General features: G+C 33.9%; 47 protein-coding genes (1 of these 47 running past the window's edge). 4 read left to right on the forward strand and 43 right to left on the reverse strand.

The genetic code is table 11. The features are described from left to right. Nucleotides 1–214: 214 nt before the first annotated feature. From CVU84_04740 to CVU84_04805, 14 genes are all read right to left on the reverse strand, one after another. Entirely contained in the window at nt 215–1,030 is an 816-nt protein-coding gene (locus CVU84_04740) for an integrase (protein PKM95567.1), read from the reverse strand. Between the two features lie 765 nt (nt 1,031–1,795). Next, on the reverse strand, nt 1,796–3,517 hold the full coding sequence (locus CVU84_04745; GenBank protein PKM95378.1) for a sulfate adenylyltransferase: 1,722 nt from the start codon (nt 3,515–3,517) through the stop codon (nt 1,796–1,798). A gap of 122 nt (nt 3,518–3,639) precedes the next feature. Next, entirely contained in the window at nt 3,640–3,825 is a 186-nt protein-coding gene (locus CVU84_04750; GenBank protein PKM95379.1) for a hypothetical protein, read from the reverse strand. A gap of 15 nt (nt 3,826–3,840) precedes the next feature. Next, the gene (locus CVU84_04755; protein PKM95380.1) at nt 3,841–4,641 is read right to left on the reverse strand and encodes a sulfate adenylyltransferase; all 801 of its coding nucleotides are present in this window, start codon (nt 4,639–4,641) and stop codon (nt 3,841–3,843) included. Between the two features lie 28 nt (nt 4,642–4,669). Further along, complete coding sequence (locus CVU84_04760) at nt 4,670–5,542, reverse strand: coenzyme F420 hydrogenase (protein ID PKM95381.1); 873 nt, start codon at nt 5,540–5,542, stop codon at nt 4,670–4,672. Between the two features lie 23 nt (nt 5,543–5,565). After that, nucleotides 5,566–6,339, reverse strand: a complete 774-nt coding sequence (locus CVU84_04765) for a sulfate ABC transporter permease (protein ID PKM95382.1) — start codon at nt 6,337–6,339, stop codon at nt 5,566–5,568. Then, nucleotides 6,272–7,111: a nitrate/sulfonate/bicarbonate ABC transporter ATP-binding protein gene (locus tag CVU84_04770; GenBank protein PKM95383.1), complete on the reverse strand. Its 840-nt coding sequence runs from the start codon at nt 7,109–7,111 to the stop codon at nt 6,272–6,274. The genes CVU84_04765 and CVU84_04770 overlap by 68 nt, the downstream gene beginning before the upstream one ends. A gap of 25 nt (nt 7,112–7,136) precedes the next feature. After that, nucleotides 7,137–8,177 (reverse strand): sulfate ABC transporter substrate-binding protein, encoded by a 1,041-nt coding sequence (locus CVU84_04775; GenBank protein PKM95384.1) that lies wholly within the window; start codon nt 8,175–8,177, stop codon nt 7,137–7,139. A gap of 554 nt (nt 8,178–8,731) precedes the next feature. Further along, nucleotides 8,732–9,439, reverse strand: a complete 708-nt coding sequence (locus tag CVU84_04780; GenBank protein PKM95385.1) for a phosphoadenylyl-sulfate reductase — start codon at nt 9,437–9,439, stop codon at nt 8,732–8,734. Nucleotides 9,440–9,584: 145 nt separating this feature from the next. Next, nucleotides 9,585–10,820, reverse strand: a complete 1,236-nt coding sequence (locus tag CVU84_04785; protein ID PKM95386.1) for a glutamyl-tRNA reductase — start codon at nt 10,818–10,820, stop codon at nt 9,585–9,587. A gap of 63 nt (nt 10,821–10,883) precedes the next feature. Further along, nucleotides 10,884–11,639 (reverse strand): nitrite transporter NirC, encoded by a 756-nt coding sequence (locus tag CVU84_04790; protein PKM95387.1) that lies wholly within the window; start codon nt 11,637–11,639, stop codon nt 10,884–10,886. Nucleotides 11,640–11,828: 189 nt separating this feature from the next. Continuing rightward, nucleotides 11,829–12,824: a sulfite reductase subunit C gene (gene asrC, locus CVU84_04795; protein ID PKM95388.1), complete on the reverse strand. Its 996-nt coding sequence runs from the start codon at nt 12,822–12,824 to the stop codon at nt 11,829–11,831. An 11-nt stretch (nt 12,825–12,835) separates the two neighbouring features. Further along, nucleotides 12,836–13,624, reverse strand: coding sequence for an anaerobic sulfite reductase subunit AsrB (locus CVU84_04800; GenBank protein ID PKM95389.1), 789 nt, complete (start codon nt 13,622–13,624; stop codon nt 12,836–12,838). Next, nucleotides 13,617–14,633 carry an anaerobic sulfite reductase subunit A gene (locus tag CVU84_04805; protein PKM95390.1) on the reverse strand — a complete coding sequence of 339 codons (1,017 nt, stop codon included), beginning with the start codon at nt 14,631–14,633 and terminating at the stop codon, nt 13,617–13,619. Before CVU84_04805 ends, CVU84_04800 begins: the two co-directional genes overlap by 8 nt. Before the next feature lie 285 nt (nt 14,634–14,918). On the opposite strand from CVU84_04805, the gene CVU84_04810 reads away from it, so the two are divergent. Then, nucleotides 14,919–15,110: a disulfide oxidoreductase gene (locus CVU84_04810; GenBank protein PKM95391.1), complete on the forward strand. Its 192-nt coding sequence runs from the start codon at nt 14,919–14,921 to the stop codon at nt 15,108–15,110. A gap of 9 nt (nt 15,111–15,119) precedes the next feature. After that, nucleotides 15,120–15,677, forward strand: a complete 558-nt coding sequence (locus CVU84_04815) for a hemerythrin (protein ID PKM95392.1) — start codon at nt 15,120–15,122, stop codon at nt 15,675–15,677. Between the two features lie 128 nt (nt 15,678–15,805). Here CVU84_04815 and CVU84_04820 read toward each other — a convergent pair whose 3' ends face one another. Together CVU84_04820 and CVU84_04825 are read right to left on the reverse strand one after the other, a co-directional pair. Beyond that, complete coding sequence (locus CVU84_04820; GenBank protein ID PKM95393.1) at nt 15,806–16,606, reverse strand: hypothetical protein; 801 nt, start codon at nt 16,604–16,606, stop codon at nt 15,806–15,808. A 2-nt stretch (nt 16,607–16,608) separates the two neighbouring features. Continuing rightward, complete coding sequence (locus tag CVU84_04825) at nt 16,609–17,529, reverse strand: homoserine O-succinyltransferase (protein ID PKM95394.1); 921 nt, start codon at nt 17,527–17,529, stop codon at nt 16,609–16,611. Nucleotides 17,530–18,063: 534 nt separating this feature from the next. Between CVU84_04825 and CVU84_04830 the strand changes: the two genes are divergently transcribed. Then, nucleotides 18,064–19,074 carry a hypothetical protein gene (locus CVU84_04830; GenBank protein ID PKM95395.1) on the forward strand — a complete coding sequence of 337 codons (1,011 nt, stop codon included), beginning with the start codon at nt 18,064–18,066 and terminating at the stop codon, nt 19,072–19,074. Next, nucleotides 19,071–20,051, forward strand: coding sequence for a hypothetical protein (locus tag CVU84_04835; protein ID PKM95396.1), 981 nt, complete (start codon nt 19,071–19,073; stop codon nt 20,049–20,051). The genes CVU84_04830 and CVU84_04835 overlap by 4 nt, the downstream gene beginning before the upstream one ends. Here CVU84_04835 and CVU84_04840 read toward each other — a convergent pair. From CVU84_04840 to CVU84_04970, 27 genes are all read right to left on the reverse strand, one after another. Next, nucleotides 20,027–22,399, reverse strand: coding sequence for a hypothetical protein (locus CVU84_04840; protein PKM95397.1), 2,373 nt, complete (start codon nt 22,397–22,399; stop codon nt 20,027–20,029). The genes CVU84_04835 and CVU84_04840 overlap by 25 nt on opposite strands. Nucleotides 22,400–22,642: 243 nt before the next feature. Then, a complete protein-coding gene (gene ilvB / locus CVU84_04845) occupies nt 22,643–24,292 on the reverse strand; it encodes an acetolactate synthase, large subunit, biosynthetic type (protein PKM95398.1) in 1,650 nt (549 codons plus the stop codon). A 790-nt stretch (nt 24,293–25,082) separates the two neighbouring features. Continuing rightward, nucleotides 25,083–26,837, reverse strand: a complete 1,755-nt coding sequence (locus CVU84_04850; protein ID PKM95399.1) for an NADH:ubiquinone oxidoreductase — start codon at nt 26,835–26,837, stop codon at nt 25,083–25,085. 14 nt (nt 26,838–26,851) lie between these two features. Next, nucleotides 26,852–28,498 (reverse strand): NADH-quinone oxidoreductase subunit NuoF, encoded by a 1,647-nt coding sequence (locus CVU84_04855; GenBank protein PKM95400.1) that lies wholly within the window; start codon nt 28,496–28,498, stop codon nt 26,852–26,854. A 22-nt stretch (nt 28,499–28,520) separates the two neighbouring features. Further along, entirely contained in the window at nt 28,521–28,913 is a 393-nt protein-coding gene (locus tag CVU84_04860; protein ID PKM95401.1) for an NADP oxidoreductase, read from the reverse strand. After that, nucleotides 28,910–29,437 (reverse strand): NAD(P)H-dependent oxidoreductase subunit E, encoded by a 528-nt coding sequence (locus CVU84_04865; GenBank protein ID PKM95402.1) that lies wholly within the window; start codon nt 29,435–29,437, stop codon nt 28,910–28,912. Before CVU84_04865 ends, CVU84_04860 begins: the two co-directional genes overlap by 4 nt. Nucleotides 29,438–30,167: 730 nt before the next feature. Continuing rightward, the gene (locus tag CVU84_04870; GenBank protein ID PKM95403.1) at nt 30,168–33,074 is read right to left on the reverse strand and encodes a peptidase M16; all 2,907 of its coding nucleotides are present in this window, start codon (nt 33,072–33,074) and stop codon (nt 30,168–30,170) included. 81 nt (nt 33,075–33,155) lie between these two features. Then, nucleotides 33,156–33,752: an ABC transporter gene (locus CVU84_04875; protein ID PKM95404.1), complete on the reverse strand. Its 597-nt coding sequence runs from the start codon at nt 33,750–33,752 to the stop codon at nt 33,156–33,158. Continuing rightward, nucleotides 33,749–34,531 (reverse strand): ABC transporter permease, encoded by a 783-nt coding sequence (locus CVU84_04880; GenBank protein PKM95405.1) that lies wholly within the window; start codon nt 34,529–34,531, stop codon nt 33,749–33,751. Before CVU84_04880 ends, CVU84_04875 begins: the two co-directional genes overlap by 4 nt. Beyond that, entirely contained in the window at nt 34,506–35,501 is a 996-nt protein-coding gene (locus CVU84_04885; protein ID PKM95406.1) for a hypothetical protein, read from the reverse strand. Before CVU84_04885 ends, CVU84_04880 begins: the two co-directional genes overlap by 26 nt. A 245-nt stretch (nt 35,502–35,746) precedes the next feature. Continuing rightward, nucleotides 35,747–36,472, reverse strand: coding sequence for a hypothetical protein (locus tag CVU84_04890; GenBank protein ID PKM95568.1), 726 nt, complete (start codon nt 36,470–36,472; stop codon nt 35,747–35,749). A 10-nt stretch (nt 36,473–36,482) separates the two neighbouring features. Next, nucleotides 36,483–37,061 (reverse strand): LemA family protein, encoded by a 579-nt coding sequence (locus CVU84_04895; GenBank protein ID PKM95407.1) that lies wholly within the window; start codon nt 37,059–37,061, stop codon nt 36,483–36,485. Between the two features lie 229 nt (nt 37,062–37,290). After that, entirely contained in the window at nt 37,291–37,491 is a 201-nt protein-coding gene (locus CVU84_04900) for a cold-shock protein (GenBank protein PKM95408.1), read from the reverse strand. A 277-nt stretch (nt 37,492–37,768) separates the two neighbouring features. Next, nucleotides 37,769–39,322 (reverse strand): bifunctional phosphoribosylaminoimidazolecarboxamide formyltransferase/inosine monophosphate cyclohydrolase, encoded by a 1,554-nt coding sequence (gene purH, locus CVU84_04905; GenBank protein PKM95409.1) that lies wholly within the window; start codon nt 39,320–39,322, stop codon nt 37,769–37,771. A gap of 150 nt (nt 39,323–39,472) precedes the next feature. Beyond that, the gene (pflB, locus tag CVU84_04910; protein ID PKM95410.1) at nt 39,473–41,704 is read right to left on the reverse strand and encodes a formate C-acetyltransferase; all 2,232 of its coding nucleotides are present in this window, start codon (nt 41,702–41,704) and stop codon (nt 39,473–39,475) included. A 268-nt stretch (nt 41,705–41,972) separates the two neighbouring features. Further along, complete coding sequence (locus CVU84_04915) at nt 41,973–44,333, reverse strand: phosphoenolpyruvate synthase (GenBank protein ID PKM95411.1); 2,361 nt, start codon at nt 44,331–44,333, stop codon at nt 41,973–41,975. Nucleotides 44,334–44,366: 33 nt separating this feature from the next. After that, the gene (locus tag CVU84_04920; GenBank protein ID PKM95412.1) at nt 44,367–45,005 is read right to left on the reverse strand and encodes a hypothetical protein; all 639 of its coding nucleotides are present in this window, start codon (nt 45,003–45,005) and stop codon (nt 44,367–44,369) included. Between the two features lie 159 nt (nt 45,006–45,164). Beyond that, nucleotides 45,165–45,962, reverse strand: a complete 798-nt coding sequence (locus tag CVU84_04925) for a hypothetical protein (protein PKM95413.1) — start codon at nt 45,960–45,962, stop codon at nt 45,165–45,167. A gap of 13 nt (nt 45,963–45,975) precedes the next feature. Continuing rightward, a complete protein-coding gene (locus tag CVU84_04930) occupies nt 45,976–46,779 on the reverse strand; it encodes a hypothetical protein (GenBank protein ID PKM95414.1) in 804 nt (267 codons plus the stop codon). 12 nt (nt 46,780–46,791) lie between these two features. Further along, nucleotides 46,792–47,673 (reverse strand): ABC transporter, encoded by an 882-nt coding sequence (locus CVU84_04935; GenBank protein PKM95415.1) that lies wholly within the window; start codon nt 47,671–47,673, stop codon nt 46,792–46,794. Between the two features lie 13 nt (nt 47,674–47,686). Beyond that, nucleotides 47,687–48,352 carry a hypothetical protein gene (locus tag CVU84_04940; GenBank protein PKM95416.1) on the reverse strand — a complete coding sequence of 222 codons (666 nt, stop codon included), beginning with the start codon at nt 48,350–48,352 and terminating at the stop codon, nt 47,687–47,689. A 178-nt stretch (nt 48,353–48,530) separates the two neighbouring features. Next, complete coding sequence (locus CVU84_04945) at nt 48,531–51,353, reverse strand: hypothetical protein (protein PKM95417.1); 2,823 nt, start codon at nt 51,351–51,353, stop codon at nt 48,531–48,533. 11 nt (nt 51,354–51,364) lie between these two features. Further along, on the reverse strand, nt 51,365–52,282 hold the full coding sequence (locus CVU84_04950) for a hypothetical protein (GenBank protein ID PKM95418.1): 918 nt from the start codon (nt 52,280–52,282) through the stop codon (nt 51,365–51,367). Nucleotides 52,283–52,523: 241 nt separating this feature from the next. Beyond that, nucleotides 52,524–53,546 carry a two-component system response regulator gene (locus tag CVU84_04955; GenBank protein PKM95419.1) on the reverse strand — a complete coding sequence of 341 codons (1,023 nt, stop codon included), beginning with the start codon at nt 53,544–53,546 and terminating at the stop codon, nt 52,524–52,526. Nucleotides 53,547–53,550: 4 nt separating this feature from the next. After that, a complete protein-coding gene (locus CVU84_04960; protein ID PKM95420.1) occupies nt 53,551–55,983 on the reverse strand; it encodes a hypothetical protein in 2,433 nt (810 codons plus the stop codon). Between the two features lies 1 nt (nt 55,984). After that, nucleotides 55,985–57,142, reverse strand: coding sequence for a hypothetical protein (locus CVU84_04965; protein PKM95421.1), 1,158 nt, complete (start codon nt 57,140–57,142; stop codon nt 55,985–55,987). Between the two features lie 340 nt (nt 57,143–57,482). Further along, nucleotides 57,483–57,671 carry the end of a hypothetical protein gene (locus tag CVU84_04970; GenBank protein PKM95422.1) on the reverse strand. It continues 375 nt past the right edge of the window, so 189 of the gene's 564 nt are visible here — the last part of the coding sequence; its start codon lies off the right edge, out of view; its stop codon occupies nt 57,483–57,485.

Consider the following 57,671-nt stretch of genomic DNA (forward strand, 5'->3'; position numbering starts at 1 on the left):
AATGTGGCTTGTCATCTAGCTAATTGGAAACTGTTAATGCGGCTGGAACACGCTTAGGGCGGTCACATATAATAAACTGTTATCTAGCTGTCACATAACAATGTCATTTACGACGCCACCCTCGTAAACACTGATAATATAATTGTATTTACGACCTTAGTGTCATAAATATCAATTCTGTGTGAACCCATTTATCTCGATCTATACTTTCCAATCACACATCAATATTATCCAATGGACTTACTATTTTTCTTATACTTCTATTTGTTACATGAGTATATATTTCTGTCGTTTTTAAACTACTATGTCCAAGCAATTCCTGAATGTATCTAATATCTGTCCCCGACTCCAGCAAATGAGTTGCAAAACTATGCCGCAATGAATGAACTGATACATCTTTATGAATGCCTGCATGATCACAAGAGCATTTAAATATCCTCTGTACGGAACGCGTCGTTAATTGATTATCATCTTCCTGTCCTTCAAAAAGCCATTTCTTTGGTTTATATAAACCATAATATTTTTTCAACTGAATAAGTGCTTTGTTGGATAGCAATGTATACCTATCTTTACGTCCTTTACTTTGCTTCACTTTTATTAACATTCTGTCACTATCAATATCTGTTAATGTAATATTAACAACTTCTGAAACCCTAAGTCCAGAAGAATATATAAGATATAAGATAGTCTTATGTTTTTCATTTTTTGTAGCTTTCATTATAGCTATAATTTCCTCAATACTAAGTATATTAGGTAGTTTTTTCTCTTTCTTAGGCCTTGGTATTTTAAATATGATATTTTCTCTTTCTAAAATAAACGCACAAAATAGCTTTAGACAATTGATAGTTTGGTTAATATTACTATGTGATACATCTTTTACTTTTATTAAATACAATATATACTCTTTAATGTCTTCTTCTTGAATTTTTTCTAATGATTTATTTGTATATTTCTCAAATAAAACAAGGCTACTTATGTAATTCTGAATTGTTTTACCACTATAACCTCTTACTATTAATTCATCTCTCATTTTTTGAATTAAAGCATTATTAACTGCGCTAGCTTCTGATATCCATTCAATGCTACAATTTTCAGTATTTTTTAATATCTGATTTAAGATATTAAAACATCGTGGCATTCTGAATATTTTTGAATTTGCATTCCATTCTAAAAGTGAATTTAGTTTTCTAAGTTCTTTTAATTCAAAGCTTGACCAACTTACAATTTCACAATACTCCCCAGTATTTTTCAGCTTCACTTTCTCCCCCTTATAAAGATTAAATCATATTATAATGTTCTAATATTATTTTATTGTTCAGAAAACACACTATAATAAAACAGCATTATTATCATATATAGTTTTTAATTGATTGTTGGAGATATTTGATTAGAAAAAGAATGTTGAAGAAAATAAATGATTAACCTAAAAATGTCACTTATAAATAAAATGACTTCTCCTGTAAGCTAGTTACCATCTACCCTCAAAATTTCACATATCTTTTTAAATACTCTACTCTATCTCTCTCTATACTTCTCAATAAGTTAAATCGATTATAACATGAATTACAATCAATAATCTATATATTTCTTAATTCACTGCAATTATTCTACAAAATATTACCTTATAGGCTTTATATATTACCAAAAGACTAACTACTAATTGTATTTTTTCAATTTCATTATTACTCATAGGCATAGAAAAGAACATAAAGATCGGATACATGGTACTTTATTATGTATCCGATCTTTATTCTAATGTTTCATCACTGAGCAAATGCTCCTGAAGTCCTAAACCCTATATCATATAATCAATCGTTTTTTCCAAGGTACTCTTAAATCTAATCTTTCTATACTTCTCAATATCCAACCATTTATTCGCATAATCTTCCTCAAGCATATCATGATTAATAACCTTTTCATAATCTCCTTGCCATTTTATGAATTCCTCTATCGTTGAAACTTTAACATAAAATCCATTTGCATCAAATATTTCTTGTTCATCAAATGCATAATTCTCTATTCTAATAACTGTATCCAATATAGCCTTCCTTATTTTTGCAACTACACCTTGCTCTAAGTCAATAAAATTCATTGATACTGGGTATTCATAACTTTCACCGACAATCGGAACTACATGACCAACACGAAACACTTCCTTATACCTAACACTTCTTTTCACTATATTTTCCTCTAATACAAAGAAGTATTCATCAAAAGCTTGCACTTTAAATTCAATATCTTCACCCACAAATTTACTAACTGCTTCAATTCCTTTTTCAAGCTTGGAGATGATTCCACCCCCACATACATCATACCCTTCAACAAGAACAAAACGACCAGTATTTTGGTTATGCTTAAACTCATCGAAGCTGATATCTTCCTTCGTTTTAATAGTTACTTCTGCAACATCGTTCGTTTTTACCTCTATAGCATCTTCACTAATGATTAAGTTGGTAGCATCAATTACTTTGTTGATCACAATAATTTCACATTCAACTTCTTGTGTTGATATTTTCAACTTATACTTTTTATCTTTGACTAGTACATTTTTACCCATCCAAAATAAATTTGCTTTAAAAACATGATCTACGATTGGTTTGTTTTCAAAATGAGAAATAAATTCTCCTCTCTTATTGAAAAATTCATCTTCAACTGTGATACCGACAGACATACCAGCTTCTGCGAAATCCTTATTATCCTTATCTTGAAAATACTCGATGCTTTTGACCTTTGTTTTCTTATTGCTCGGAGAAATTAGAATTTCATCTCCAACATGAATCGTACCAGATTCTATTCTTCCTGCAATTATTCTTCTGTGATCAAATTTATAAACGTCTTGTATAGGGAATCTTAGTGGCTTATCTTCGAGCCCCTTATCTTTTTCAATTAAATCAATTGCCTCTAAAATTGGCTCGTCATTGTACCAAGCCATTTTATCTGATCTTGAAGTTAAGTTTTCTCCATAAAACGCTGAAATTGGAATGTATTTTAGCGGATAAACATGTAGACTATTTAAAAATCCATTCATTTCTTGCTTGATTATATTAAATTTTTCTTCTGAATAATCAATTAAATCCATTTTATTCACAATCACATATACCTTTTGAATGCCAAGTAATGAAAGAATATAACCATGTCTTTTAGATTGCTCTTGTACACCTTCCTTAGCATCAATAATAAGTAGGGCTGCTTCTGCATTTGCTGCACCTGAAATCATATTCTTTAAGAATTCTTTGTGTCCAGGTGCATCAATAATGACATAATCTCTTTTCTTTGTAAAGAATTGCAATTGGGTAGTGTCTATAGTGATTCCTTGCTTTTGTTCTTCTTCAAAGGCATCCAATAAATAAGCATATTCAAAGGGCTTACCCTTTTCCTTACATACCTTTTTAACTCTATCAATTTTACCTTCCGTTACTGATTTTGTATCATATAAAAGCCTACCAATTACTGTGGATTTGCCATGATCCACATGACCTACTACGACTATTTTGAGCTTTTCTCTATCTATTGACATTATGTTGACCTCCGTGGAATTATTTAAGCACATAGTACATGTTATATATTTTTATTGTTCAATTTGAGCTGTATTATATTTACTTTTATTTCTCTAATTTAACACTCTCAATTATTTACCAATTAAGGTAGCTTCATATTACAACCTCTATCACCAATTGAGAATATCTTCATATTGCTTCCTTCATCCCCAATTAAGAATATCTTCATATTGCTTCCTTCATCCCCAATTGAGAATATCTTCATATTGCTTCCTTCATCCCCAATTGCGAGTAACTTCATATTACAACCTTCATCCCAATTGAGCATCCATTCTTTCTACCTTTACATATACCCATCTTTCCGAAGCTTTTGCATAGCATACGCATCCTCTTGATCTTGTGCTCTTCCTGCACGTTCACTTTGTGTCGTATGTTTTAATTCCTCAATTATTTCCGCAATCGTTGTTGCATTAGAATCTATTTTACCTGTACAAGGTGCACAGCCTAAGCTTCTATAACGTTTCCCATCTCTTGCAAAATATAGGTCGACCAATGGGATATTTTCTCTTTCAATATAAGCCCAAATATCAATTTCGTTCCAATGTAGAATTGGATGAACCCTAATATGATTACCTTTAGGAAAATCAGTTTTAAACTGATCCCACAACTCTGGTGGTTGGTTGGTATAATCCCATTCCGAGTCCTTATTACGTTCGCTAAATACTCTTTCCTTAGAACGAGAACCTTCTTCATCTCTTCTAATCCCCAGGATAAGACCTTCAAATTCATACTTGGTTACTACTTGTTGTAGCCCATCTGTTTTTAGAGCTTTACAGCAAACTAGTCTACCCGCATGAGGTCCCATACCATCTTGTAACGCTTCCTCATTTGTATGTACAATTAAATCTAAATCAAATTCCTTAGCAATTTTTTCTCTATATTCAATCATTTCAGGGATTTTATATGTAGTATCCACGTGTATAAATGGAAAAGGACTATGACCAAAAAAAGCCTTTTTTGCTAACCATAAAAGAACTGTTGAATCCTTACCGATAGACCATAGCATACCTAGCTTACCAAACTTTTTATATGCTTCCCTTAAAATAAAAATACTTTGTGCTTCCAGTTGATCTAAATGATCCATGATTTACTACCTCCAAGTTTTAGTTGTTTTATTTATCTTTCAACGCCTCTTCTATCGCTTCTTGTAGTAGTTCCCAACCTACCCGATCCACAGTATTTCTGAATCTCTCACTTTTTTTACCATGCTTCGTAAAAAAGGCTAAGGTTGCTTCAACTATCTTATGAACATCTTCCTTTTCAAATAAAATTGGAATCAACTTTTTTCCTATAGCAATCTTATTTCCAAATAAGCCACCAAAATATAGAATGAATCCTTCTTTACCTTCCCAAGCCTTCGTTGGACAGGCTTTCACACACCTTCCACAATTGATACAGTCCTCTTCATGAAAAGTTAATCTTTTATTTTTTTTATCTACAGCTATCGCCTTCGTTGGACATACCTTTTCACACAAACCACAAAAGGTACATGCAATTTCGTTCCAATTAACCGCTACACCACCTTTAATGCCCAAATCATTTTCTTGAGCCTTAAGACAGTTATTTCTACAGCCTGTTATACCTAGCTTGAACTTATGGGGTAGCTCTCTACCATAATATCTTTCGTCAAACTCCTGTGCTAATTCAGAAGTATCTATTTGACCACTTGAACAAACTGTTTTCCCTTGACAAGCTGTTATGGTTCTTACTGCAGGACCACATGCTGCACGTTCTAAACCTGATGCTTCCATCTCTTTCTTAACTTCCTCTATATCTTTTAACTCTATAAATGGAATTTCTATACTTTGTCTAGATGTCATATGTACATATCCACGTCCAAACTTTTCTGCAATTTCATAAACTTTTTTTAGCTTATCAGCTTGTAATTGACCGCCAACAACTTTAATTCTAAGTACAAAGTGTTCCTTATCTGTTTGATTTATAAAACAATCTTTTTTTAGCTGCCCATAGTCAACCTTGGCCATTTTCAATTCCTCCTTGTTTCGGCTTAACTTCTATTTAAGCCCCATTTATGTCTAATGTTCTTCTCTATACGCCCAAAAATAAACTTATCAACTGTGAGTCCTATTACAATAATAACAATCATAACTGCCATAACTTGGCTAATATCTGAGAGATCTCTACCGATCATGAGAACTTGACCCAGTCCTTTAGTTGCAGAAAGCATTTCACCTGCCATTAATGCTCTCCAAGCAAAGGACCAACCTTGCTTTAGACCTGAAATAACATTTGGTAAACTAGCTGGTATAATTACATTCCAATATATTTTAAAGCCACTTGCACCCATAGTCTTAGCTGCTCTTATGTATAAGGGATTCACATTTTTTATCCCCGACTCTATAGCCATTGCGATTGCAAAGGTTGAACCAATTGTTATAACAAAAATAATTGCACTCTCATTTAAACCAAACCATAAAATTGCAAAGGGTAACCAGCAAATACTAGGGAGCGTTTGTAAACCAAGAATCAATGCACTGAAATTTTCATCAAGATATTTAAATCTAACTATAGTAAGTCCAATTGTAATTCCAATGATTGTAGAGATTAAATAGCCAACTAAAATTCTTTTCAAGCTAGCAGCAATTGCTATTCCTAGCGTATTATTCGTAATAAGCTTCAAAAGAGTTTTTCCTACATCTATTGGAGATGGGAAGGTATAGACCTTCCAAATACCTAGTACTTCAACACCTAATTTATAAATTACTTCCCAAATCAGGATCAGAATGAGATAAAATGCTATCTTTTTCAAGAGTCCAATCATTGTCGTATTCTGCTTTTGCAACTTTCTCCACCTCCTCCTTTAATTCTTTCATTACATCTGCTAGAACATAGGTTAAATCTATGTTTTCAAGTTGCCTTGGTCTTGCCAATTGTATTTTAAATTCTTTTTTAATAAGACCTGGGCTTGCTGACATAACCAAAACTCTATCCGCTAGAAGAACTGCTTCTTCCACATTATGCGTAACAAAGATGACTGTTTTTTTCGTTTCCCACCAAATTTTTTGGAGCTCCATTTGCAAAATCAATTTTGTTTGGCTGTCTAGTGCTGCAAAAGGTTCATCCATAAGTAATATCTCTGAGTCTAAGGTTAAGGCTCGAGCTAACGCAACTCTTTGCTTCATACCACCTGAAAGTTCATGAATAAATGAATTTTGAAACTTAGTCAGATGCACCATCTTTAAATATTTCAATGCTTTTTCTCTTCTAATTTCTTTTGGTACTCCTGCATTTTTCATTCCAAATTCAACATTATCTATAACTCTTAACCACGGGAACAAAGCGGATTCTTGAAACATGACTGCACGATCTGGTCCAGCCTTTTTAACCTCTTTATCATTGAATATGATTCTACCTTCTGTTGCTTTTACTAGTCCTGCAATCATGTTTAACAATGTTGATTTACCACAACCTGAAGGTCCTAAGAGGCAAATAAATTCACCTTTTTTTATTTCTAAATTTATGTCTGATAATGTATGTATTGTTTGTTGTTTTGAAATAAAGCTTTTGCTTACACCTTCGACAATTAAGCTCATAAACTAGTCACCTCAATTTTGTATTTTATGATTGAATTTCTTCAAGCTGCTTCTCTTTTAATACTTTATTTAAGTAGGTTAAATTAAATAGCTGTTCATAATCTGGTGTTTTTTCAATAAAGCCCGCTTCCATCGAGAAAGCAGCAAAATCTACAACTGAATCCTTTTGTGGGTTATAGGTAACCGTTAGTCTGTCAAAGGCCGCATCAAGAACTGCTGGATCTATTTCTTTATCAGTTAAGGCTTTGATTTCTTCATTTACAATTTGCTTTGCATGTTCAAGATCACTATTTATATATTCTGTTATTTCTATATGGGCTTTCAAAAAGTTTTCTACTATCTCTGGATTTTTTTCAGCAAACTCTTTTCTTGCAATAACAACAGCTGAAGTATACAAACCATCTCTAAACACTTTATTGTAGTCCAAAACAACTTTAGCACCAACTTCTATTATCAATCTTGAACCCCAAGGTTCTGGAACAAAAGCAGCATCTATCTCTCCTGAATCTAATAATGTTTTAATATCTGGATTTGCCGCTGCAAGGATTTCTACAGATCCACCTTTAGCACTATCAGTTAAGCCATTTTCCTTTAACAAGTTAAGTAAGGATAAATGTTGAGTGTTTCCAAATTGGGGAACAGCAATTTTTTTACCGTCCAAATCTTTGATATCTTTCATGTTAACGTCTTTCCTAGAAACCAATATAGCTCCTGCATCTGTAGCTCCTGCAATGATAATGATATCCCCCTTTGATTTCGTAAACCCATTAATAGCTGGACCCGGCCCAATATAACCAAGATCAACTTCACCTGCAAAAAAAGCTTCTATTTCAGCAGGGCCTGCGTTAAACGCTTTCCACTCTATCACGTTATTTTCTCCCACTGCTTTTTGAAATTGTCCTTCCACTCGCCCCACGAGAGCTTGTGAATGGACTATATTGGGGAAATGGGCAACTCGAATGGTTAAATTCTCACTGAGTGTTTCTTTAGCGCATCCAGATAACGTTCCTACTAATATACTTACTATTACTCCTAAAACAGTAAATCTTTTTAAATCTTTTAACATGCTCCGCTCCTCCTCTTTATGATTTATTAAATCAGTATATTTTTCATTTCCTTTAAAACATATTAAACATACCGTTTTACTAATATATGTATTATAAGGTCAATTAATTTATTTGTCAATATCTTTATTAAATGTAATTTCTTTATTCTGGTTCACCTATGATAATGTCCTAGCGTACCCCATTTAATTATGTCCATTTCAAATCAATGGTTTATAATATATCCTCATGAATATTAACATCGAGGTTATAACCACTCATTTAACGAAATAGAGATAAAAGCATTTTTTCTTCTAGATGAATACGAAAGGCAGTAAGTGTTCATTTTTCGCCCGACCGGCCAAAGGGTAAGGCCAGAAAAATGAACACTTACTGCCAATAATCTATACACCTATCAGAAAAAATGCTTTTGTCGACTGTCTTATCACCAACTATAACTAGTGCTTATGTTTTAGATTTATTAGAACATTTCCAAAACTGCTTGACACACCATTTCCGTGCAAAAAAACATCCCAGACAATGCATTTTAATATGCTTTGTTAGGATGTTTCATTTATTAGCTTCTATGTAACCCACATTCTTTATGCTCTGAACTTTCCCACCACCATCTGCCGCTTCTTATATCTGCTCCATCAGCAACTGCTCTAGTACATGGTTGACAACCAATACTTGGAAAGCCTTTAAGGTGTAGCGAGTTATAAGGAATATTCTCCTTACGCATATAATCCCACACTTGCTCTTCACTCCAATAGGCTATTGGGTTTATCTTAAATATACCATTTTTCGAATCCCATTCAAACAGCTCAATATTTTGTCTATCTTGTGATTGCCCTCTTCTAAGTCCACAAATCCATCCTTCAGATGTTGAAAGCACTCTTTTAAGGGGTTCAACTTTTCTGATCTCACAGCATTTTTTTCTAAGTTCAAGGTTATTGTAAAAAAGATTCGGACCATAAGAAGATACCATATTTTGAAGTTCTTCATTATTAGGTGCATAGACCTCATATCTAAAACCATATCTCTCCATAGATGAATTCATTACATTATAGGTTTCTTGATAATGTCTACCTGTATCAATGAAAAAAATTCTCGCCTTAGGTTCAATTGTAAGCAGCATATGCGTTAATACCTGATCTTCGATAGATAAACTAGACGCCAATACCAATTTTTCTTTTCCAATATTTTTTATGGCAAATTCAATTACTTCCTCTGGGCTTTTATCCTTAAACCTTAGATTTAACTGTTCTACTTCATTTTGATTCATCATTTACCTCCAATAAGAAAACAACTCAAGTTTATATATTAGTATACCTATATATTAACACGGAATTGTTTTATTGTAAATAATAAACCTTTCATTACGATTCATTTAATCCGTTTAAGAGATATCATGTTTCAAAAAATCCTGATTAAAAATCAAAGAGCTTATGTATCATCTCTTTATATTTTTGGATTTCTTCTTCGTCTTCCATAGCCTTTAACTGTTTTATAGGCTCACGTATTACTCTCTTTATGGCAGAATTCACTAGCTTATCAACAAAAGCATATTCTCTCGCATTAAGCTTAAGTTTCTTCTGGATCAGAAGCATCGTATCTTCTTTAGAATCAAGACATATTTCGTGAAATGACTCAATGATATGATCTACCCTAGTCTGATGTATCCATAAATGAAGCAATTTTACTTCATCATCAATTAGTGCCTTAACCTTCTCAGCAATTTCCTCACGATGTTTTTTATTATTGTCAGTTATTTCTCTCAAATCATCAATGTCTAAGAGATGCACTCCTTTAAGCTTGCCAATTTCTCTATCGATATCCATTGGCACAGCCATATCAACAAAAGTAATGTTTTTTGAAAGTGTTGGCAGCCTTTCACTTTTTATAATCATATGTGGTGAAGCTGTTGCACTAATAACTACATCCATGAGTGGTAATACCTTGTACCGATCTTCATATAAAACAGCCTGAATGTAAGGATTCTTAGACGATATTTCCTCTAGCTTACATTGATTTCTATTACACATATAAATATATTTAACACCATACTCTAATAAATACTTTGCACATAACTGGCCTATTTCTCCAGCTCCAATGATTAAAACATGTGCATCCTTAAATTGTTCAAGTCTATTAGATAAAAGCTTTACTGCAACAGATGCTATGGATAGTGGGTTTTCGGAAATTTTATATTCCTTTTTCATTCTTTTTGCAAATGTAATTGTTTCTCTAAAGATTCTATTAAGGAATTTCTTACTTGCACCAATTTCATTAGAAAATTCTAAAGAATCCTTCACCTGACCTAATATTTGGTCTTCACCAAGGATAACAGAATCTAGCCCCGATGTAACCGTGTAAAGGTGCTCTATTGCAGCTTCACTCGCTATATCAAAAAAATAGTCCATGATCTCTGTTGATTGAAAATACACTACTAAATAATTCTTAATTATTTGAGCCATGCCCTCATTTTCAGAACAAGCGTAATAGATCTCACTTCTATTACAAGTGGATACAATTACGACTTCTTCTATATCCAAATCTAATAATTGATTCATTACCTCAATCTTTTTAGAATCTGTAAATGCAATCTTTTCGCGTATTTCCACGGAGGCTTGCTTATGACTAATGCCAACTACACCAATATTCATCTGTATCCTCCCTGTAAATTTAATAGCTTTATTATAGCATATGAAAACCTAAATTCAACGCAATTATTTACGTCCTACTAGCCAATAACCTAATCCAACTACTAAGCATCCACCAACCATATTGCCTAAAGTTACTGGTAAAAGGTTGTTAAAATAACCTACCAAAGTGATTGTTTCACTATGAGGGATCAAAAGTCCAATTGTTAAAAGCGTCATATTTGCAATACTATGCTCGAAGCCAGCCGTAATAAAAGCAAAGAGACACCAAAAAATCATAATCAACTTGGCAGTTTCTTCCTTCATCTTAATTGCACATAAAACTGCTAGGCACACTAAAATATTACACAAGATACCCTTAAAGAAAAGCTCAGCAAACGACCCATTCATTTTCGAATCTGTTAGTTTAAGTATAAATGCCGCTAAGTCACCTTTGACCAATCCTGTCGAAACAAATAACCACGCAGTAAAAATACTTCCAACTAAATTCCCTATATATGAAACCATCCAGATATTAATCGTATCCATCCATGACACCTTTTTATCTAAGGCTCCAACTGTCATAACAAAGTTATTTCCTGTAAATAGCTCAGATCCTGCCATAATAACAAGACTAAGTGCAATCCCAAAGGACAAGCCCATGACAATTTTAGTTGCCGGGGAACCTGTTAACAAACCTCCAATTGTCATGATTAATAAGATCCCTAGTCCTACAAACATCCCTGCCATAAAGGAAAGTATAAAATATCTTAAGAGACTTTTTTTTAACATCGTAGCTTTTGCTATTGCTACATTGGATACATTTTCAATTAATTCATTCATTTAATGGATCTCCTTATTTATGTACTTTTATGTTATGTTTTCTTTTATGTTTATGTTTTTTGTTTATGTCTTTTGTTCATGTTTTTGTTCATATTTTTGTTCATATTTTTGTTTATGTCTTTTGTTTATGTCTTTTGCTTATGTCTTTTGTTTATGTCTTTTGCTTATGTCTTTTGCTTATGTTTTTTATTAATTTACTTCATTACCATTTGTCAAGTTCACATCATCCTTATACCAATACCCACCAAACTTAATTTGATCGACTACAATTACTTTTTCATCAAGCTTAACATCCTTTAGTACCTCATTTTTAAACGTTTCAAAGCCAACTCGATCCACAATATAACCAATATGTTCCTTAACCAATGATCTATCAATATATCTATCAACAAAATCATATGTATTTTGAATAATCTTAATCATAGAATCTCTATCCCCCCATTTTATGAAGGTTTCTGCCATTCTTGGATTTTTCTTTCCTGTCCTACCCATAATAACCATTCGATAATATATTTGCTTACTTCGTTTCCATGCACCCGTTGGACATTTACGAATACATTCACCACAACCTATACATAGTTTTTCATCTCTTACAATAGAAAAATCCTTCATTTCTAATGCTCCAGTAACTCTTTTAGAGCAATTATCAACACATGCATTACAGCTTATGCATTTTGACTCCTCATAAATAGGTTCTACTGTACAGATGATTCCAAAGTCTTGCATGTACGCTTTAATACAATCATTAGGGCAGCCCGTCACTGCAATTTTAAAATGAAAATCGTTTGGATAAACCGCTTTTTCAAGCTCTTTTGCAAAGCTTGTTGTGTCATCATTTGCAAAGGGACACACACGATTTCCGATACATGCTGAAATATTACGAGTTCCTGCTGAAGGATATCCCCCATCTGTTACTTCTAACGCCAATCCTAATGACTCAATCAATGGCTTGATTTTTCCATTGATTTCTGGAATTTTATCAAAATCAATATCCGGTATTTCAAAACCTTGGCGAGTTGTAATATGAACTGTTCCATTGCCATACTCTGTTGCGATAGAATGGATCAGATTAAAATACTCTGTTTCTATATGTCCTCCTGGCACCCTTATTCTAAGAGCCGTTTTGCCTCTTTCTTTCGTGACTCTATAGGCATTTTTAGTAATTTTCTTTCTATCAATACTCATTTTAGCACCGCCTAATCTATTAGATTTTTTGCTCTTTCATATTTAAATACAGGACCTTCAAGGCATACATATGTTTCATCAATCTTACAATGTCCACACTTTCCAATTCCACAGCTCATTTTTCGTTCAAAGGATACCCAGATGTTTTCTTCGGGAACTCCTCTTTTTACAAGTTCTAAGGTAGTAAACTTCATCATAATTGGAGGACCAACTACGATAATTTTCGTCTCATGTATATTAGAAATCTCAAGTAGATTTAAATGCTCTGTAATTAATCCAGTTTTACCCTGCCAATTCGCATCTGCAATATCAACTGTAATATTTGCCTTTCCAGCTTCTACCCATTCTTGAAGCTCCTCTTTAAATAAAATATCCTTAGGGCCTTTGAAACCTACAAGAACTTTGACTGATTTAACCTCTTTAGAAGACATGAGAGACTTAATTACTTTCTTTACTGGTGCAAGTCCGGTACCTCCTGCAATAATCTTGACATGTGAATTGCTATAATCTTTTAGATGAAAGCCATTGCCGTAAGGCCCTCTAACATATAAGAAATCTCCTGCTTGAAGCTCAAATATTTTATCTGTTAACGTACCGACTTTTCTTATGGTTAAAAAAAGTTTGTTATCATCATAATCACTAATAGAAATTGGAGCTTCACCAACACCAGGGATAGAAAGCTGTAAAAACTGTCCAGGGAGAACATTCTTTGTATATTCAAGCGTAAAGGTGTAATCAATATCTGTCTCTGTATGAACATCAAGGATCTTAATTCTTTCCATTAAATAAGGATTATTCATTACTACCCACCTCCTCAATAATTTGACTTAATTTATTGATACATTTCGAAAAGGAAATATATTCTGGACATACATCATCACAACGACCACAACCTACACACATATGTTCATTGAATCTTTTATAATAGTCATTGATTTTATGCATGGTTTTAAATCTCATCTTTTCTCCATTCTTCGTTCTAAAATCATGACCGCCTGCCATGTTTGTAAACTCCTTAATTTGACAACCTGCCCATCGACGTCGTCTCTCTCCTGTTATTTCAGAATCCTTATGCGAAACATCCTGCATTGTAAAACACGAGCAAGTGATACAAGAAGTATTACATCTACCACAAGCAATACACCTTCTTGTATATTCCTGCCAGATCGAATGTTGAAAAATTTCATTGGTTAGCTTCTCAATACTAGGAACGTTTACCTTAACACTATTTTCTTCTATGTAATCAGGTTGAAATTCTGTAGCTTCATAAGCTCCAAAGTATGCATCGAGGCTTGTATCTTTGATATGTATGCTTATTTCCTCTGAAAATCTAAAAGCTGCAGCATAATCCTCGGTTTTATTCGAATTCATAGAAACGCAGAAGCACGTATCAAAACCTTCAGTACATTCAATCATAAAAAATTTTACTTTTTCTCTTAGTCTCTTATAATAAAAATCTTCAATGCCACCATTTCTCAAAAAAATCGCATCTAATTTCTTGATTCCATTTATGTCACAAGGTCTTAAAAATATGGCGATTTTCTTTTCATCGATGTCTGGAACTTCTATTTTATCCTTACGAAAGTAAAGCAAGGTTTCTCGAATTGGAAAAATAATATCTTTCGGTGAAAGCCCTGTTTTTTCAGTTAACGTCATTTCCTCCAGACTGTTAATCTTAGCATATCTCATTTCATTGGTATTTGAAAATGCACCTTCGTCTTCAAACAATACCGGCCCATAGATCGTATATTCCAGTGCCATTTTTTTTAATATCTCATTAAAATCCAGCTTATTCACTTTCACTTCCATGGAAATCCTCCTTAACTTTATTGTTAAAATTATATCAAAATAAACCTATGCTTTCAGTATCCCCAGATACATTTGTAATAGATTTATATACATGAATAATTTATTTAAGGGGATGCTAAAGTATAAGCTTGTAATTGCAAATCAAAAATTCTGGGATTTTTAGGTAGCTATAGCTACTGAACTTTGAGATGAAAGAAGATATACTACGTTCATAAGCTGTTAAACTAACTTCAGCAAATAAGTAAATTAGAAAGTTAGACCACAAATTTAAGGAGGAAATAGAATATGGAAATAACAAAAGAAATGACAATTGGTGATGTAGTTAGAAATTTCCCAAAGTCAGTAGATGTTTTATATAGTTTTGGAATGCATTGTGTTGGATGCCCTTCTTCACAAAGTGAAACCTTAGAGGAAGCTGCATATGTACATGGATTTGACGTAGCAGACCTTATGACAAAGCTAAATGAAAGTAAGTGAGGAAGAAATATGGATACAATACAATTAATGATAGATGAGCACAAATACATTAAGAGAATGCTTCAGGTAGTTCGTAAGGCTAGCCTTAACATTTTACAAGGTGGCGGGATTGATTTTAATGACTTTTACCAAATGATTGATTTTGTAAGGAATTATGCAGATAATCATCATCATGGAAAAGAAGAAAAGTTATTATTTAACCGAATGGTAGAAGAGTTAGGTCCTCTAGGAGAAAAACTAATAAGACACGGTATGCTTGTGGAGCATGACCTTGGAAGATTATATATGAAAGACTTAGAGGCTGCACTATTAAAGGTTCGAGATGGTGACGAAGAAGCAAAAATAGACGTAATTGCGAATGCTGTCTCCTACACAAACTTACTTAATAGACATATTGATAAAGAAGATACCGTAATATATACATTTGCGCAAAGATCACTCTCCCCTGAGAGTATGAATGAGATTAATATTGCTTGTGATAAATTCGAAGCAGAAATGGAAGTACAGAAAGTACAAGAAAAGTATATTCATTTAGTTGAAACGCTAGAAGCAAAATATAAAGTATAAAAATACATTTTTATGATAAGTAAATCGGCTTGCTGAGCTAAAATTCTAGTTATACTTCTGCCGCTTTTCCAATTGCAGATGCAGAACTTCCTAGCAAATTAAAAAATCGGCATATAGCCGATTTTTTGTTATCCCAATACAAAGGAAAAAAACCTTAAAATATCAAAAAAGTCCTTAGATCTATATCTTATTGTATATCCATCTTCATCTGCTACTGCGTCCTTATAAAACGAAGCCTTAAACGCATCCACATGCTTAACAAAATTTACTTCAATATCAAAAGTGATTGGTAACTGCTTCACTTGAATATTTTGTTGTATCGAAAGTTCTGTCTTTTCCCTAATTTCATCAAGTACATTCTTTGGATTGCAATTGATTGTTGCACCACCAAAACCTTCCTTCGTTATAACTGTAAATATGTCCTTGTCAATATTGTTAACCTCTTGACAAATCCCCTTATCACCAACAACCATAATTACAGGAACATTCGCATAACAACAAGTGTAATAATAAATTAAAAATTCGGAAGCCGGCTCTCCATTAATGCACATACTACGCACATATTTTGGGTACAAGGTATGGGAAATTGGATTCGTATTTGAACCAGCTCTACTATGAAATCCTACAAAGATAGCTGCATCAAAAGTTGAATCAATCCCTTCCACCATTCCGTATGGATGTCCGCTCCAACCTCGTATCAGCCTAACCTCTTTCGGAAAAAATTCTGGAAGAAGATTTCTTGCTGTATCATGAGCATCCTTTAAATAAATATCATCATACCCTTGCTCTATTGCTACATCAATTACTTTTTGAATTTCTTTAATCCACTCAATAATAAAAGAACCACTTTCTCTGTTATCTAGTTCTGTTTCACTCCAGCTAGTTACACCACAAACACCTTCAATATCTGCACTTATATAAAGCTTCATAATTATTCACCTACTTGATCTATAGAATATGGAGTTGCTTGATATACGTAATAGTTTAGCCAATTAGAATACAGTAAATGAGCATGACTACGCCAAGTTGCAGGTGGTTGCTTTGAATCATCATTGTTAGGAAAATAATTCTTTGGTTGGTCGATACATAAGCCTTTTTCTTTATCCCTAACATATTCTTGGTTTAAAGTACAGGCATCATATTCTGAATGCCCTGTTACAAAGATTTGTTTTTCATCTTTAGAAATTACTATGTACACACCAGCCTCAACTGATTCTGACAATAGCTCTAAATCTTTATGATTTACAATATCTTCTCTACTGACTGATGTATGTCTTGAATGAGGAACCAAAAATTCATCATCAAATCCCCTAAGTAACATACTGTGGGGTATCGCTATGTTATGCTTAAAAATACCAAACATTTTTTGAGGCAACGGTTCCTTACCAACACCATAATGATAGTATAAGCCTGCTTGTGCTCCCCAACAAATATGAAAAGTTGAGGTAACATTATGCTTCGTCCATTCCATAATTTCCGTTAATTCTTGCCAGTAAGCAACTTCTTCAAAAGGCATTTGTTCTACTGGTGCTCCCGTAATGATCATTCCATCATACTTATTTTTCTTGATTTCATCAAAGGTTTTATAAAATGCAATCAAATGGTCACTTGAAGTGTTTTTTGATTGATAGGATTCTGGATTAAGCAAAGTTATTACGAGTTGAAGTGGGCTGTTACTCAACATTCGAAGTAATTGGGTTTCGGTTTGTTGTTTAAGTGGCATCAAATTTAAGATTACAATTTGTAATGGTCGAATATCTTGATGGCTAGCTCTGTCTTCATCCATGATGAAAATGTTTTCACTTTGTAATATTTTCTTAGCTGGTAGGTTATTATCAATTTTTATCGGCACTGTCTTCACCCTTTTCTAATAAATTATTTATTAAGTATACACTGTAATTAATTTTTAGTAAAGACCTGTTTGCCTTCTCAATTTCTAATTACAGTCAATCAAAATACAATAATAATTATAGTTGATTGAAAAATGCAAATAAAAGCAAGAATATGTTAGAAATGGCATAATTATGTTTGAATTTTCTTTCAATATATTATATAATTTATGTATTGTAAGTTATTTACAGAAAACCGGCACAGTTAAGATTAATAATACATAACATAAACCTGCCGCTTTTCTAATTGCATATGTACATCGTTCTTAATACCAAGAAAACCGGCGCAGTTAAGATCAATAATTCGTAACATAGACCTGCCGCTTTTCTAATCGCTGATGTATATCAATCTTAATATCAAGAAAATCGGCACATTTCATATTAATAATGCATAACATAAACCTGCCGCTTCTCAAATTGCTTATGTATTCGTTCTTAATATCAAGAAAATCCGATCTATTTTATCGTTCTAAAGTAGTTTAACAAGGAGGTTTATAATGGATTATTCATCTAAAAAAATCTATATCATGCTTCTAACTGTTGGAATGCTATGCAATCTAATCATCGTACTTCTATTCTATTTTCAATCCATCACTGTAATTGAAAAGACTTCTATTGAAAAATTAAAAAATATACTTGAATCTAATGCTATGATGATTGAAAATAACATTGAAAATACAGAACTGCTTTCACATGAGCTGATAAATATAATTACTTCAACTATGAATTTAAAATTTGTCAGCGATAATACAGACGCCATGAATATTTATGAAGATAAAATATCTCCTCTATTTCTGAATGCTATTATAAATTTTAAAGCAAAGTCTGGCTGGGTTGTTTTTGATACAGCTGTAGTACCGAGTGCTGGAACAATATCTTTTACCAAAAATGAAAACGGTTATATAAGACAACCTGAATATAGAATTAGAGAGACGGAATTTTATAAAGATGCTTGGTGGGTTGATGCTGTGGACAATGGTAATTCCTGGTCAACACCTTATTATTGGGAACGATGGGATGCAACAATTATCTCTTATAGTGAACAAATAGTAATTAACAACAAAATAATTGGTGTAGGTGGTTCAGACTTATTTTTCGAAGATATCTCTAACCAATTAAAATCCATTAAACTATACGATACCGGGTATGTTACATTGGTAAACTCCAATTTTGATATTCTTTTTGATAACGATGAAAAAAACATTGGTAAAAATTATAAAACCTTAAATAATAACCAATATGCTATGTATGCTAAACAGATTGAAAATGGTGGTAACTTTGACATTATAGAATATAAGAATAATGATGAAAATAAAATTGTAGGTTATAAAAAACTAGCAAATGGCTGGGTTCTGTTATCCAGCAATAAGAAACAAGAAATATATGCAGACTTAAACAAACTAAATATCATACTGCTTGTAGTGATCATGATTATGATTGTTCTATCCCATGTATACTATAGAATAATTCGTAAAAATCATTACTTTAAAAAAGGAGGATTACGATGAATACTATGTCTACAAAAATGTATATTACTTTACTATCTATTTGTATACTCTTGTCCGTAGTGATTACGCTTCTTTTCTATGCTCAATCAATATCAGTTATTGACAAAACATCGATGGAGAAAATAACTAGCCTCCTTAATTCAAATGCAACAATGATAGAAAATGAAATTGAAAATACGGAATTGCTTTCACATGAGTTAGTAAATATAGTTACCTCTACAATCGATTATGAGAAAGTAAAAAACGACCCAATTGCAATGGAAGCATACAAAAATGAAGTATCCTTTTTGTTTTTGAATGCCATTAAAGTTTTTCAAGCTAAATCAGGATGGGTAGTATTTGATACCAATGCAATACAAAATGCTGGCATTTTGTCCTATTCAGTTGATAACAAAGAGTACATACGAGAAGTAGATTACGATATCAGAAAAGACGACTTAGACAAAAGCGATTGGTGGGTTCATGCAGAAAAAAATGGTTCTTCATGGTCTAATCCTTATTTTTGGGAACCATGGGATGCCAATATTATCTCCTATAGTGAGCAAGTACTCATTGGAGATATTTTGATAGGTGTTGGAGGTTCCGAATTATTTTTTGATGATATATCAAATGAATTAAATAAAATCAAGATCTATGATACTGGTTATGTTACTTTATTAAACTCTAACTATGATATTCTTTTTGACCCTGATTCAAAAATAATTGGTAAAAACTATAAAACAATAAATAATAAACATCACGAAACTTTGGTCAATATGATACACACTGGAGATACCTTTGGAATTATTGAGTATAGGGAAAATCAGAAAGCAATGATTACCGCTTATCACAAGTTAAATAATGGATGGATCCTAATAGCAAACCCCAAAAAGCATGAGATGTATGCAGACTTGAACAAGCTCAACTTTGTTTTAATACTAGTCATAATCATTATTATAGTCCTTGCTCAGGTTTACTCAAGATTTTTAAGCAAATAAGTATTTGCGTCTTCTTCTGTTAAGGGCTTACTAAATAAAAACCCTTGAATAATATCGCATTTATGTTCCTTAAGCAAATCATATTGGCCTAAGTTCTCAACACCTTCAGCTACGACTTCCATATTTAATACTTTGCCAAGACTAATAATTGTTTTAATTAAATCTAGATCCTTAGAATTGTTTTCTATATGATCAACAAAAGATTTGTCGATTTTAATAATACTTGCGGGTAAATTCTTCAAATAACTTAAAGATGAATACCCTGTACCAAAATCATCGATAGAAATAATAAAGCCAAGCTCACTTAATTTTTTAATGTTTGCAATCGCATGATCAAAGGATGATATCAACGCGTTTTCAGTTATTTCGATACAAATAATATTAGGATCAATTCCATACTCCTCTGTGATTCCCATCATGTCTTCTATAAAAAAATGATCTATTACTTGTACTGGAGATACATTTATTGATACCGTAATCTTTTTATTATTGGTGTCGATTACGTCTGGAAGCAATTGATTGATTTCCTCTGGTAGGTTGATTTCCTCTAGATGCAACTTGTTGATTTCCTTCGGAAACAACTTGTTTATTTTTTTTGAGAATATTCCTGCTTCTTTAAAAACCCACTTTCCTATTTCATTTATAGCTCCAATTTCTTCTGCCAAAGGAATAAAGTCATTTGGACTTACTCTGCCATATTTAGGTGAATCCCATCTTATCAATGCTTCAAATCCTGTAAGCTTTTTTGTATCGCAATTAATAAGTGGTTGGTAGTACAATAGCAACTCATTTTTATTGATTGCTTCTTTTAATTCAAGTCCCATATCAACTTTTTTCAAAAGCTCTTCAGCCATTTTAATATCAAAGAAGTTGTAACAACTCTTTCCTAAGGATTTTGCTTTATACAATGCAAGTTCTGCATTTTTCAGTAATATTTCCTTATCCGTTCCATCTTTAGGAAAAAAGGAGATACCCATACTAGATGTAAGCTTTACATCATGATTCATAATCTTAATTGGTTGATCAACAAGTTGTGTAATCAAGCTTAATTGTTCAGTAATTTCTTCCTCATCTAGCTTTTCAACAACTAACAAACCAAATTCATCACCGCCAAGCCTAGCAATTGTTATGTTATCCCAATCCATGGCTTTGAATCTATTGGCTATGGTTAGTAATACTTCATCTCCAATTTCATGACCAAAAATATCATTTACCAACTTAAAATCATCTATATCTAGTATAATAATTGCAAGTGAATCCATTGTTGTATACTGTGTTTCAATTATGCGGTTTATTTCCTCATAGAAAAAGCTTCTATTAGGAAGAAGTGTTAATGTATCGTAATAAGCTAAGGTGTGTATCTTTACATCTTTAAGCTTCTTTTCTGTAATATCTGATATGGATCCTCCAATTCGTTTAATGTTACCATCTTGATCTCTAAGAACCATAACTTGTTCTTCTAACCAGAGGAAATGCTCCGAAGCTTTATATTTAAATTCTATTGTATACTTATCTCTTTTTCCATTTAAGATTTCTTTTCGATAAGTTTTAACAGTTTTATAATCCTCAGGGGGGATTGCTTCACAATGTAAACTAATAAACTCTTGATTTTCAAAATCATTCACTTTAAGCAGCTCTAGTGCTTGTTCAGAATAATAAATATTTCTATTTATCATGTCATAATCCCATAATCCGTCTCTACTTGCATCAAAAACCAATCTATATCGTTCTTCACTTTTTAATAACTCTCTTTTTTGTTCTTCTAGTGAATCCTTTTGATGTTCTATCAAATCAATTTGGTCATATATTTTACTTTCATAAATCTTGAAATAATCCATTACTTTAAGAACAATGAAATTATAAATCAGAATAAAACCTATTTGACTTAGATAATAGGATACCTCTATATCAATATTTTTATATGGATAGATATAAAACAAAATAAGATATGCAAGAACCCCAACTCCTGCAAAAACACTAGCGACAATACGTTTTAGGGAAATGATTATAATTGTGATGTAACAGTATACCAGCGCACCATAAAAAATGCCTACGTAGTCCCTTAAGGTAAAGAAGGAAAAAATAAATCCTATCATACCAAAACAAACAAATAGGCTATATTTGATATTTTCATTTTTAACGATTTTTTGGATACTAATAAGGGCAACAACTCTAACTACATTAAATAAAATCTCAACAATAATAAACTCACCTAGTGCGCCAATGTAGAAGCTGATGACTGATAAAACAGATGAGTATAAAATGAATACGATTAAAACTTTAAATAATAGTGTGTTGGTTTGTGCTAAGAGTAATTTTCTATTTTCGTTTTTAAATGCTAAGGTCATACTTTTTCGCCCCTCGAAAGAGATATTTGTAAAGTATTTTCAATATTGGCATTTTCTATTATTGTTATAAAATATTATATCATAACGAAAGGTAATTTGCAAGAATATAGCGAGTTTTGCAGCAGTTTTACAGTCGATATTTAAAACGGGCTTTACACTGCGCATGGTACATTGCAGCCCACCTAGTGGGCTACAATGACATGTGTTTAATAGGGTTTTCCTAATATCTCTCTGTATTGTTTTTTATTCCCAGATGGCTTCGTGGATTGCTTTGCCCGGGGGAACCATAGGGTATACAAATTTACTTTGGGGTACGTTACAGTGGATTAAACATAATTTGTCATTGGAGAAAGCAGCTTCAATAACAGAATCAATGTCGTTGATACTATCAATTGTATAGCCTTCTCCTCCTAGAGATCTTGCAAATTGAACGTAATCAATATCATCTTCTAGGGTTGTTGCCGCGAACCTTTGATCATAAAATAAGTCTTGCCATTGTCGTACCATTCCTAATGTGTGATTGTTCATTAAGAATATTTTTATAGGTAATCGATGTCGGACGGAGGTTACGATTTCATTAAAGTTCATTTTGAAGGAACCGTCACCCGTGATCATAATAATTCGATTATCCTTATTTGCAAATTGGGCGCCCACGGCTGCACCAAGGCCGTAGCCCATTGTACCTAATCCTCCAGATGTTAAGAACTTATAAGGCTTTTTGAAGGGATAATGTTGAGCTGTCCACATTTGATGTTGTCCTACATCGGTCGTAATAATATCTTCTTCTGAGGCATGCTCACCAATTCTTTTTAATAGATATGGTACGTTTATTTTGTCCGTTTCGTAAGTAATTTCATATTGAGTTTTAAGTTCATCGATTTGTTCAAGCCAGTCTTCGTGTTTTTGTGATGTCAAGTGGTCCATTAACATAATTAAAGTGTTTTTAATGTCTCCAATAATGCATTCATCAACTAGAATGTTTTTATTTATTTCAGCTGGATCTACATCAAAATGAATAATTTTACCATTCTTAACAAAATTCTTGTCGTTACCTACTGCTCTATCGCTAAATCTTGCTCCTATGCATATTAATAAATCACACATATTGAAAGCGTTATTTGAAACCATACTTCCGTGCATGCCTACCATACCTGTGTAAAGCTGATGGTCTGTTGGAATACTTCCAATGCTCATTAAGCTACAGGCAACAGGTGCACTGATCATTTCAGCAAAAGCGATTAATTCTTCAGAGGCTCTTGCAAGTTTAACGCCTCCTCCTGCATATATCATCGGTCGTTTTGCATTGGTAATCAGTTCTAAGACCTTTTCATTCATTTGACTTTCTACTCTTTTTGCTTGAACTGGTTCTTTTCTTATATATTCAGTTAATTCTGAGGTAATATTCTTTGGGATGTCAATTAATACTGGTCCTGGCCTTCCTGACTTTGCTATTAGAAATGCTTCTCTCATGGCAGGTGCAAGATCATTCACATCTTTGATCATAAAGTTATGCTTAGTGATTGGCATAGTAATTCCTAGAATATCTACTTCTTGGAAACTATCCTTACCTAATTTGTTCATATCAACATTTCCAGTAATTGCTACCATCGGAATTGAATCCATATAAGCTGTAGCAATACCCGTAACTAAATTTGTCGCACCTGGTCCTGAGGTTGCAATACATACACCCACTCTATTACTTGAACGCGAGTAACCATCTGCAGCATGGGCTGCACCTTGCTCATGAGAGGTCAAGATATGTTGAATAAATTGAGCGTTTTTGTAAAGTTCGTCATAAATATTTATTGTTGCAGCACCTGGATATCCAAATATTGTATCTACACCTTGTTCCTTCAAACATTCAATTACGATCTGAGCTCCAGTTAATTTCATAATCACACGTCTCCTTTCAAATAGGCTATGCCTTTACTTAAGATTGATAGAATCAGAACAAAGCGCTTGTCAGCGCGTTACATAATAATTTATGCTATCTAACGCTTTGTTCTATGCTTCGTGGAAAGTAGAACTTTCCTACTGGACAAGAAAATCGGCTGCTCCGCGTTAAATAACTTTGTTATTTATACGTCGAGTTTACTTATACAGCACTTTCCTAATAATAAAAAAAGCCTCCACCCTATAAACCATAGGGCGAAGGTCTTAGCTTCCGCGGTACCACCTAAATTTGCTAAATAATTTAGCACACTCATATAATACAGGATTTCTCCGATATTATTGCTTGAATAACGGTAAGCTTCCGTTGAAGCCTACTCTCTTGTAAGTAACAAGTACTTATCTATCGACATAAAATATTATTTCCAGTCGATCAAGATTTCGGTTCACAGCTCCAAGGCTACCTTCCTTTACATCGTCATGGAGAATTCTCACCAACATCTCCTCTCTTTGTTTCAATATGCAAAGTACTCTTCCTTTTCATTGCTTTTATCTTATTACATATCTTAATAGAATAACTCATGTTTGTCAAGTCAAATTTTATTCCAGAAGAAATCTCTCTGATTTTATATCAGTCGAAAATTTCTCTGATTAATTTTTACCAAATGAACTCTTTTTAATTTATACTAGACAAAATCTCAACTTTTGTAAAATTGAAATCTCTCAATTTGTAACGGGTTCATATCTAAACCTGTAGCAGAAGGTATCATATCTAAACTTGTTGCATAAGAAATCATATGCGTTCTCTTTCTTCATAATGAGTATGAAGAAGCTCGTGGGCAAGCTTTCCATAAGGTTCTCCTAGGTATTGTTTGTATAATTCTAAGACCTCCGCATTTTCATGAGATTTTCTTATTTTTTTATTCCGGTCTTCTTGATAGATAGCTTCTTGACGTTTTTTTACTATTTCTTCATTTCCATGATGATAGGGTTGTCCCCCGCCTCCAATACAGCCACCTGGACACGCCATAATTTCTATAGCATCATATTTAGATGTGCCATCTCTAATACTTTCTAGTAAAATACGTGCATTACCAAGACCATGGGCAATACCTATTTTAAGCTCTTTGCCTCCCACATTTACAACCGCTTCTCTGACGCCTTCCATCCCTCTAAGCTGCTTGAATTCAACATCCTCAAGCACTTCTCCCGTTAACCATTCATGGGTTGTACGAATTGCAGCTTCAATTACCCCGCCTGTAGTTCCAAATATAACTGAGGCACCAGTGGTCTCACCTAATGGTTTGTCATATTCATTATCTGGCAACTGTTTAAAATCAATTCCCGCTTCTTTAATCATCGCACCAAGTTCTCTTGTCGTTACAACAATGTCCACATGATTATTTTCATCTTTTGTAAGTTCTGGACGTTTCGCCTCTGCCTTTTTAGCGATACAAGGCATGATCGAAACTACAACAATATTATCAGGATCAATCCCATTTTTTTGGGCGTAATAGGTTTTCACTATCGTTCCAAACATAATATGTGGCGACTTACACGTAGATGGTATTTCTAAGAGCTCTGGAAATTGATGTTCGATAAACTTCACCCATGCGGGACAACAGCTGGTTAATATTGGCAAGGTTTTATTGTTCTTTATTCTATAAATAATTTCAGATGCCTCTTCCATAATTGTTAAATCAGCCCCAAAATCTGTATCAAAAACCGCATCGAAGCCCATCCGTTTTAAAGCTGTTACAAGCTTGCCTGTAACAATGGTGCCAGGTTCCATATCAAAAAGTTCACCGATGGCAACTCGAATAGCAGGTGCAGTTTGTACAATTACATGTTTATCTGGATCATTGAGAGCTTCCCACACTTTGGCTGTGTGGTTTACTTCTGTCAATGCAGCTGTTGGACATACCGCAACACATTGCCCACAATAGGTACAAGAGGATTCAACCATAGGAATATTTGAAAAAGGTCCTACAAATACATCAAATCCTCTTCCAATACCGGATAAGATGCCACAGGTTTGCAATTTGTTGCAGGCTGTTTCACATCTTCTACAATAAATACATTTATTGGCATCCTTTACAATGGCATCAGAGCTTAAATCCTTTGGATAGTCCATTCTTTCGCCTTCCCACCGAATTTCTCTTACTCCAAGCTCAGCAGCAAGAGCTTGAAGTTCACATTGAAGATTTTTTGGACAGGTGAAACATTCGTTTGGATGATTGGATAAAAGTAATTCAACCGCCATTCTCCTTGCAGTAATGGCTCTAGTGGTATGAGTTTTGACTTCCATTCCATCAGATACTTTTGTTACACATGCTGGAACAAGACTATTTCTCCCAGGAGCCTCAACCATACATACTCTACAGGATGCTGTTTGATTAACCATTTTTAGATCATGTAAATCTAAATGACATAAAGTAGGTATTTTAACTCCTGCTTTATGTGCTGCCTCTAAGATGGTAATTCCCTCCGTGACTGAGAGCTCTTGATCATTGATTTTAACTTTGATCATTTTTTCAGTTTCAACCATGCTTTCTCCCCTCCTTAAGCTTTCACCTTGTTTTTATTTTTCGGCTCGTATTTTCCTTCACCTTGTGGATGATCTACATCCTTAATAAATGCCATATATTCACTCCAGAAATGTTTCATAGTACTAATAACTGGATTTGGTGCTGTTTGGCCGAGACCACAAAGGGAACTATCCTTAATCATATAGGATAATTGCTTTAAAGCATCGATGTCAGCCATTGTCGCTTTTTTACTCGTTATTTTATTTAGAATTTCATACATACGTTTTGTTCCAATACGGCAAGGAGTACATCTACCACAAGATTCATCCATTGTAAATTCAAGATAAAACTTTGCAATATTAACCATATTATCCTTATCATCCATAACAATCAGGCCACCTGATCCCATCATGGAACCTTTTTCTATGAGGCTATCATAATCAATTTTAGTATCTAGGTCTTTTTCTGTTAAAACACCTCCCGAAGGACCACCCGTTTGTAACGCCTTAAATTTTCTGCCCCCTTGAATGCCTCCACCAATATCATAAATGATTTCTCTCAAGGTAATACCCATAGGCACTTCTACCAGACCTACATTGTTGATTTTTCCTGCTAAAGCGAATACCTTAGTACCTTTGCTTTTTTCTGTTCCAATTGAGGAAAACCAGTCACCACCCTTATTGATAATTGCTGTAATATTCGCAAAAGTTTCTACGTTATTGACACAAGTGGGATGCCCCCAATAACCTTCCACTGCTGGATAAGGTGGCTTGTAGTTTGGTTCACCACGTTTACCTTCGCAGGAATTGATTAAGGCGGTTTCTTCACCACAAACAAATGCTCCTGCACCGTATTTGATATGAATATCAAAGTTAAAATTGGTTCCAAATATATTTTTCCCTAACAATCCTAGCTCTCTTGCTTGTTTCAGTGCAATGTTTAAACGTTCAATTGCAAGTGGATATTCTGCTCGAATATATATAATCCCCTTATCAGCACCAATCACATAAGCTCCAATAGCCATTGCTTCTAAAACTGAGTGAGGGTCACCTTCCAAAATACTCCTGTCCATGAAAGCACCCGGGTCCCCTTCATCTGCATTACATATGATGAACTTTACATCACTTTCTTGATTTTTAGTAATCTCCCATTTTAATCCTGTGGGGAATCCACCGCCCCCACGGCCACGAAGACCTGATTTTTTGACTTCTTCAAGAACAGTTTCTCTCGTCATTTCAGTAATGGATTTTCCAAGTGCCTCATAACCGCCCAGCGCAATGTATTCATAAATATCTTCCGGGTTAATAAGACCACAATTTCTAAGCGCAATACGAAACTGTTTTTTATAAAAAGGCATATCTTCTTGTTTGTTAATCTTTTTATCTTCGTCTGGTGCTTGATACAGCAATCTTTCTACAATTCGTCCTTTTATAACGTGTTCATCTATAATTTCTTTTGCATCTTTTGGGGATACACGAACATAAAACACATCATCTGGTTCAATTTTTACAATTGGACCTTGTTCACAAAAACCAAAGCATCCTGTTTTAACAATTTTTACGTCCTCTGCATACTCTCTCGCTTTTAAAATGAGCCCCAAATTTTTGATCACTTTTTCACTTTCACTAGCCATACAACCTGTGCCACCACAAACTAAAATATGTGTACGTGCTCCTTCCATATGAACCTCCATTTACTGATAATTATGCCCTTTCAAAATCAACCTTTAAAATCAATTCCTCTACTGGCTTTCCACCTTTAATATGCTGTTCGATGATCTTTGCTACCTTATCTTCACTTACATTGCCATATAAAATTGGTTTCTGTCCATTCATATTAACCTGTACTGTTGGCTCACTATGACAATAGCCTATACATCCTACAGATATAACCTTTGCGCCAGCAATTTTTTCATTCGTTAATTGGGTAGCAAATGCATTTAGCGTTTCTCTAGCGCCTGAGGAAATACCGCAAGTTGCCATCCCTACTAATATTTCTATAGTGTCCGAATTTCCTTCACCTTGTTTACGAAGCTGCACAAGGTCATTGTATTCCTCTTTTATTTTTTTCAGTTCATCAATTGATTTAATTTTCATTTCTTCCCCTCCAATAGACGATAGGTATCGATAATATCTTCCACCTCTTCTTCTTTAACACGTCCATATACTTTTTCATCAACTTTGACTATTGGTGCGAGTCCACATGCTCCAATACATCTAACGTCTATTAAAGTAAATAGACCGTCCTCAGTAATTTCATTAGATTCTATATCTAGTATTGCTTTTAAACGTTCAATGATTTTATCAGCGCCTCTTACAAAGCAAGCTGTTCCCATACAACAGCTGATGGTATGTTTTCCTCGTGGTTTTGTTGTAAAATAGGAATAGAAACTAACAACACCATATACTTCTGCACCAGGCATGCCTAACTTTCTTGCTATAAAAAGCTGTACATCGCGAGGTAAATAGCCGAATATCGTTTGGGCTTTATGAAGAATCTCAATTAAAGCGCCTTTTGTTGTATCCATTTGATCAATGAAGGCTTCAAGCTCATCATATTTTTCTATAGGCAAATCTTCTGTTGTTGGTTTCGTAACACTTATTGCCTGTGGTTTTGTCATTTTATCATCCTCTTCATATTTATTAGTAATTCAAATCATATCGTTTTATTATTGGCATATTCTCGAGATTTATTACATGAAATTTCCAATATTAAGCTTTTATAATATCTTATATGGTTCAAAACCTCATTACAAAAAGGCCATCAAACCAAATAGCCTTATGCTCTTGAGAATTTAATAAATAGTCTATTAACGAAACAGAGATAAAAGCATTTTTTCTTCTAAATGAATAGCAAAGGCAGTAAGTGTTCATTTTTCGCCCGATCGGCCAAAGGGTAAGGCCAGAAAAATGAACACTTACTGCCAATAATCAATACACCCACCAGAAAAAATGCTTTTGTCGACAGTCTGATGGTATCTCACCTGATAACCTCTTTATAAATCAATTATATTTTTATTACCTGAAATACTCTTATTCCAAATCCTTCACCTCCCTATGCAGATTTTAAATGATGGTTTAATTTCTTTTTATTTGGATAAAATAAAATCTATTAGGAGGTACAATCATATGGATATCAACTGTACACATGACTGTATTTATCAAGAAGAAGGTAAATGTAACCTTTCATTTTCTATTACCTTAACCAATTCTAAGAATAATGATACAGACTGTCCTTATTTTATGAATAAACAAGATAATATCGAGGATGAATACGATACGCAAATATGACAAGCCATCCTACTCAACAAAAAAAGTGACAAAATAGTCACTTTTTTGTTGATCAGGTATTTAATTAAATAAATGTTTTGTTTCTCCAAATAATACTTTTAATTCTTCAACCTTTTTTTCATTTCCTAATACACAAACATTATCTTGCTTCAACGTATCTTTAATTAAAAATGCAAGCTCTCTTATTTGCTCTGGTGTTGTTGTTAACACTTCATCTCTTTCTTTTTGCAAATGCTCTCCAGAAATATTTCCAAAATAAAGTGAAATCATTTTATCATTTTTCATAGAAGGCGTTAGCGGTTGATCTAGTTTACTTATTGTACCAATAATGTATTTTCTCATTTCTCTTTCATCACCACTAAAGGTTGAAATATAGCTGAACATATTATCATAAACCTCAAGTGTTTCCTTTAAATTAGGATCCCTATAAGAAACAAAATACATACTACCGCTACGTTTGAAGCTCGCCATACAACCATATGCTCCACCCTTTACCCTAACATTATGCCATAAATAATCTAAACTCAATATCGTTTGTAACACCCTCAAATAGCCAGAATATTTATGTCCTTCAAGTAAGAAATTACCAGCTTTTGCAACATATTGAACTTTGCCTGAAGTCATAAAGCCTTCATTTCTTTGTTCTAATTCAAAAGAAATATCATCTAGGCTTAAAATATTATGATCAAGAGATTCAACAAATATATTCATTTCATGATCCAGTACATTCAGAGCTTCTTTTTCACAGGTAACACCAACGATTAGATTCTCAGGTCTAAAAATAATGTGTACCAATTGCTTCAAGTTTTTAACCATTTCATCTGAGATTGAATCAAAATTGCTATCACACTTTTCTAAAAATTCGTAGTAAGACACTCCACTAACCCATTCTCTATAATACGCTGCTTTTGAAAAATAAGACTCTGCTCTATTTGCTGCTGTTGTATGCCCACTACTACTCAAACTCATTTGCATACGTGATTTTAATTCAGCAACTATTTCAGCCAATCTTTTCTTATCTTCAAATTGTGTATTGAAAAGCATTTCACGAGACAATTCAAATAATTTGGGTACTTTATCTGAAAAACACTTTCCACTAAGTTCAAATTTTGGTCTAAAGACATCAGTTTCATCATTTACACCATAAACATTTACGTTAAACTTAATACCACCAGTATTGATGTTGATTTCTGTAGATAAATCTCCATAGTCGTAAAATTCGGTATTCATCTTACCAAATATTCCTGTCAGCAACCCGATATAAGGCAATAAATGCATCGGAACCTTGGTAGTATCAAAATCAAATTGAACATATACAATGTTATTCGTAAAATTAATATGTCTTAACCATCTAACATTGTTTATAACCTTTTCATCTAAAATCATAGGTTCAATTTCCTTCTTAATATCATCTAAGGACAATAAAGGAATTGATTCAATGTTTTCTTTACTCTCTTTTTCATTTTGAAAATTTTCAAGGTCATTTGTTTCACTGACAAGTTTTTTCAGTTGTTCAGGTGACAAACTATCCTTGTATGCCTTTAGCTTATTCTTTATATCTTCTTCTTTTTTAACAAGCATTTCTTGGTCAGGTTTTAAAATTAAGACAGTCGAATGATTGTTGTTCAAGAAATATTTTTTAATCAAATTGTCAAAGCAACCATTATCAACGCCTTCTTTAAGTTCTTCAAAGGTTTTATTAAAAGCCAAATGTTCATATGGACTAGCATCATATAACCAGCTATCCATTGATTTCATTGCATAAACAACACCTTTTGGATACCTACCGTAGTCAGCTTCCTTCGTTTTAAATTCAAAATGATTAATTGCTGCTTCAATTTTCTTCTTATCTAATCCTTCATCAGATAACTTTTGGAGTGTTTTGAATACAACCTCTAAAAATTGATCCTTTTTAGCTTCTTCTGAATTTTTCACAACAATACTAAAGGTAGGTTGTAATATACTATTATCGTAAGAGCCAAAAACATCCTTCCCTATTGCTGCTTCAAGCAAAGCTTTTTTCAAAGGTGCTCCTGGCGCCTCTAATAAAATGTATTCGAGTATTTCTAGACCCACATACTCACACTTATTCGTAATTTCTCCTGTTACAAAATTAAGTGAAAGGTAGGTTTTGCTATCTAAGGATTCGTTACTGGAAATCGGATAAGCTTCAATCACTTCTCTTCGTTGATCAAAAGGCGCTTGCTTCGGAATTCTTGAATCTATTTCAATAGCTTCAAAATCTTTCAAATAATGATTATGCAGCCATTCAAGTTTTTCTCCAACGTTCACGTCTCCATAAATAAAAATATAACTATTTGATGGATGATAATATTTTTTATGATAATCAAGAAAATTTTCTTGCGTTAAATCTGTAATGAACTCTGGATCACCACCGGATTCAAAGTGATATGCATTATCTGGAAATAAGGACTGTTGAATTTTTCTAAATAAGGTTTGTTCTGGGGATGAAAACACTCCCTTCATTTCATTGTAAACAACACCTTTATAAGTAAGTTCTTCCCCTTCCTCATATAATTCATAATGCCATCCCTCTTGCTTGAGAATTTTATCTTCTCTCTTAATGTTAGGGTAAAGTACTGCATCTAAATAAACATCCATAAGGTTTTCAAAATCCTTATCATTACAGCTGGCTACCGGATACATGGTTTTATCTGAAAAAGTCATTGCATTTAAGAAGGTGTTAAGTGAGCCTTTTGCAAGTTCTACAAAAGGATCCTTAATTGGGAATTTCCTGGATCCACATAAGACGGAATGTTCAAGAATATGTGGCAAGCCAGTGTCATCTCCTGGTGGAGTTCTAAAAGAGATTGAAAATGCTTTGTTATTATCGTCATTGCTAATAATAAATAATTTAGCACCACTTTTACCATGTATGAACAATTGTCCAACCGCATTCAGCTCTTCTATTTTTTTCTTTTCTAATAATGTATACTCTTTATGCATATTACAGCTCCTTTAATAATCAAAATAATGCAAATCTGTATATTTATTTTGCCCATAGACAAATATATAATACAATATAAGCTAATCTTCCTTTAATCTAATAACCGTATGACCAATTCTTTTTGCATCTTCAAGGTCATGAGTAACGAATATAACTGTTTTTTTGTTTTCATTCCATATTTTCAAAAAGGCATCCATTAAATTATTCTTTAGTTCAAAGTCAAGACCTTTAAAAGGTTCATCCATAAGAAGTATCTCCGATGGATATGCAAAAGCTCTTGCAATAGACACCCTTTGTTTCATGCCACCACTTAGCTGATCAGGATAATAATCTTTAAATTCTCCAAGTCCTACTAAGTCTAAATAATAATCTGCAACTTCCATAGCCTTCTCTTTACTATACAAACTGATTAGGGCAAAAAGTATATTCTGATATGCTGTACCCCAAGGCAACAATCTTGTGTCTTGAAATATATATGAAATGTTTTTATTATCTACTCCTAGGATAACACCCTTTTCATAAGGTATTAAGCCGGCAATTACATTTAGAAGTGTAGACTTTCCACATCCTGAGGGTCCAAGGATACAAGAAATTTCCGACTCAGGAATTGTCAAATTAAAATCATCAAAAACCAATAAATCTTTATAGCTTTTTGTTAAATCCCTAATTTCAATCATTTGACTTCACCCATCTTCGTCATTCTTTTTACCCCTCTACTCCCCAGAAGCTTAATAGACATATTAAAGATATATTCAAAAAGCATACTCAATACAATTACAACAATCGTCCATGCAAATAGCTGTTCTGATTCTAAATATATTTTTGCATCATGAAGATTAGCACCGATTGAATATTGGGGATGACTTAACACTTCAGCCGCAACTGTAACCTTCCAACCCAATCCTAACCCACTAAGTATTCCAGAAATGATAAAAGGAATAATGGTTGGAATATAAATATTTTTAATGATATACTTGGTTTTTACCTTGTATATTTTAGCCATTTGTAATAAGTCTGTATCTACTTGCTTTATACCTTGTACTACAGAGGTCCAAACAATTGGATAGCACATTAAAAAACAAATAAAAATCGGTACATCACTAGATCCAAACCATAACAAAGCAATGATAATAAAAGATAGCACAGGTGTGGATTTAATAACAACTATGATAGGCTGAAACAAGTTATATATTGTCTTATTCAATCCTGAAGCAATTCCTGTAATGCCTCCTACTATGATGGAAATAATGAATCCTACCAATACTCTATATATACTCATACCAATGATTATCCAAAAGTCCTTTCCAAGCACAAGTTCACTTAGGGCTTTAAAAGTAGCTAGAGGCGTGGGTAAAAGCAGTTCCCGATTCACGATGATAGCGACTACATACCATACAAAAACCCAAAATAGAATAGCATATAGTTTCGTCTTATTTTTGATAATAAAACTCATCATCTGGCAAAGCTCCTCCTAATGCTTTCGGATTAATTTCAAATAAAACTTTGAAAAATCCTTCCAGCATATCTTTTGCTTCTTTTCCTTCAAAATATACAATGCTAGAATTGGGTATAGCATTTGTTGCAATGGTCTTATTTCCTAAAATACCATGTGTTTCAATGAGTGCTCCCGCTTTTTCCGGATTATCATTTACCCAGTTAACTGACTCAGAATATTTGCTCAAAAAGTCATTTAATTTATTCTTGTTATTTTTTGCAAATTCTTTATTCACAATTAAACAGCCCATTGTGAGCTGGCTACCATTTTCTAGAGCTTCCCATTCCTTTGTTAAGTCAAGCGCAATCTTAACCTTACTATTTTTCATGGTTGCTGTCGTTACGTAGGGCTGAGGCAAAAGAGCAATTTCTACATCCCCAGAGGCAACTGCTGTAGCTAGTTCTTCATGTGATAATGAATAATCAATCTCTAAATCACTATTAGGATCAATTCCATTGTTTTGTAACAGATAAGAAAACACATACTCTACAACCGTACCTTTACCACTCACTGAAATTTTCTTTCCTTTTAAATCTTTCATATCATGAATCGTGCCTGATGAATCAACTAAGTATAGCACCCCTAGTGTATTAACCGCAATTAATTCAATTTCACCCTGGGTTTTATTGTAAATTACAGCAGCTAGATTTGTAGGTAGCGCAGCAATATCCACCTCATGATTTAAGATCTTTCCAACCAATTCATCTGGTGAACCATACGCACTAAATGTATAATTTGGATCAGTAACTGCATCCTCATCCTCCATTAGCTTAGACATACCCATACCAGTTGGTCCTTTTAATACCGCTATACGAATAGGTATGTTCTCATTTGCATTAATTGCATCAACATCTCCCTTAGATGTACACGCTGACAAGCTTAAAACTAACACGATTACTAATATCGCCGAAACAATTCTTTTTATGTACATTTCATCCTCCTATGTGTTTTATGGGACAGGCACTTCTACCTTATGCGCTTATGATGGTGCTTAGGGGACAGGCACCTTTGTCTCAATGAGTTATAATTTCTTATGCTTACAATATAGAACTTACGGGACAGTACGGACTAAGAGAACAAATACGTTATCTACTCGAGAAAAGACTTACGGGACAGGCACTTCTACCTCAACGAGTTAAAAGTGCCTGTCCCCTTGTCCTTTCCCCTTGTCCTTATTTAAAACCCTCGTGAGCTTCCGCCTCCGCCTCCGCTTCCGCCGCCACCTGAGCGACCTGAACCACCGCCGCCGCCACGTCCAATACCTCTGAGTATCATAAAGGTTACCATTCCTCCAGTAAATCTAAAATCAAGAATAATCAAACCAATTACAAGTATTGCACCAAAAAAAATGACAATTGGATTTGCTTTCTCATTAGAAGATGTACTATAATCGCCTTCTATAGGGGAATCGTTGCCATATTCTAGGTAGACTTCATTTATAATTGCATTATATCCTTCAGTTATCCCTTTGCTATAATTATCTTCCTTGAAATAAGGAATCATAAACTGATCTTGGATTCTACCTGTTTTTCCATCAGGTAAAGCTCCTTCTAAGCCATATCCAACCTCTATACGAGAATTTCTTCCCCCAAGATCAAGGAGAATTAAGACGCCATTGTTTTTTTTGGCATTCCCTATTCCCCATTCTCTAAGCAAACCTAAAGAATACTCTTCTAATGCCTGATCTTTTATTTCATTAACAGTTACAACAACAACCTGGGCTTGAGTAGCTTTTTCTAGTGCTTCACCCATTGAGTTGATATAGCTTTCTGTTTCATCATCTAGTACATTTGCATAATCATTCACATAAAACTCATCAGTAGGTGAAGGATATACCTTTGCCTGTACTATAGTAGATAAGAAAACGATTGAAATACATGTTATAGAAAAAATTTTATGAATTCTATTTAATCTAATCTTTATCAAACTCACCACCTACATCCACGTTTGTTCTCGCGTCTTCAGATGCTTCAAAATACTCAGCCTTGTCAAAACCTAACATCCCTGCATAAATAAGAGTTGGAAATCGTTTGATTTTTTTGTTAAAAGTCAATGCAACATTGTTATAATCCATTCTTGCTGTAGCTATTCTATTTTCTGTGCCCGCTAGTTCATCTTGAAGCTGAATAAAGTTTTGATTTGACTTCAAATCAGGATACGCTTCAGCAATAGCTAGTAATCTTCCAAGTGCTGAGTTAAGAGCTGCATCCCCTTCTGCTTGCTCAGCTACAGTAGTTGCTCCAGCTAACTTAGCTCTTGCCTCTGCTACACCTAAAAATATCTCTTCTTCATGAGATGCGTACTTTTTCACTGTATCAACTAGGTTAGGAATCAAATCATTTCTTCTTTGTAATTGATTGTCAATTTGACTAAAAGAAGCTTCAACCTCTTCGCCCAATGATACTAAATTATTATAACCACCAATAATGCTAAATATAAACAGAACGGCTACAACGCCTATCCCAATTAATACCTTCGTAGATGTTTTCATTCTATTACCTCCATTGTTTTAATATCAATCTTAAGTATATATTAACGAACTAAAAAAATCAAGATTACTAACTCTTGATTTTTCAAAAATTCCTTATGAAAAAGAAATGGCGCAAAGGGGACAGGCACTTTTAACTCACAAAGTACAAAACAAAACAAGACAAAAGTGCCTGTCCCCTTTGCGCCAAAAAATCCCCAACGTATGTTGGGGATCTGTTAGCTTGTTAAAATTATAATTTTGTAACGCTAGCTGCTTGAGGTCCTTTTGAACCTTCAACAACTTCAAATTCTACAGCGTCGCCTTCTTCTAAAGCTTTGAATCCATCTCCTTGAATTGCTGAGAAATGAACAAATACATCATTTTCTCCATCTACAGAAATAAAACCAAAACCTTTCTTAGCATCAAACCATTTTACAGTTCCCTGTTTCATTTTCTTTCCTCCTAAAATTAACTAAAGATATTTTGTAGCAATTAATCCTAGGTCTCAACATGAAACTATAATATAAAGAATTGTTTAATAATCTTAGTATATTAAAAACCCACATATTATGCTTTACTTGTTATAACCTTATAGACTGTTTAAAACAATCAACCTTTTTAGTTCCTTAGGCCAATCACCACTGGAAATATTGTAGCACATTAACCATTCAAAGTCAACATATTTAAAATTTTTTATGCATATTTTACTAAAATACGAGTTATTTTGCTTAATGTTTAAAATGTCTCATTCCAGTAAATACCATTGCAATTCCATGTTGATCACATAAATCTATAGACTCTTGATCTTTCATAGAACCACCTGGTTGGATAATACATGTAATTCCTGCCTTAGCCGCTTCCTCAACACAATCAGCAAAAGGGAAAAAGGCATCAGAAGCAAGAGAAGCACCTTTCAAAATTTCCGCTCCAAGAGCTTCCTTCGCATGATCAATTGCTTGTGTACATGCCCAAATACGATTTACTTGTCCAGGTCCTACACCAAGAGATTGTTTATTTTTACCTATCGCTATCCCATTGGACTTAGCATATTTCACTATTTTCCAAGTAAACATTAAGTCTTCCATTTCACTCGTTGTCGGTTCTCTTTTTGTAACAACCTTTAATTCTGTTTCATCAAAAAGTGCATTGTCTACTGTTTGAACCAATAGTCCACCACTTACCTTTTTTAAATCATATGCCGTATCTGGTTGTTTATTTTCAATGTTTTCAAGCTGTAATAGTCTAATGTTTTTCTTGCTTTTTAATATTGTCATTGCATCTTCGCTGAAGCTTGGAGCAACAACGATTTCAATAAATATTTTATTAATTTCTTCAGCTACTTTTGCATCTACCTCTCTATTAGCAACTACAATACCACCAAATATTGATTTTGGATCAGAGGTGTAAGCTCTCATATATGCTTCGTAAATTGTATCCCCACTACCAACGCCACATGGATTGGCATGTTTACATGCAACAACAGTAGCTTCATCATATTCTTTTAGAAGCTCAAGTGCACCATTTGTGTCATTGATATTATTAAAGGAAAGTTCTTTTCCATGAAGCTGTACAGCATTTGTTAAGAAACCTTTTGTATTACCAATTTCTTTATAGAAGGCAGCCTTTTGATGTGGATTTTCTCCATAACGCATTTCTTGAACCTTTTCAAATGTCATGGTCATAATGTCTGGTAATACTTCTGCGCCTCTTTGCTGTCTCATATAGTTTGCAATAAGTGTATCATAATGAGATGTATGCTCGAAAACCTTTGAAGATAGATAAAAATTAGTCGCTTTACAAACCTTCCTATTTTCCTTGAGCTCTGTTAGCACTACGTCATAATCAGCTGGATCGATAATAACTGAAACATCTTGATAATTCTTCGCAGCTGAACGAAGCATTGTTGGACCACCAATATCAATATTTTCAATAGCTTCGTCTAGGTGAACACCTTCTTTTAAAACAGTTTGCTTGAAAGGATATAGATTTACTACTACGATATCAATTGGAGTTACCCCTAAGCTTTCTATTTGTTTCATATGTTCTACATTGCTTCGCATTGCTAATATACCTGCGTGAATGTGTGGATCAAGGGTTTTTACACGTCCATCAAGACATTCTGGAAAACCAGTAATGTCTGATATACCAATTACTTTAACCCCAGCCTTTTCTAGTGCTGAAGCAGTTCCTCCAGTTGAAATAATTTCTACTCCTAACCCCTCTAATTCTCTTGCAAATTCTACAATACCTGTTTTGTCTGATACGCTAATCAAAGCTCTCATTTTTGTTACTCCTCCTTAGTTTTATTTGGTGGCATAAAAATTTATTTTTACTAGTAGTTATATACACTAGTTTGTTAATCGTGGTAGGATCATTTAATGGTTCCATACGGTTTCCAAGTCAATGTTACAAAACCTCCGCATTCCATTCGGTTAAATCTTTTCATGAAATGTTCTAGAAATAACCTCAAGCTGTTGCTTTTTACTCAATTTAATAAAGTTTACCGCATATCCTGATACTCTAATTGTTAGGGTCGGATAGTTTTCCGGATGTTCCATTGCATCGATTAGAGTCTCTTTATTTAATACGTTTACATTAAGATGATGGGCTTTTTTATAAAAATAGCCATCCAGTATACTTGCTAGATTCACCTTTCTATCTTCTTCGGTTTTCCCCAAAGTTTTTGGCTGTATCGTAAAGGTACATGAGATTCCATCTCTACATGCATCAAAGGGAATTTTAGCTACTGATTCAAGAGATGCCAATGCTCCCATTTCATCTCTATTGTGCATAGGGTTTGCACCTGGTGCATATGCATCACCTGCTTTTCGACCATCTGGTGTTGCACCTGTCTTTTTACCATATACAACATTAGAAGTTATGGTTAATATAGAAAGTGTGTGAGTTGCATCACGATAAGTAGGATACTTTCGCAATTCATTGATGAAGTCAGTCGTTAAATCTACAGAAATATCATCCACTCGGTTATCATTATTACCAAACTTAGGGAAATCGCCTATCACTTCAAAATCAACAATTAATCCCTGATCATTTTTAATAGGTTTTACCTTTGCATATTTAATAGCACTTAAAGAGTCTGCCATTACTGACAACCCAGCCATTCCAAAAGCCATAAATCTTTCTACTTCCGTATTGTGAAGTGCCATTTGAATTTTTTCATAGGCATATTTATCGTGCATGTAATGAATTACATTCATCGTATTTACATAAAGCTTACATAACCAGCTTTGATATTCCTTAAACCTAACCATGACTTCCTCGAAGTCTAAGTAATCATCACCTACTGGCGACATTTGTGGACCAACCTTCATGCCACTTGTTTCATCAGTTCCGCCGTTTAGAGCAAGCAAAAACACCTTAGGAAGATTACATCTTGCTCCAAAAAATTGCATTTGTTCCCCTAACTTCATTGCAGATACACAACAAGCTATTCCGTAATCATCTCCGTAACTCTCCCTCATAATGTCATCATTTTCATACTGAATAGAATCAGTATCCATTGACACCTTAGCACAATATCTCTTGAAGGCTTCAGGTAATTCATTTGACCATAGTACAGTCATATTTGGTTCTGGTGAAGGATTAATGGTATATAATGTGTTTAAAAATCTATAAGAGCTCTTGCTAACAAGCGTTCTTCCCTCAATACTCATTCCTCCAATTGCTTCTGTTACCCAAGTAGGATCTCCAGCAAAAAGTTCATTATAATCAGCGGTTCGCAGTTGTCTAGCCATCCTTAATTTAATCACTAAGTCATCTATTAATTCTTGTGCATTGCTTTCCGTTAGGACACCATTTTTTATATCTCTTTCAATATAAATATCAAAAAAGGTACTGACTCTTCCAAGTGACATTGCAGCACCATTTTGTTCCTTAATCGCTGCAAGATATCCATAATATGTCCATTGTATCGCTTCTTTAGCACTTGTTGCTGGTTGTGAAATATCATGCCCATACATCTTCGCCATATCTTTTAATTTATCTAAAAAATCTATTTGACGGTACAATTCTTCCATAAGTCGTATATTTTCTTCTGACATCGGAAGATTTCCGAGTATTACTTTATCATTCTCTTTATTCATAATTAACGTGTCTACACCATATAATGCGATTCTTCTATAATCTCCAATGATTCTTCCTCTTCCATACGCATCAGGTAGTCCAGTAATAATACCATTCTTTCTTACTGCTCGCATTTCTTTTGTATATACTCTAAAAACACCATCATTGTGCGTAGTTTTATAAGCAAATTCCTGTTCGACTTTATCATCTAGCTCATATCCATATTCTTGGCAGGCAATTCTTGTCATCTTAATTCCACCAAAGGGATTAATTGCTCGCTTTAATGGCTTATCTGTTTGTAGGCCTACAATAATTTCTTTGTCTTTGTCAAGATAACCAGGTTCAAAGGTTAATAACGAAGATACTGTTTTGGTATCAATTTCTAAAACACCGTTTTTTGAAGCTTCTTCTTTTAGAAGCTCATCAAGTTTTGCAAGTACCTCTTTTGTTCTTACTGTTGCCCCTTCTAAAAAGCTTTCGTCACCTACGTACGGGGTAACATTTTTTAATATAAAATCCTTTACATCGATGGTACTTGTCCAAGCACCTTCCTTAAATTCTTGCCATGCTGTATGTTTCATATGCCTTCACTCCTTTTCTAAAATCAGAAATGAAAAGACCGCCTGGGAAAAAGATGTGTAGACGATCTTTTGCCCAGGCGGTCGGCATTTAAAAATCTGTACTCCCTGTGGGTACTCCCACTTTCCGCCAGTCATACAGATGATATTTATTTGTTATGCTATAATATTACACTATGCACCACCTATTTTCAAGCTATTTATTTAACAAAAAGTTGTCGATAAATAGCTTGTAATTGGTACAAAGTCACCATGGTTGGCCTTAAAAGCATTATTTCATAATATGAACCTCTCCATGTCCACCGTCAACAATAACTCTATCTCCTGTCTTTAGTCTAGTGGTAGCATTACCGCAACCCACTACAGCTGGAATTCCAAGCTCTCTGGCTACAATAGCGGCATGGGATAGGGGCGCTCCAATATCTGTAATGATTGCAGCAGCTTTAGGGAATAACGGTGTCCATCCAATATTCGTCGTTGTTGCTACTAATATTTCACCTGGTTGAAGGTTATCTCCCTCTTCACAATTTGCTAAAATACGCACAATTCCCTCTACTTTACCCGCTGCACCTGGATATCCTGTAAGAAGTTGTGAATCAGGTGTACTTACAATCGGCATCTGTGCATCATAATAATCTGTTCTTCTATCGGGATCCTTTGCCCATTCAACCGGATTGAATCGCCCTCGAATAATAGATGGTAACACTGGCAATGCTCGATATTTTTCATAATTTTCTTTTCTAACAGGGATATACTTTACTTTTGAAATCTTTCCCAAAAGAAGTTCTTCCACTTCATCAATATAGAGGAAAAATATATCATCACCAATACCTGTAAGCTCACCTGCTCTAAGTGCAAAAGCACGTACTACCCGAAATATTCTTACAAACTCCGAACGTCCTTCCTCTCTGAGCCTTGCACCATCTGCTGCTTTTTCTATTTTTTTCTCAAGCCATTTTATTTTATTAGGATATCGATCCTCAAATCTTATCTTAGCAGCTTCATATTGCTTATACTGTTTATTTAAAAGCCCCTCCACATCCATATTCGACCTTTTAGATTCCTCAAGCTGTTTTCCAAGCCAATCGCTATCTTCCAATGGATCGGGTATTGACATCTCATACTCATGGGCTCCACGATGTCCATATTTCCTCAAGTATTCCTCTCTGCTCATTTCTCCTTTAATGACCTTGGAAATTCCTATAACCGGCCCAAGGCTTGCTAGTTCAGATCCTCCCCTGAGATTAGATAGTATGGTATTAGCGTCTTCTGATCCAACTAATTCTGTAAGCTTTTTATCCAACGCAGTAATATTTGTCATTTTAATAGCGGATGCACCTGCATTCAACCATGCTTTTAAGAAAGAGGGCTGTAGTTCTTCCTCCCATAAGGACAGTAGTTCTTCCTTTGTATTTACTTTTTGAATACCTTCCCTTATTTTGTTGCATCGTTCAGGTGTTTCCTGAAGGAATTTGGACAAATTTTTAGAAGCCTCAAGTGTACTTTTTGTTGAACGCATTATGATTGGAAACATCACTTTCAGCACCTCTAAACGTGAAAATGGGCGAATCGGCATACTCATACCCTCGGGTAATTCTCCATACATATCACTGATTAGTTTTAAAGCACCGTTAGAATTTTTGCCGAGTACAGACGTTATCATTGATACCCTTCTACTAATATTCATATATGGTCTACCACAGATATTTCCAGAAAATATATAATATCCCGGAATAAAATTCAATGCCTCATCCAGTTGTCTTCCTATACTCCAAGTAAATGGAGTATAAACATCCGGTATTGCCTCCGCCACATTTGTATTAATCCATAGTTCATCTCCCATAAAAGAATAATTCATTTCATAGTTGTCTAAATTACCCCCTGTCAATGTGGTTATCGGTCTCGCTTGTAGTAAATATAATTTTCCCTTTGCAACAGTCCACTCAATATCCTGAGGTCTATTTAGTTCTTTCTCAAGTCTGGAAGCTAATTTATATAAATTTGATCCATATTTCTTAAGTTCTTCTGGTCCGTCATATTTTCCTTTGGGTCTTATCAATTTAAAGTCATAGGGATTGGCTTCCCCTGATACCAGCTGTTCTCCCAAGCCATGAACATAATTACCTATCATGCTCGTATAACTGCCTGTTATAGGATCGGTAGTAAATAAAACTCCTGATATTTCTGATTGTACCATCAATTGGATCACCACCGCCATCTGTTGCGATTGCTCCACACCTTGAACAGTACTATATGCTTTTACTCGCTTTGACTCTCTCGATTTGAATACTGTGTATATCGCTCTCTTTATATCTTCATCCGACTTTACATTAAGAACCGTTTCAAATTCCCCTGCAAAAGAAGCTTGCGCTGAGTCTTCACTTAAGGCAGATGACCTTACTGCAAACTCTGCCTCCTCATTGTTCTTTCTCATATCCTTCAAATAAATTATGATTTCATCCCAAACGTCACTTCTTAACTCCTCCATATGAAAAGCTTCCGGTAGAATTATAAAACCATCTGGAACAGGATATCCATCTTGATACATTCTAGCCAACATACCGCCTTTTCCACCAGCAAATACTCTAAGTTCAGGAGTCAAATCATGAAAGCTCTTTACCATATTAGTCATAAAACCATCTCCTTACTTATATTTTATAGATCATCAAAAAACTTTTATTCTCTTGCTATCTATTCCCAGCGTTCTGGCCATTATTTCTTCCATTGAAGCTTTATACTTTAACGATTTGGTTTTATCCTCAATATATTCTTGAAAAAACATGCTTTGGGGAAGAGAAGATACAGCTCTTAGCAAGATATCTGCAGTTTCACGAGGAAATTCCACATTAAAAATACCTTCTTTCACTCCCTGTTCAATAATCCGCGCAAATGGATCAATATATTTCTGAACGATTATCATACAGTATTTATACAGCACAAAATCCGACTGCATCAACATAACCAAGTACGTAATCATTTCTTTTTTTTGTTTTTGAGAGGCTACCTTTCTTTCCATAAACCGATTTAGCTTTTCCAATGCATTAAGCTTTGGATCCTCAATGATAGGTTCAAGTTCTTTCAGCAATCTTTCAGCAAAATTACTGATGCTTTCTGCTAGGATTTCATCTTTTGATTTGAAGTAATGATAAAAACCACCCTTTGATAGTGCCGTAGCTTTTAAAATATCTTCTATACTTGTTTCTTCATATCCTTTTTCAAGAAATAATTTTTCAGCAGTATCTACAAGTTCTTTTTTTTTAGCATTATGCTTTAGTTCTGTTTTTGTCATAATCACACCTCCCATAATTAAACCGACGTCGGTCTGTTTTTATTGTATATCTTTGCTTTGAATTTGTCAAGTCAACATAAATATTTCGTGAAATTATTGCATTCTAAACCAAAAAAACATCCCACAAATTCAAAGTGAATGCTGGGATGCTCTTTGTACTAATAACATCATCATCTAACAATATATATCTCTTTTTTTATACAGGATGTACGTTCCGTACACACATAACACAAATATTAGCAATGCTATAACAAGGTATAAAACATCAAACCCTTCGCTCACCAATGCAGGCGCATTAAAATACCAGAAAGGTGTCAAAATAGTAAGTGCTGCATAGCCAACATATTCAACAGCTACACTAATACCATAAAATAGGAGTACACTCAAAATCGAAAACCGTACTGCAGAGGATTGTTTTTTAAAAACTGCTGAAAAACACAGTCCTATTACCATGAATATAATCTGAGTTAAAAACATTCCTATCATGGTAAGTGTAATTTCTTTTGAAATATCAACACCATCTATTTGAGGAATCAATGTAAGCAACGTAAAAATCCATGTTATCATTGTCATAGTGGCAACACATACAGTACCTGCGAATATCTTTGCACTGATTACCTTAGTTCTTGAAAAAGGCTTCGTAAATAAATATTCGGCTGTTTTATTTCTTTCCTCTTTCGATATAATTGTTGCTCCAACGTATGTTGCATGTGTAAAGGAAATTGAACAATACCATAAGAACATGCAGACATAGTAACCCAAAGGTGTATCGAGTGGTATGTTGTCATAAATACCAAACATGATTCTTGTAATTCTTGGCATTGCCGTAATGCCAGAGACAATAGCATCTCCCGCTCCAACAACAATAGAATATTCCGCTGCACCCATGCCTAATAACATAATCATCGCTATAAGCCACAGGAAAAGACTTTTTCGGTTCATTTTGAGTTCATGCCAAAAAATAATTTTCATAGTCTTCCCTCCCCTATACTGTGTGTATATCTTTTTTGGAGAAAACGTTATAGCTTACCAAAATAGATACTATTGTTATAACTAAAAAAAGCAACAAATATTTCAAGTCATAGCTATTAAATTCTCTAATATACTCATTGTTGAAATAGGAATATGGAGAGAGATAACTTACAAACTTATAACCCATAATACGAGCAAAAGCGCCGAACGAGTAGGTGAAAAAAGCAATTCCAAGCGCAACAATTATCGGGACTTTAATATTTGGCATAAATACAGCAAGCAATAGACCAACTACCATATATAGCAATTGCAACAGTGATACACTGAAAGCAATTAACAAAAGTGGTATGAATTCAATGCTGTCTTTGGCAAAAATCAAAAAGGCAAAATAGGATGCTACTAAGTATGTCAGTCCTACTATTAGGCAACATATAGCCCCTGCAAAAAGTTTAGAGCTAAAAACCACTCTTCTGCCTTGTGGCTTTGTAAAAAGAAAATCTGCTGTTTTTTGAGAATATTCTTTCGTTATAAGAGAGATTCCAATATAGGTTCCAAATGTTGCTGCAGCAATTAGCACAAATGAATTGACATATGAATACGAACCCATTGGTGTCAACAGGCTTGTAGCATTAACACCTATAGCGATAAAAAATTTATTTCTTCCAAAAGAATTGATTAACTCTGGGGTCATAACACTATTATTAGTCATCAGACTGATGAATGTTGGTAATAAAAATATAATTAAAACCGATAGTGCTATAGACCATATAATGATTAAAGTTTTATATTGTTTCATTTCATATTTCACAATAGCCATTCGCTACACCCCCTACTGATAATAATGCAAGAAAATTTCTTCAAGTGTCGGTTCCTCAATCGCTACATCCTCAACTTGCAAATGCCAGATTTTTTCCAGTATATCATTGATGTTTCCTCTAAACAGAAAAGATACATGACAATCCTCCTGTTTCAAGTTGGCAATGTCCTTTTCTGCAAAATAATTTTTTGGTATTTGTGCTTTTGCAGTTAGTTCGATTTTTTTGTATCCATTGTTTTTCAACTCACTTATTTTTTGCTCCTTGATTATATGCCCTTCTTTTATGATAGCAACCTTATCGCAAATCTTTTGAACCTCACTAAGTACATGAGAAGAAAAAAGAATTGTAGCACCTTTCGTTTTTTCTTCCTTTAAAATATCAAAAAAGATTTGTTGCATCAACGGATCAAGTCCACTGGTTGGCTCATCGAGAATAAGTAATTTTGGGGAATGCAAAATTGCCTGAATAATACCAACCTTCTTTTTGTTGCCTAAAGATAGCTGACTAATTTTGCGTTTTAGATCAAGTTGCAATCTGTCAGACAATGTTATCATTCTTGTGCTACAATTTATTCCATACAAGGCTGCTGAGTATTCCAACAAATCTTTTACCGTCATTTGTTCATAGTAAGATGCTTCCGCCGGTAAGTATCCAACATCTTGTGCAATTTCTGCGGCTTTTTGAATGCAGTCTTTTCCAAATATCGTTGCATTTCCTTTTGTTGGATGTATAAGCGCAAGCAAAGTACGAATTGTGGTGGACTTACCCGCACCGTTTGGTCCAATAAATCCGTATATTTCTCCTTCTTCTACCGAGAATGTAACTTCTTCAATGCCTTTGTGTTTACCGTAGTATTTTGTTAATTGATTGATTTCAATAATATTCTTTGCCATAAAATTTCTCCTTTCATTTATAAAATGCTTTTCTCAACAATACCATATACTCGGACAACTCTTTCTTTATCGTTTCGTAATGCTCTGTATAGTCCTCTAGATTGTTTCCATACGACATCAAAGAGTCCGAATAACCTTTGATGGCCCACAAAATTACATTACATGCTTTTTGTATGTCAACATCATCACGAAAAAGTGAATGGTCGAAAATTTTAAAGCTATTTCCCAAAATTTCAGCTACAGGGTTTTTATAGTTGCTTAATGATTCATCTGGAAACTCTGTCTTCATTGAAGTAATCGCAGGAACTAAAAATTTATACACAAGAGAATACTTCACGGTCAATTCGCAGGAAAGCAGTGACATATTCCAAACATTTTCCAGAAAATCGCGACTATCAAAGCTTACTGAGTTAAATTCATCACTGATTATATCCGTGCAATACCTAATCAAAAATAAGAACAATTCTTTTTTTGTCCCAAAATAGTGAAACAACAATCCTTTTGATATAGCGGAGTTTTGCACAATAGTGTCTGTGTTTGCTTTTCTAAATCCTTTTGAAAACTCTTCAAGAGCAGCATTTATCACACGATTTCTTTTATCTTCATCCATAGACATTATTTTGTGTGCTGATATATTCGTATTGAATGATTTGATGCCATCCATTTTCGTCTCATTCACATCATAACCTCCTTTTCATCTCTCGTTGACTGGTGAGTCAATCATGATTTTATTATACGCGTTATTTACTAATTAATCAATTATTTTTTATAAGACAGTATTACATTAGCACCAATTTCTAATAAAAAACAAAAAGCATGGCAACCATTGAGGCTATCATGCTTAAATTAAATATATTCTAGTGAGTACCTTCCGTCGTGTAATCCTGCGTTGCTTTTTTATCTATATCGTAGAAGATAACATCCCCGTCTTGTAACTGAAAGATGATTCCCTTGTAATCCTTCTTCGTGTTTTTATAACCTTCTGTTTGCCACATATTGCTTCTTGGCGAATTATAATAGCTTAGAATGGAATTTTGAAATTCCCCTTCCTTTACAGTAACTATATCAAAATTAACAACGATATATCCCTTATTCAGCCAGAAATTCTCTTTTCCATCAAGTCCATAATTGGTCTTTGAATAGGAGAGAACATCAAAGCCTTTTGGTGCAACATAAAGGTGATTAGGCAAATAGTACTCCCCATACCAATGTTGAACAGATTTTTTCACTAAAGTAGTATTCACATTACTAGGTAAATTTTCTGTATCGCCTACAAAGGTTCTTAAGGGTTTTGCCAATACGATTCTATCAAACCAGCCAAGCTTTGCTTTTTGCGTCTTGAGAACACTTTCTGTAATGCCTAAAATATTACTTGTTTCTTTCATTTCCTTATCTGGTACACTACGATCCGGATCTCCAAGTTTAATGTATTTGATATTTTCCTCATCCGCTTTACTTCCTACTTGAATGAAATAGTTGTTTTTTCCATTAAAGTATTCGCTATACCATAAATCAACTTCTTTCTTTGTCTTGCCATCCTTACTTATGTAATAGAACCTCGGAATAATTTCAATACAATCCTTATCACCTGCGTAATCACCAATTGTTTCACATTCGAACTTAAAGGTATATCCCGTTGGCAAAGCCCCTTCATTTAAAACGGTTGGATGGCTTCCTTGTAATATTGGCAATGTTAAAATTGGTATATTCCCATTAGACAAACCATTTTCATCTTTATCACCAACAGTATAATAATGATCCGTATGCTTAAGAGAATTTTTTTCTATTCTAAAAACATCCTCCCATAATGGATAATTTTCAATGTCAGAGATTCTAAATCCATAAAGTCTTCCTATAACCTTGACCTGACTGGAATCAGTTGCAACATAGTTCGATATGTTAAGGTTTGCATTGATTTCAGAGGGATAAGTCGTTGGTGAATTAATTGCAATTGTACGATATTCAATTGTATATTGTCCTTCTGTTACCCAGGTTGGGACATATATATCAAGTGAATCTTGATTTAGTGGTATGCTATACCAGGTATTTGCTTTTAAATATTTGCTTTTACTCTCCTCTTTGGTATCGGGATAAACATCAAAAGGAAACTTGACTTGTTTAAGTGTTATGTACTTTACATAATCTTTATTTCCATAGCCCGGAATATTCAAATGTTGACCCCTTGTCTTAAGTTGTATTATTGTTGGTCGTCCAAGTATCACCGCTGCTCTAGATGAATCAGTCTTTAAGGATTGATCGAAGGCATTATCACTGAAAATTCCTCCGTCACATACTATAGGCGTATGTACGGTAACATGATTCGTAGTTATGGTTCTCGTCTTTGTCCCACCTACGCTAGTCCCATCTATGTATTTATAATATACAATTGTGTTGCTGGCAGTTGATGTCTTGTTTGAAAGCTTTGGATTAATCATTAAGCCTTCTTTATATAGGGCTTTCTCATGGGTCAATGGTATATTTACTGGTCTAGGATCAGGTCCAAACTGATTCACCTTTGAGCTGTCCAAAATAACTTGTCCATTTATAACAAGCTTGTCATTCCAAACAGTAACGCTTGGTCCATTAGTTGTCATGCTTCCAACTTGATCAAATAGAACTGTTGGAGGAGTATAATAATGATGATCCGGCTCAATAGTTGTGTTTTCATTTGGAAGCGCATAATTTGATGTCACTGAATGATCTATTCCGTACACTTCTAAATGCGCAATCTTATAATAACTATAAGGTGTATAACTAGTCGAAGAGGAATAAGTTGCATTTCCTGTTCCATCAAAACCTGAAAAAGAACTTGTTGTATACACGTGGGTTCCAGATATTTTATTTATACTCAATTCCACTAGATATTCATTCGTTGATACGTTTACATATAGATTTTCGCTCGTTGGTACACCTTGTTTAACATCAAATATTGATGTGCCTTTTTTATTGTGACCGATTACTGTGCTATCTGAAGCAATATTAACCTCTACCAATGCTGGTGTTTCTTCTTCTAAGACGCTAAGCGGTGGCAGCCAGGCACTTGTATACCAAACACTTCCATCACTTTCTTTGTGAAATAACCATGCAACTCCTCGGGTATTTTGTGTTGGAGCAATTGGGATGTGGTAATAGGTTTCCCAAGGAAGATCCTGCCAGTTAGGACCAAGGTGGTTTCCATAAATTCCGTTCGTTCCGTGGTAGTAGTTGAAGCCGTAGAGGAAGATTTCTCGGAATTCGGAGGAATGATAGTCAAATTGCGATTTGAATATTCCATATTTTAATATTACCGAGGTATTATTCCATGGATAAGTGAACCAATCAAATGTATCAAAATCAGTGCCATCTAATGCATCATAATAATAATCTGGATTTTCAACACTCTCACCATAGGGATCATAACCTAAAAATCTATATTCACCCTCAGGATCCTGTGTTCCATGTTTTGTAACACCCTCAATGGAGCAAACTAGAATATTATATTCATCATATATGGCTTTACTAACTGGATAAGTATTATTATAAAAATTTCCTGGATGATTGTATTTCTCCTTAAACTCAATATTTGCAATATCTATTGCTTGTTTCAATGTTAATTTTGTCATTTCATCCGCATATGAAATGTTTATGTTGCTAATTATCAAAATAAGACATATAAATAACGTTACAACTTTTTTAAACATTTATATCCCCCTTACCAACCTCTAACTGTGATTGTTGTATATCCGCCTGGTGAACCAACTTCGACTTTCTTTCCAAATTTCCATTCAAATATCTTAGAAGGTAACGTCATTTGAAAATCCTTCTTTGTTTTAGCATAGGTCATAATTTCTTTTGTTAGCTCAGTACCAACCGCTTTCGTTAAAAATGCTTCCGCTTGCTCATACTGAGGTTCCAATGGCGATACTATGTTCATAATAATATTAAAATCCAACAAATCCGGATCATGCCCATCCAAATTATCAATGATCTCAATCCCATAAAAAACAAACTTATCCCTAACCTTCTCCTCAATCACCCTTCTAATAACCGTACACGCTTCACTTCTCTTCAACGAGTCATTGGCCTTAAACTTACCATCAGGATACCCCGTGATGGTACCAAGCTCATAAGCCTTCAAGACATAAGGCTTTAACTCAACCTTTATACTACTATAATCCAAAATAGAATTTGTAAGCTTATACTCCTGCGAGCCAACATATGTATAGGTTTTTGCACCCTCTAGCATTTCAACTACTCTAACTGTAAGCATAGCCATTTCTGCTCTAGTAATGCTATTCTTATAAGATGTAAAATCACCATTTTTAACAATTCCCAACTCTATCGCTTTATCAATATAGGGCTGAGCCCAATAGTCTTTGCCATTTTCAAGCTTGTGACCCAAGGCGACAACCATGGTTTTAATAAATTGATCTGTGGTCATCGTACTAGTAGGCTTAAACTGACCATCTGTATAGCCATCAATGATTCCATTGCCCACCAGTACCATAACATTTTCATAAAACCAATCTGTTTCTTTCAAATCCTTAAACATACCCAGCCCTTTTCCACTACTAAATGTTAAAACAAAAAACAATCCAACCGCCAAAACAGAAATTCCGACTTTTTTCACTATAATTCTCCTCCTACACCATTTTTTATTAATTTCAAATACCCCATTACACTATTATATCAAATAAACTCAAAATGTAAACATTAGACTCGCTTTTTATATTGAAAAGTGAGAGAATTTGTTCGAAGTGTTTTCATTCCTATGATTCCTAGAAGACAAAAAAAACACTCCCTATAGCAGAAAGTGCTTTTTGTATCTATAAAAATAATTTCTCAATTTTAATTACATAGATTATAAATAATTATTCCTCAGAATATTTTTCTTTAATTTTCAAAATGTCCTCTAATCCAAAAAAGAAGGCTGTAATAATATTGGGATCAAAATGTTTGCCTGCTTGTGATTTCAAGTAATCTGAGGCTTCGTGTATAGTCCAAGCATCTTTATATGGCCTTTTGCTTGTAAGTGCGTCAAACACATCTGCAACCGCAGTAATTCTTGCGAAGATATTGATTTCTTCTCCTTTTAATCCATTAGGATAACCTGTACCATCCCATCTTTCATGATGTTCAAGTGCAATTACTTTAGCAGTTTTTAACAACTCCGAACTGTGCTCACCTATAATTCGCGCACCAATTAATGTATGCGTTTTAATGATTTCAAATTCCTCTTCGGTTAGTTTACCTGGTTTTAATAAAAGATTATCTGAAATCCCAATTTTGCCTATATCATGCATCGGGGAAATATCTAATAAAAGATTTGCTTCACTTTCAGGAAAGCCGTACTTTAAGGCTATCGTTTTACAATAATGGCTTACTCTATAAATGTGCATTCCTGTCACATTATCTTTGAATTCTGCTGCAATACCAAGCCTTCTGATAATTTCAACTCTGGTATCTATTAATTCTCTGGTTTTTTCAAGGACTTGTAATTCAAGTTCTCTTTTTTGATTATATAATGCTATATGAGTTCTTACACGAGAAAGCACTATAGAGGCATTAATTGGTTTTGTGATATAATCCACAGCTCCAATCTCCAATCCTCGGGCTTCATTAATAACTTCGTTTCTTGCAGAAACAAATATAATAGGAATTTTTTTGGTAATAGGATTGCATTTTAGTCTTTTACATACCTCATAACCGTCCATTTCTGGCATCATTATATCTAAAAGAATGAGATCAGGACATGTTTGTTCTGCAATTTTTAAAGCAATTTTACCACTTCTAGCTACTTTAATATAATAATCCTCATTTAATACACCATCAAGAATTTCTAGATTATCAGGTGCATCATCTACTATCAAAATTGTGTGCTTATATTTTTCCATATTATCATTCCCATATTCTATATTTTGTCGTAATTACTACTTTTTCTAGCAATATTGAATAGGCTGTTTCAAAATCATATTCTAATACTGAATGCGCAACTTTATTATAATCTTCATTAGTCATTATCTTTTTTAGGTGTGGCGATATTTCATCAAGGATTTTTTTAGATCTAGCGTCATATCCTTGAAGCATATCCATAAACGATTCAAATTTTACTTCATAGTCTTTTTCATCTTCTTCAGATATTAATATTAACTCATCCTGTTTCAGTGTTTTTTCAATTTCATTGGATATTATAGCAAGCATTTCATTTATAATTTTAATTTGTTCAGAAAAATCCGCATCACTATATTGATTTGCTCTTAATAATAACTCAATATTTTCAAACATTTTTTGTAGCTTTACAGCACCAATATTACCTGATAGCCCCTTCATTGTATGAGCAATTCTTATTTTTTCTTCGATATTCCCAATATTAATTGCTTCAAATTCATTACAAACGTCTTTATATTTTATGAATTTTTTAAGAATACTACTAAATAGCTTCTCATCTCCTTTATAGACACTATGCAACACACTTCTATCAAGGATTGAATCAGCATTACCTTGTTCATCTTTTTTTTCAAGATATTTTGTTAAATTTTTATTGCTACTAATCACTTCACCTTTTCGTACCCACTTATGAATTGCTTTATAGAGCTCATCAGGATTAATTGGTTTAGTAAGATAATCATCCATTTCCCAATCTAAAACCATTTCTCTCGTTCCGCTCATTGCATCAGCAGTTAATGCAATAATAGGTAATTGAAAACTCTCTATCTCATTTTTTATCTTTCTTGATGCCTTATAACCATCAAGAATAGGCATATGTAAATCCATAAGTACAATATCATAGGAATCTTTATTTTCTTTCAACTCTTGATATGCCTCTAGCCCATTTCCAACTACTTGAGTATGCATACCTTCATTCTCTAAAAATTCACATACAACTTGTTGGTTGATTTCATTGTCTTCTGCAAGCAATACTCTGATGCCAGATAAATTCCAATTCTCATGTAAATTATGCTCCTTGTTCTTCACCGCTACGAAGGAATCTGCCTTTTGAACAAATAAAGACATAATAGTATCAAACAGTACAGATTGGTTAATCGGCTTCATGATTACTTCATTAAAACCCTCTTGAATTGCATATAAAACCAGGTTTTCTCTAATATAACCTGCCAACATAATAAATTTAGGCATGTCTTCTATATCGATATATTTTTTAATCTGTCTCAAAGTATGAATACCTTCATTACCCGACATAGAACACCCAATAATAATCAAATCATATTTGTGTCTATCCTCAATAAGTTTAATAGCTGTTGTCTTATCTACACATTCAATGTGATTAAATCCAAAGTTACGCGTATAGATTTCAAGTACTTGACGTACATTGTTATTTTCCTCTAAAATGAGAGTTCTAATGCTCTTAAGGTTATCCGGTAGACTCTTTTTTTCCTGTACCTCTTGAGAGAGCTTAAATTGAGCTGTGAACAGAAAGTTACTACCCACCCCATATTCACTACTTACATGAATATCTCCCTTCATCAGCTCAACTATTTGTTTAGAAATAATCAAGCCAAGACCGGTTCCACCATACCTTCTTGTTGTTGATGTATCTGCTTGTGTAAATGCCTGAAATAGCGTAGACTTTTGTTCTTTCGTTAATCCAATGCCCATATCTCTAACTTCAAAAACCAATGTTATATTCTCTGACGTTATTTTTTTTATGGTAACACTTACGAAGATCTCACCCTTTTCAGTAAATTTTATTGCATTGTCTGTCAGGTTTAATAGCACTTGTCCAAGTCTAAGAGGGTCTCCCTCAAGCCACTCTGGAATATTTGGATCTTGCATCACTATCAGCTCCAGTCCTTTGTTAAAGGCCTTAATGCTAATCATATCTGCAAGATTGGTCATTACTTCTTCTAGATTGAATTTTATTTCCTCAAGGCTTAATTTACCGGCATCAATTTTAGAAAAGTCTAAAATATCATTGATAATATATAATAGGTTATGTGCCGCATTTCCGATTTTATGTATATAATCCTCTTGTTTGTTCGTCAACTCAGTCTTATAAATAAGATTTGAAAATCCAATGATTGCATTCATTGGTGTTCTTATTTCATGACTCATATTAGCAAGAAAATTACTCTTGATTTTAACAGAAGCCTCCGCTTGTTCCTTCAACTCTTTTAATTCTTCATTTCTTTTTTTAATAATTTCATTGGCACTATCAATTTCATCCATTAAACGAGTTAACATAAGCTGGGTTTTATCTTTCATTTCTTGTACATGAAGCCTGTTTTCTTCTGAGCGATTAAGCTTCTTTTCTAATATTTTTGTTTTCTTTTCGTAATTAGAAATTATTTCTTCGAATTCATTAGGGTCCATTTTACTTTTCTCCTACTAGAACTACCGCAATCGTACCATTGTGAAATCTACTCTCTTTATTATTTTCCAAAGGTGCAATTTCTCCATAAGTATAAAATCCACAAATTGGAAAACCTTCAGGCATATTCTTTTGTAAATACAAATACTCCTTATCAACATTCATACCTAAAATAGCTTTTCGAGCAGAGCAGGTAAATACCAAAGCCGCTTCAGGAGTTGTTCCCTTATATCCTTCAATTGCTTCTCTCAAGGCTGTTTCAGATGCAATGCTCATGTTCTCAATAGAACTAGAAACCAATTGCACAACAACGTTTTCTGGTACATCTCCAAAAAAAGTTATACTCTTATCTTTCTCATTAAAAGTATATGGACTTCTTATATAAAATTTTTCGGATTTCTCTGGAAATACTGCAAGTGGATATTCTGTTGGTACTCTGCTATAGTTTCCACCAACATACCTATTATAAAAATCTAAAATAGGTTCTCCATCTACTTCATATACTATATTATTAATGGCTCTCGTCACCAATTTTTTATGTCCAATTGGGGACCAACCGCTTGCAACACCTGACGAAAATAGGATATCACCTGAAAACAATAAAACCAGTACTGCATCAGTTAATACTTGATTTTTATAAAATTGATAAGTTTTCTTCATAACCCATTGATCAGCAGCCAAACCTCCAAAAAGCGGAAACATTATTCCAAGTTCTTTTTGCAACGCCTTAATAATTGCAACGCCACCAACTGTCATACTTTCAGCTAATGTAATACAAAAAGAAGGTTCATGATTTAATTTACTTTTCGCCTCTTTAATGGCTACTTGCGCCGCATCTTCGGGGCTTTGCGAAAGGTTTATCCCTAATCCAGCTTTCATTTGGATGGTATCAGAATAGAATAAGATTAGAGTAACAGAATCTTCAATGCATCCGAGTCTAGAGGACATTTCGCCATCTGTTGTACAGCCTATTAATTCAATGTCAGGATACATCTTTATAACTTCTTCTAATATAAGTTTATGATCAAACTCAATTGCACTATACAATACTCCCGCCTGTGGTATTAGACCTTGCAAGCATTGATTACACTGTTCTAGGCAATCAATAATTGCATCTTTCGAGTCCACATCTTCACTATGACCTACCGCAACTTTCAACATAATTGCAAAACCTCCTTTAGCTTACATCATTATTTCATTGCACGCATACAAGGCTACAGAACTATAGTCAAGAATAGTTGTAATTTATATTAATTAAATGATAACACTTTTTGTGACATTTTTCAAATAAAAAACCAAAAACAGAATATAAAGCCAGACCGGTTTATCTACAACGTGATGATTGTATTGAAGCTCATTTTACCACCTACTTTATTGCTCATTTTTTAAACACTTAAACAAACTTGGAGAGCCCATTTTACAAGGGTTTCCAAGCTTTGTTAATTCAACAACTGTCAAAGACAGGATTATATCAAATAAACTCAAAATGTAAACATTAGACTCACTTTTTATATTGAAAAGTGAGAGAATTTGTTCGAAGAGTTTTCATTCCTATGAATCCTAGAAGATCTGTAAAAAAGAGTACGTAAATATTCAATAGGTGTGATGGCCTTCTTTCTCCAAAAAGCACATACCTAACGCCGCCTACAAACCAAATGATCAAAGGACTAAAAATGAAGAACCAAATAAA

The organism is Firmicutes bacterium HGW-Firmicutes-1 (assembly GCA_002841625.1).
Lineage (GTDB): Bacteria > Bacillota > Clostridia > Lachnospirales > Vallitaleaceae > HGW-1.

Bases quoted from the DNA above. Each gene is read 5' to 3' on its own strand.
- CVU84_04920 (PKM95412.1), bottom strand. From the start codon at position 45,005: ATGGGAGGTGTGATTATGACAAAAACAGAACTAAAGCATAATGCTAAA.
- CVU84_04935 (PKM95415.1), bottom strand. From the start codon at position 47,673: ATGGCAAAGAATATTATTGAAATCAATCAATTAACAAAATACTACGGT.
- CVU84_04875 (PKM95404.1), bottom strand. From the start codon at position 33,752: ATGATTGAAATTAGGGATTTAACAAAAAGCTATAAAGATTTATTGGTT.
- CVU84_04775 (PKM95384.1), bottom strand. From the start codon at position 8,177: ATGTTAAAAGATTTAAAAAGATTTACTGTTTTAGGAGTAATAGTAAGT.
- CVU84_04955 (PKM95419.1), bottom strand. From the start codon at position 53,546: ATGGAAAAATATAAGCACACAATTTTGATAGTAGATGATGCACCTGAT.
- CVU84_04840 (PKM95397.1), bottom strand. From the start codon at position 22,399: ATGACCTTAGCATTTAAAAACGAAAATAGAAAATTACTCTTAGCACAA.
- CVU84_04750 (PKM95379.1), bottom strand. From the start codon at position 3,825: ATGCTCAATTGGGATGAAGGTTGTAATATGAAGTTACTCGCAATTGGG.
- CVU84_04900 (PKM95408.1), bottom strand. From the start codon at position 37,491: ATGAAACAGGGAACTGTAAAATGGTTTGATGCTAAGAAAGGTTTTGGT.
- CVU84_04870 (PKM95403.1), bottom strand. From the start codon at position 33,074: ATGCATAAAGAGTATACATTATTAGAAAAGAAAAAAATAGAAGAGCTG.
- CVU84_04855 (PKM95400.1), bottom strand. From the start codon at position 28,498: ATGGAAGGAGCACGTACACATATTTTAGTTTGTGGTGGCACAGGTTGT.
- CVU84_04915 (PKM95411.1), bottom strand. From the start codon at position 44,333: ATGACTAATATGGTAAAGAGCTTTCATGATTTGACTCCTGAACTTAGA.
- CVU84_04835 (PKM95396.1), top strand. From the start codon at position 19,071: ATGAATACTATGTCTACAAAAATGTATATTACTTTACTATCTATTTGT.
- CVU84_04945 (PKM95417.1), bottom strand. From the start codon at position 51,353: ATGTTTAAAAAAGTTGTAACGTTATTTATATGTCTTATTTTGATAATT.
- CVU84_04745 (PKM95378.1), bottom strand. From the start codon at position 3,517: ATGTCAATAGATAGAGAAAAGCTCAAAATAGTCGTAGTAGGTCATGTG.
- CVU84_04880 (PKM95405.1), bottom strand. From the start codon at position 34,531: ATGATGAGTTTTATTATCAAAAATAAGACGAAACTATATGCTATTCTA.
- CVU84_04770 (PKM95383.1), bottom strand. From the start codon at position 7,111: ATGAGCTTAATTGTCGAAGGTGTAAGCAAAAGCTTTATTTCAAAACAA.
- CVU84_04815 (PKM95392.1), top strand. From the start codon at position 15,120: ATGGATACAATACAATTAATGATAGATGAGCACAAATACATTAAGAGA.
- CVU84_04895 (PKM95407.1), bottom strand. From the start codon at position 37,061: ATGAAAACATCTACGAAGGTATTAATTGGGATAGGCGTTGTAGCCGTT.
- CVU84_04850 (PKM95399.1), bottom strand. From the start codon at position 26,837: ATGGTTGAAACTGAAAAAATGATCAAAGTTAAAATCAATGATCAAGAG.
- CVU84_04780 (PKM95385.1), bottom strand. From the start codon at position 9,439: ATGAATCAAAATGAAGTAGAACAGTTAAATCTAAGGTTTAAGGATAAA.
- purH (PKM95409.1), bottom strand. From the start codon at position 39,322: ATGAGAGCTTTGATTAGCGTATCAGACAAAACAGGTATTGTAGAATTT.
- pflB (PKM95410.1), bottom strand. From the start codon at position 41,704: ATGAAACATACAGCATGGCAAGAATTTAAGGAAGGTGCTTGGACAAGT.
- CVU84_04860 (PKM95401.1), bottom strand. From the start codon at position 28,913: ATGAAAATTAAATCAATTGATGAACTGAAAAAAATAAAAGAGGAATAC.
- CVU84_04740 (PKM95567.1), bottom strand. From the start codon at position 1,030: ATGAGAGATGAATTAATAGTAAGAGGTTATAGTGGTAAAACAATTCAG.
- asrC (PKM95388.1), bottom strand. From the start codon at position 12,824: ATGAGTATTGATAGAAAGAAAATTACTAAAAATGCCTATAGAGTCACG.
- CVU84_04805 (PKM95390.1), bottom strand. From the start codon at position 14,633: ATGGAAGTGAAAGTGAATAAGCTGGATTTTAATGAGATATTAAAAAAA.
- CVU84_04820 (PKM95393.1), bottom strand. From the start codon at position 16,606: ATGAAGCTTTATATAAGTGCAGATATTGAAGGTGTTTGTGGTGTAACT.
- CVU84_04925 (PKM95413.1), bottom strand. From the start codon at position 45,962: ATGAAAATTATTTTTTGGCATGAACTCAAAATGAACCGAAAAAGTCTT.
- CVU84_04830 (PKM95395.1), top strand. From the start codon at position 18,064: ATGGATTATTCATCTAAAAAAATCTATATCATGCTTCTAACTGTTGGA.
- CVU84_04930 (PKM95414.1), bottom strand. From the start codon at position 46,779: ATGGCTATTGTGAAATATGAAATGAAACAATATAAAACTTTAATCATT.
- CVU84_04960 (PKM95420.1), bottom strand. From the start codon at position 55,983: ATGGACCCTAATGAATTCGAAGAAATAATTTCTAATTACGAAAAGAAA.
- CVU84_04765 (PKM95382.1), bottom strand. From the start codon at position 6,339: ATGATTGGACTCTTGAAAAAGATAGCATTTTATCTCATTCTGATCCTG.
- CVU84_04800 (PKM95389.1), bottom strand. From the start codon at position 13,624: ATGAATAATCCTTATTTAATGGAAAGAATTAAGATCCTTGATGTTCAT.
- CVU84_04785 (PKM95386.1), bottom strand. From the start codon at position 10,820: ATGAATATTGGTGTAGTTGGCATTAGTCATAAGCAAGCCTCCGTGGAA.
- ilvB (PKM95398.1), bottom strand. From the start codon at position 24,292: ATGAAATTAACTGGAGCTCAGATCGTAATTGAATGTTTGAAGGAACAA.
- CVU84_04885 (PKM95406.1), bottom strand. From the start codon at position 35,501: ATGTACATAAAAAGAATTGTTTCGGCGATATTAGTAATCGTGTTAGTT.
- CVU84_04810 (PKM95391.1), top strand. From the start codon at position 14,919: ATGGAAATAACAAAAGAAATGACAATTGGTGATGTAGTTAGAAATTTC.
- CVU84_04790 (PKM95387.1), bottom strand. From the start codon at position 11,639: ATGAATGAATTAATTGAAAATGTATCCAATGTAGCAATAGCAAAAGCT.
- CVU84_04865 (PKM95402.1), bottom strand. From the start codon at position 29,437: ATGACAAAACCACAGGCAATAAGTGTTACGAAACCAACAACAGAAGAT.
- CVU84_04760 (PKM95381.1), bottom strand. From the start codon at position 5,542: ATGGCCAAGGTTGACTATGGGCAGCTAAAAAAAGATTGTTTTATAAAT.
- CVU84_04965 (PKM95421.1), bottom strand. From the start codon at position 57,142: ATGTTGAAAGTTGCGGTAGGTCATAGTGAAGATGTGGACTCGAAAGAT.
- CVU84_04755 (PKM95380.1), bottom strand. From the start codon at position 4,641: ATGGATCATTTAGATCAACTGGAAGCACAAAGTATTTTTATTTTAAGG.